42 protein-coding genes (2 of these 42 cut by a window edge) are annotated in these 57,671 nt (G+C 42.3%); 11 read left to right on the top strand and 31 right to left on the bottom strand.

Annotated features, from left to right (window positions below):
* The 6 genes from VKA52_RS09490 to VKA52_RS09515 form a co-directional block, all read left to right on the top strand.
* On the top strand, positions 1-790 hold the 3' portion of the coding sequence (locus VKA52_RS09490) for an ABC transporter substrate-binding protein (protein WP_326315649.1). It extends 446 nt beyond the left edge of the window; 790 of the gene's 1,236 nt are visible here — the last part of the coding sequence; its start codon lies beyond the left edge, outside the window; it ends in the stop codon at positions 788-790.
* An 81-nt stretch (positions 791-871) separates the two neighbouring features.
* Complete coding sequence (locus VKA52_RS09495; RefSeq protein WP_160911322.1) at positions 872-1,741, top strand: carbohydrate ABC transporter permease; 870 nt, start codon at positions 872-874, stop codon at positions 1,739-1,741.
* Positions 1,742-1,759: 18 nt separating this feature from the next.
* Complete coding sequence (locus tag VKA52_RS09500; RefSeq protein WP_326315368.1) at positions 1,760-2,572, top strand: carbohydrate ABC transporter permease; 813 nt, start codon at positions 1,760-1,762, stop codon at positions 2,570-2,572.
* Positions 2,573-2,584: 12 nt separating this feature from the next.
* Positions 2,585-3,574, top strand: coding sequence for a Gfo/Idh/MocA family protein (locus VKA52_RS09505; protein ID WP_326315370.1), 990 nt, complete (start codon positions 2,585-2,587; stop codon positions 3,572-3,574).
* 12 nt (positions 3,575-3,586) lie between these two features.
* Complete coding sequence (locus VKA52_RS09510; RefSeq protein ID WP_326315372.1) at positions 3,587-4,378, top strand: amidohydrolase family protein; 792 nt, start codon at positions 3,587-3,589, stop codon at positions 4,376-4,378.
* Positions 4,379-4,391: 13 nt separating this feature from the next.
* Complete coding sequence (locus VKA52_RS09515; protein WP_326315374.1) at positions 4,392-5,195, top strand: hypothetical protein; 804 nt, start codon at positions 4,392-4,394, stop codon at positions 5,193-5,195.
* Between the two features lie 216 nt (positions 5,196-5,411).
* On the opposite strand, the gene VKA52_RS09520 is transcribed toward VKA52_RS09515, so the two are convergent.
* Complete coding sequence (locus tag VKA52_RS09520) at positions 5,412-6,353, bottom strand: LCP family glycopolymer transferase (RefSeq protein WP_326315375.1); 942 nt, start codon at positions 6,351-6,353, stop codon at positions 5,412-5,414.
* 232 nt (positions 6,354-6,585) lie between these two features.
* On the opposite strand from VKA52_RS09520, the gene VKA52_RS09525 reads away from it, so the two are divergent.
* On the top strand, positions 6,586-6,918 hold the full coding sequence (locus VKA52_RS09525; RefSeq protein ID WP_326315377.1) for a VanZ family protein: 333 nt from the start codon (positions 6,586-6,588) through the stop codon (positions 6,916-6,918).
* Positions 6,919-6,974: 56 nt separating this feature from the next.
* On the opposite strand, the gene VKA52_RS09530 is transcribed toward VKA52_RS09525, so the two are convergent.
* From VKA52_RS09530 to VKA52_RS09580, 11 genes are all read right to left on the bottom strand, one after another.
* Entirely contained in the window at positions 6,975-8,030 is a 1,056-nt protein-coding gene (locus VKA52_RS09530; RefSeq protein ID WP_326315379.1) for an acyltransferase family protein, read from the bottom strand.
* Positions 8,031-8,070: 40 nt separating this feature from the next.
* A complete protein-coding gene (locus VKA52_RS09535; protein WP_326315381.1) occupies positions 8,071-8,844 on the bottom strand; it encodes a glycosyltransferase family 2 protein in 774 nt (257 codons plus the stop codon).
* 16 nt (positions 8,845-8,860) lie between these two features.
* Positions 8,861-10,210: a sugar transferase gene (locus tag VKA52_RS09540; protein ID WP_326315383.1), complete on the bottom strand. Its 1,350-nt coding sequence runs from the start codon at positions 10,208-10,210 to the stop codon at positions 8,861-8,863.
* Between the two features lie 112 nt (positions 10,211-10,322).
* Positions 10,323-11,384 carry a glycosyltransferase family 4 protein gene (locus tag VKA52_RS09545; protein ID WP_326315385.1) on the bottom strand — a complete coding sequence of 354 codons (1,062 nt, stop codon included), beginning with the start codon at positions 11,382-11,384 and terminating at the stop codon, positions 10,323-10,325.
* A gap of 24 nt (positions 11,385-11,408) precedes the next feature.
* Positions 11,409-12,650, bottom strand: a complete 1,242-nt coding sequence (locus tag VKA52_RS09550) for an O-antigen ligase family protein (protein ID WP_326315387.1) — start codon at positions 12,648-12,650, stop codon at positions 11,409-11,411.
* Entirely contained in the window at positions 12,622-14,145 is a 1,524-nt protein-coding gene (locus VKA52_RS09555; protein ID WP_326315650.1) for an oligosaccharide flippase family protein, read from the bottom strand. The genes VKA52_RS09550 and VKA52_RS09555 overlap by 29 nt, the downstream gene beginning before the upstream one ends.
* Positions 14,142-14,768, bottom strand: a complete 627-nt coding sequence (locus tag VKA52_RS09560; RefSeq protein ID WP_326315389.1) for a CpsD/CapB family tyrosine-protein kinase — start codon at positions 14,766-14,768, stop codon at positions 14,142-14,144. The genes VKA52_RS09555 and VKA52_RS09560 overlap by 4 nt, the downstream gene beginning before the upstream one ends.
* Positions 14,761-15,516 (bottom strand): YveK family protein, encoded by a 756-nt coding sequence (locus tag VKA52_RS09565; protein ID WP_326315391.1) that lies wholly within the window; start codon positions 15,514-15,516, stop codon positions 14,761-14,763. The genes VKA52_RS09560 and VKA52_RS09565 overlap by 8 nt, the downstream gene beginning before the upstream one ends.
* A gap of 27 nt (positions 15,517-15,543) precedes the next feature.
* The gene (locus VKA52_RS09570) at positions 15,544-16,476 is read right to left on the bottom strand and encodes an NAD-dependent epimerase/dehydratase family protein (protein WP_326315394.1); all 933 of its coding nucleotides are present in this window, start codon (positions 16,474-16,476) and stop codon (positions 15,544-15,546) included.
* 292 nt (positions 16,477-16,768) lie between these two features.
* A complete protein-coding gene (locus VKA52_RS09575) occupies positions 16,769-17,740 on the bottom strand; it encodes a hypothetical protein (RefSeq protein ID WP_326315396.1) in 972 nt (323 codons plus the stop codon).
* A 213-nt stretch (positions 17,741-17,953) separates the two neighbouring features.
* Positions 17,954-18,718: a tyrosine-protein phosphatase gene (locus VKA52_RS09580; RefSeq protein ID WP_326315398.1), complete on the bottom strand. Its 765-nt coding sequence runs from the start codon at positions 18,716-18,718 to the stop codon at positions 17,954-17,956.
* A gap of 708 nt (positions 18,719-19,426) precedes the next feature.
* Here VKA52_RS09580 and VKA52_RS09585 point away from each other — a divergent pair.
* Both VKA52_RS09585 and VKA52_RS09590 read left to right on the top strand, forming a co-directional pair.
* Positions 19,427-20,539 (top strand): hypothetical protein, encoded by a 1,113-nt coding sequence (locus VKA52_RS09585; protein ID WP_326315400.1) that lies wholly within the window; start codon positions 19,427-19,429, stop codon positions 20,537-20,539.
* Positions 20,540-20,828: 289 nt separating this feature from the next.
* Positions 20,829-23,156, top strand: coding sequence for an immune inhibitor A domain-containing protein (locus VKA52_RS09590; protein ID WP_442788838.1), 2,328 nt, complete (start codon positions 20,829-20,831; stop codon positions 23,154-23,156).
* A gap of 274 nt (positions 23,157-23,430) precedes the next feature.
* Here VKA52_RS09590 and VKA52_RS09595 read toward each other — a convergent pair whose 3' ends face one another.
* The 3 genes from VKA52_RS09595 to VKA52_RS09605 all read right to left on the bottom strand — a co-directional run bounded on the left by VKA52_RS09595 (position 23,431) and on the right by VKA52_RS09605 (position 30,636).
* Positions 23,431-27,690 carry a cell wall-binding repeat-containing protein gene (locus VKA52_RS09595; protein WP_326315651.1) on the bottom strand — a complete coding sequence of 1,420 codons (4,260 nt, stop codon included), beginning with the start codon at positions 27,688-27,690 and terminating at the stop codon, positions 23,431-23,433.
* A gap of 364 nt (positions 27,691-28,054) precedes the next feature.
* Positions 28,055-30,118 (bottom strand): S8 family serine peptidase, encoded by a 2,064-nt coding sequence (locus VKA52_RS09600; protein ID WP_326315404.1) that lies wholly within the window; start codon positions 30,116-30,118, stop codon positions 28,055-28,057.
* Entirely contained in the window at positions 30,115-30,636 is a 522-nt protein-coding gene (locus tag VKA52_RS09605; RefSeq protein WP_326315406.1) for a BsuPI-related putative proteinase inhibitor, read from the bottom strand. The genes VKA52_RS09600 and VKA52_RS09605 overlap by 4 nt, the downstream gene beginning before the upstream one ends.
* 288 nt (positions 30,637-30,924) lie before the next feature.
* On the opposite strand from VKA52_RS09605, the gene VKA52_RS09610 reads away from it, so the two are divergent.
* Positions 30,925-33,468, top strand: a complete 2,544-nt coding sequence (locus VKA52_RS09610; protein ID WP_326315408.1) for a cell wall-binding repeat-containing protein — start codon at positions 30,925-30,927, stop codon at positions 33,466-33,468.
* 104 nt (positions 33,469-33,572) lie between these two features.
* On the opposite strand, the gene VKA52_RS09615 is transcribed toward VKA52_RS09610, so the two are convergent.
* The 14 genes from VKA52_RS09615 to VKA52_RS09680 form a co-directional block, all read right to left on the bottom strand.
* A complete protein-coding gene (locus VKA52_RS09615; RefSeq protein WP_326315410.1) occupies positions 33,573-36,044 on the bottom strand; it encodes a cell wall-binding repeat-containing protein in 2,472 nt (823 codons plus the stop codon).
* 32 nt (positions 36,045-36,076) lie between these two features.
* Positions 36,077-40,054, bottom strand: coding sequence for a cell wall-binding repeat-containing protein (locus VKA52_RS09620; RefSeq protein ID WP_326315412.1), 3,978 nt, complete (start codon positions 40,052-40,054; stop codon positions 36,077-36,079).
* Positions 40,055-40,513: 459 nt separating this feature from the next.
* Entirely contained in the window at positions 40,514-41,629 is a 1,116-nt protein-coding gene (locus VKA52_RS09625; RefSeq protein WP_326315414.1) for an amidohydrolase, read from the bottom strand.
* 142 nt (positions 41,630-41,771) lie between these two features.
* Positions 41,772-43,103 carry a (Fe-S)-binding protein gene (locus tag VKA52_RS09630; RefSeq protein WP_326315416.1) on the bottom strand — a complete coding sequence of 444 codons (1,332 nt, stop codon included), beginning with the start codon at positions 43,101-43,103 and terminating at the stop codon, positions 41,772-41,774.
* Complete coding sequence (locus VKA52_RS09635; RefSeq protein ID WP_326315418.1) at positions 43,096-44,499, bottom strand: FAD-binding oxidoreductase; 1,404 nt, start codon at positions 44,497-44,499, stop codon at positions 43,096-43,098. Before VKA52_RS09635 ends, VKA52_RS09630 begins: the two co-directional genes overlap by 8 nt.
* Before the next feature lie 11 nt (positions 44,500-44,510).
* Positions 44,511-45,941: an NAD-dependent succinate-semialdehyde dehydrogenase gene (locus VKA52_RS09640; RefSeq protein WP_326315420.1), complete on the bottom strand. Its 1,431-nt coding sequence runs from the start codon at positions 45,939-45,941 to the stop codon at positions 44,511-44,513.
* Positions 45,942-45,953: 12 nt separating this feature from the next.
* On the bottom strand, positions 45,954-47,231 hold the full coding sequence (locus VKA52_RS09645) for an aspartate aminotransferase family protein (RefSeq protein WP_326315422.1): 1,278 nt from the start codon (positions 47,229-47,231) through the stop codon (positions 45,954-45,956).
* A gap of 12 nt (positions 47,232-47,243) precedes the next feature.
* Positions 47,244-48,950: a M20/M25/M40 family metallo-hydrolase gene (locus tag VKA52_RS09650; RefSeq protein ID WP_326315424.1), complete on the bottom strand. Its 1,707-nt coding sequence runs from the start codon at positions 48,948-48,950 to the stop codon at positions 47,244-47,246.
* Positions 48,951-48,966: 16 nt separating this feature from the next.
* Positions 48,967-49,920, bottom strand: a complete 954-nt coding sequence (locus VKA52_RS09655) for a D-2-hydroxyacid dehydrogenase (protein ID WP_326315426.1) — start codon at positions 49,918-49,920, stop codon at positions 48,967-48,969.
* A gap of 6 nt (positions 49,921-49,926) precedes the next feature.
* On the bottom strand, positions 49,927-51,213 hold the full coding sequence (locus tag VKA52_RS09660) for a TRAP transporter large permease (protein WP_326315428.1): 1,287 nt from the start codon (positions 51,211-51,213) through the stop codon (positions 49,927-49,929).
* Positions 51,210-51,710: a TRAP transporter small permease gene (locus VKA52_RS09665; RefSeq protein ID WP_326315430.1), complete on the bottom strand. Its 501-nt coding sequence runs from the start codon at positions 51,708-51,710 to the stop codon at positions 51,210-51,212. The genes VKA52_RS09660 and VKA52_RS09665 overlap by 4 nt, the downstream gene beginning before the upstream one ends.
* Before the next feature lie 90 nt (positions 51,711-51,800).
* Complete coding sequence (locus VKA52_RS09670; RefSeq protein ID WP_326315432.1) at positions 51,801-52,817, bottom strand: DctP family TRAP transporter solute-binding subunit; 1,017 nt, start codon at positions 52,815-52,817, stop codon at positions 51,801-51,803.
* Positions 52,814-53,479: a GntR family transcriptional regulator gene (locus VKA52_RS09675; protein WP_326315434.1), complete on the bottom strand. Its 666-nt coding sequence runs from the start codon at positions 53,477-53,479 to the stop codon at positions 52,814-52,816. Before VKA52_RS09675 ends, VKA52_RS09670 begins: the two co-directional genes overlap by 4 nt.
* Before the next feature lie 396 nt (positions 53,480-53,875).
* Positions 53,876-54,805 carry an aldo/keto reductase gene (locus VKA52_RS09680; protein ID WP_326315436.1) on the bottom strand — a complete coding sequence of 310 codons (930 nt, stop codon included), beginning with the start codon at positions 54,803-54,805 and terminating at the stop codon, positions 53,876-53,878.
* A gap of 221 nt (positions 54,806-55,026) precedes the next feature.
* On the opposite strand from VKA52_RS09680, the gene VKA52_RS09685 reads away from it, so the two are divergent.
* The gene (locus VKA52_RS09685) at positions 55,027-56,754 is read left to right on the top strand and encodes an ABC transporter ATP-binding protein (RefSeq protein ID WP_326315438.1); all 1,728 of its coding nucleotides are present in this window, start codon (positions 55,027-55,029) and stop codon (positions 56,752-56,754) included.
* A gap of 202 nt (positions 56,755-56,956) precedes the next feature.
* Here the strand turns inward: VKA52_RS09685 and VKA52_RS09690 are convergent, their stop codons facing one another.
* Positions 56,957-57,121, bottom strand: a complete 165-nt coding sequence (locus tag VKA52_RS09690) for a hypothetical protein (RefSeq protein WP_160911242.1) — start codon at positions 57,119-57,121, stop codon at positions 56,957-56,959.
* A 130-nt stretch (positions 57,122-57,251) separates the two neighbouring features.
* Positions 57,252-57,671: the 3' portion of a hypothetical protein gene (locus VKA52_RS09695; protein ID WP_326315442.1), read on the bottom strand. 195 nt of this gene lie beyond the right edge of the window; only the last 420 of its 615 coding nucleotides appear in the window; the start codon falls outside the window, past its right edge; its stop codon occupies positions 57,252-57,254.

Raw genomic sequence — 57,671 nt, forward strand, 5'->3', positions numbered from 1 at the left:
GATATTCGAGGAGTTGGGAATTGAAATCCCTGAGAGTTGGGAAGAGTTTTTAGCTATGAATGAAACGTTGAAGGAAAATGGATACGCCCCAATGGCCTTCCCTGGTGCAGACATTGGTCCAGGACAATTAATGAACAGTATGATGATGAATAATGCAACAGATGAAGATATCTTTACACAATTGGAAAATGGAGAAACAAAATTGACGGACGAGTGGTGGGTCAAAACACTAAGTCAATTCAAGGAACTAGCCGACAAAGGGTATTTCCAGGATGATTCCCTTGGAACAAAACACGACGGAGCGATCGCACTAATGGCTCAAGAAAAAGCAGCGATGCTCGGAAGTGGTTCGTATGCCATGGCTAGTATTAAAGAACAGAATCCAGACATGAAGCTTGGCCTTCTGGCACCGATCACGGTTCCTGCAGATGAAGCCGTCTATGAAGGGATTCACACCACGACATTCATGATGGCTGTTAATAAGAACTCTGACACACAAGACGAAGCGAAGAAATTCATTGAGTTCTTAAGCCAGCCTGAGAATGCCAGTACTTATGCAAACGAAACGGGACAGCACCTAACCGTAAACGATGTGAATTATGAGTCTGAAGTATTGAAAAACACGGCCGATTGGATGGATAAAGAAACACGCTTCCAACCTCGCTACTTAATCAATAGTGCGGATATTGAAAAAGCGGTCATCGCTTCCATACAATCCGTCATCGGAGGGACAGATCCCGAAGAAGCTGCAGCTGAAGCACAAAAAGTGGTCGATCAATTTGTAAAATAACCAAGATTCCTTATAGGGGAAGAAAGCGCGGTTCATGAAAACAGACGCTTTCTTCTTCTATTTATGACTAAGGAGGCACTTATGAAAGCTGGAAAATCCATTTACCTATTTGTTGTTCCAGGATTGATCTTGTATTTGATCTTTTTTATTTACCCTACAATAAGTGCTCTTTTCTATTCCTTCACAAACTGGGATGGATTATCTACAGAGTACGATTTTGTAGGAGTCAGCAATTACGTGGAAATCTTCACGGCTGATGCTATTTTTCGTAAATCATTAGTGAATAATATTGAATTCATGCTGTTTGTCGTCATCTTTCAAACCTTGTTTTCTTTAGTTTTCGCCCTGTTTTTAACGAAGAACTCGAAACGCAGTGTGTTTTTAAGGGCGCTTTACTTCTTTCCAACGATTTTATCTTCCGTTTCCGTTGCTTTTATTTGGTCCTATATGTATGACCCGAACCTCGGACTAATCAACACGGTCATGCAGGCTATTAACCTGGATTCACTCGCATTGAATTGGATAGGCAATGAAGATATCGCTATTTACTCCATTTCCGCTGTTCAAGTCTGGTTCCATACGGGGCAGATGCTGATTATCTTCGTCGCTGGCCTACAGGGGATTCCGAAAGATTTATATGAGGTGGCCAAAATGGAAGGAGCAAACAAATGGCAGACGTTCAAGAAAGTCACCTGGCCTCTGGTGGCACCTGCGGCTACGATTGTTGTGGCTTATACAACGATTCAATCGTTTAAGGCCTTCGATTTGATCTTTGCCATGACAAGGGGTGGCCCGAACTACTCGACAGAAATTTTAGCCACGCTAATTTACAATACGGCTTTTCGGAGCTACCGCTTTGGATATGCATCCGCTGAATCTGTCATTTTCATGATTGTCATTGCGATTATCACGATCGTTCAAATGAGAGTCTTAAGATCAAGAGCTACGTAAAAAGGAGGGAAAGAATCCATGGATCGATTAGGAAAAAGAGTGCTGCTCTTCATTTACGCAGCCATCATCATCATTCCCATGTTGACCGTCTTCTTCTCTACATTTAAAACCACATCGCAAATGTATGAGAATCCCATAGGACTGCCTGAATCATTCAACTTCTCCAACTATGTACAAATCTTTAATGAAACTGCGATGGCTACATATTTTAAGAACAGTGTCATCGTGACCCTTGTATCCGTAACGTTCACCTTGTTCTTTGCCAGTTTAATTGCCTATGCCATTACAAGAATGAACAAGTGGATGGGAGGATTACTTTTCGGCTTATTCACCCTAGGAATGATGGTCCCAGCCCAGGTAAATATGATTCCACTCTACTCATTGATTTACAGGTTGGACTTAACCAATACACTCAGTGGGTTAATGATCGTCAATATATCCGTGACCTTACCCGTTGCGGTGTTCATTTTGACCGGATTCATGAAAACCATTCCGAAAGAATTATTTGAAGCCTGTACCATTGATGGAGCGAACAATTGGCAGGTGTACCGCAGAATTGCCCTGCCGTTATCTTTGCCTTCAATATCTGCAACGGCCATCTTCCTTTTTGTCATGCATTGGAATGACTTGTTATATCCTTTGCTGTTCATCACGAAAGACGAATATAAAACCCTGCCGCTCGCTTTATTAGAATTCCAAGGGCAGTATATGACAAACTTCCCGATGCTGTTTACGGGTGTCATGATTGCTTCAGCACCCATGATAATTGCCTATGTGTTGCTGCAGAGATACTTCATAGCTGGAATGACAGCAGGATCAGTAAAAGGATAAGGAGCTGTGGAGATGACCATTTCGATTGGATTGATCGGTGCTGGGAATCGTTCAAAATCCTTACTTAAAGCCATGAAACATACCAACGAATTTTCAGTGGTAGGTTATGTCGATAAAGAATCAAAGGCGTTTGTTGAACACCTCTACCCGGAGGCGCATTTTTTTCACAACGAAGAAGAACTGTATAGGAATAAGAGGGTCGATGCTGTCGTCATTGCTACACCTAACGACCTCCACGCAAAAAATATTATCACAGCGATGAAAAATCAAGTAGCTATTTTCGCAGAAAAGCCTATGGTTGCTAGATATGACCAATTCATAGACCTATATAAAAAAATAAAGGCGTACGAGAAAACTTTTGACATTGGAACAGAACTAAGACATGACCCTGGTTTCACTCGCTTAAAAAAACATGTGAACACAAGCACCCTTCTATCCATTTGGTGCCATGAGTTCAGACCTCCCTTTCGTTCTGGGAGTGAAAGTTGGCGACTGGAACGAACCCGGTCCGGTGGTACATTCTTAGAGAAAAACATCCACCATTTTGATCTTATGGTCAATCTCATAAAGTCCCCTCCTCGTTCTGTATTCGCTAAAGGAGACCATACTGAAGGAATGATCGAAAACGGCTGGGTCATTGTTGAATTTGAGGATGGAACCTTTGGAAACTTAGGGGTTTCCCTATCCTGTGAGCAACACCATCTTAAAGTGGGCGTCCTTCAAAAAGACAATCAATTTACGTATTATCCTAACCAGCAAAAACTGATGTCAGAGAACATAGAAAATCCTCCCCTCTTTGACCTTGGAGGAATTGACCAGACAGGTTTTGATCATCCAGGTGAAGTTGAACAAATGAAAGAATTCGCACGTCTTATCAAATCAGAAAAAACATTGGATGGGGTTCTTGAGGAAGCCTATTGGAGTCATAAGATTGCCTTTGCCGCTGAAAAGTCGGTTCGGTCAGGAAAAGAAGTTCTGTTAAATGACTTCACTCTTTCTTAAAGGAGGAAAAGTATGAGTGTCATTGATATGCACCACCACATTCTCAACGTCCCAAATTATATGGAGAGCTTAATAAAACAGATGGATGAGATCGGTATTGAGCGTGTCTGCTTAAGCGGTCTCGGTCTCCCCTCAGATAACTGGCTTGGAGACCTTTCACCTACAAATGAAGATGTCAGGAAAGCGATGAAAGAGTATCCTGACCGTGTGATTGGATTTGGGGTTATCCGTTTAGGGGAGTCGACAGTAGAAGACGTCGAACGCTTATATACCCAGGGTTTTAGAGGAATTAAAACGACGCGGCCTTTGCACAATTATGATGACCCCCGCTATGATCCCATCTATGCGAAGATTGAAGAACTGGGCATGCCTGTCCTTTTCCATACAGGCTTCATTCTGCAAACGAAAGTGGATCAGCAGGATGATGTTTCATCTGCCCGTATGCGTCCGGTGATGTTAGACCGTGTGGCGCGATCCTTCCCTAACTTGATTATGTTTATCGCTCATTTAGGAATGCCATGGCACGAGGAGGCAGCTATGATGGCTCGCTTTCATCCCAATGCTTATGTCGACCTATCCGGATCACCCATGGGTTGGAGGAACCGGAAATCTCCTTCTTTCTTTCAGGATCTATTCTATTGGGAGGGAGCTTTTGAAAAAATCTTGTTCGGTTCAGATGTTCATTACGATGACTTGCAATCTTCTTATAACGACCATAAAAAACTTTTTGAGCTGCTTAATCTGGACGAAACAACTCAGCAACGTATTTTTTCTGAAAATATGAAAGCAATTCTTAACTTATGATCGGAGGGAAATGATGAAAAAACGAGACGTTTCCTACACTTTGACAGAAGGTTCAGAAGAATCAGCCCATCACTTCGCCCGTTATTTGGCTGATTTTATCCAGGAGCGTAATAGACAAAACTTACTTACCAGACTGATTTTGCCCGTAGGACCTGTTCGCCCGTACCCCATCCTAGCCCGCATCACGAATGACGAAGAAATTTCTTGGAAGAACGTTCATATCTTCAACATGGATGAATACCTGGATTGGCAGGGGCGTCCCATTGAAGAAGATCACGCATACAGCTTCAAAAAGTTCATGAACGAATTTTACGAAAGCCTCCATCCTTCTCTCAGGCCCCCGAAAGATCAGCGTCATTTTCCTGATGTGTACAATATCGATGATATAAGCATACAAATAGAGCAGGTTGGAGGCATTGATTTATGTTTGGGAGGAGTAGGGGTGCACGGGCATGTCGCTTTTAATGAACCTGTCATCTCCCGCTTCCATCAAGTGACCATCGAAGAATTCAGAAACTCCAAAACTCGAATTCTATCCTTAGCTCCCGAAACACAGGTGATGAATAGTATTCGGACCAATGGCGGAAGTTTTGATGAATTCCCCCCGATGGCCATTACCTTAGGAATGAAAGATATCATGAATGCAAGGAAAATCCGACTTTATTGTGATGGAGGAGCGTGGCAGCAAGAAGCCTTTTACCAAGCCACCTGCGGGAAAGAAGATGTCCGATATCCAGTCACCTTACTTCAAAACCATGCAGACCTGAAGTTTATAGCTACGAAAGAAACGGCCCGTAAAGTGATCAATCAGCCTTAGCAAGCCAAGGCCATTAAGAGTTAAAGACCTGAAGCGTGAAGGACTCCCCAGTCACGCTTCAGGTCTTTTCTAATTGACCCCGCCTCTATGAAGCTATTGGTCTGTATTTCATTAAAAACAGACAATAATTTCCCGGGTAATATTTATTTCGCCATTATTCTATTATCAAACCTATGCAAAGAAAAAAGCCGCTCGTATAAAAGCAGCTTTCGAAACTCATGAATTATAATCCAAGATCATTTCCCGGACATCCTGCACTTCCTGATCCGGTACTTCTAAATAATATATTCCATCAATTTTGGTGCCAGTACCAGACATCTGATAGGTAGACAGATTTTCTCTAGCCCCACTATAGTTCTTCATCAAATCCTGCATGGTATTGAAATCCATATTGGTAGAAACATTCTTACCAAGTACGTCCATGACGTTACCGATTTTATTGATGGATCCGACATTCATCCCTTTATCAACAATCCCTTGAATAACTTTACGTTGACGTTCGTTACGACCAAGGTCACCTTTAGGATCGTCATAGCGCATACGCACATAGCCGAGAGCTTCTTCGCCATCCATGGTCAATTCACCTTTTTTATAATGGAAGTTATTCTTCCCGTACCATTCGATATCGTTTTGGATGGTGATTCCACCAACGGCATCCACCATTTCTTCCAAACCTTCCATGTTCACTTGGACATAATAGTCCAGGTTGATCTCCAGGAAGTTCTCTACCGTTTGGATAGCCATATCTGCTCCACCAAAGGCGTAAGCATGATTAATTTTATCCTGTTTTCCAGAATGAGAAGAATTGCCCACCATCTCTGTACGTGTGTCACGTGGAATGCTGATGATTTGGCTGCGATTGTCATTTGGATCGACAGACAATACCATTAAAGCATCAGAACGCCCGGAATCTCCGGCTCTTTCATCGACGCCCATCAGCAAAATGTTAAGTGGTTCCTTTTCCTTACGCTTTTTCTCTGTCAGTTCATGATCGATGGATGCGACTTCTTTGTGCATTTTTGAATCCACCGTGTTTTTGGCCCCACTGTAAAGGGAGTAACTATATACTCCTGCTGGTATTAATAACAATACCAACAAAACGAGCGTTACTTTCCACCATCGTGCTTTTTTCTTCTTATGCTTATCCGTACGTTTCATCTACAAATCTCTCCACCTTATTATCACTTTATCCTTCTATTATATAGCGAAAAGGAAAAACTTACAATTCTATAATTATAAAATAATCGTTCATCTCCCATACTATTAATAAGTTCAACGAAGGAGATCTTATTATGAAAAAAGCGCTCATTACCCTTATGCCCATTCTCTACATGATTCTTATTTGGATTCAATCAAGTCTTTCTATTGAGACAATTAAGGAGTGGATTTTATGACATTAGGATTCTTCCTGGAAAGTTTGCATTTGATTGAGTTCGCTCTTTTATATGTTCTTATCGTCCTTGCTCTACAAGTCCATGACCGCTTTTCGAAAACAACCAATATACTGGCTGCCATTTTTGCTTCATTCTATGGTTTGACCGATGAATTTCATCAGTTGTTCGTGGACGGTCGGTCATTCACGATCAATGATCTGATCAAAGATTGGTGTGGTGTATGGACCGCTTATTTTATTGTTAACCTGATTTCTTTAAGAAGGAATAATCATTCTCACCGTAATTCAGAGGACGACGTTGACACTGTACGGGCTTCCTTAAATCAATAGCAAAAATGAATTTCATTTAGGTAGATGACCCGTATTATATGTCCTCGTAGCATCTTCTATTTAGCAAGCAAAGGAGGAACTGGTTTTGTAACTCTCTTCTTCCCGAAAACCGTTCTTCTCAAAGTTTCGACCAAAGGTTTTTCTACAATGTTATAAACCATACAGCATGAAGCCGTCACCAAAAGAATGATCAAGACCAACCCGAAAAAAGGGTGAATGATATCAAAGAAATTCAACTTTACAAATATCACTAAATATACTTTTATAAAAGGGCCATGGGCTATATAAATCGAGTAGGATGCTCCGCCCAGATAAGATAGGATATGTGGGACATTTCTCTTGGTTTTATCCTTTTCCGCTATCCCATACATGATTAACATGGAACATGACCCGTACGCTAGAGCTAACGGTATAAAGGTTAGCGAGTAAATATTATGGATCCATGTAAGGGCGTAGCCAGCCAGCCCTAGAACAATACAAAGTCCAGCGTATCGATTTGTGAAATGAATAGACAGGTGAGCGACGAGCGCTCCGCAGAAAATTTCCAATGTACTAACATTGAAGATGGTGCTTGGAAGGAAGGGAAAGATATTCATTTCTCCAAGAAGAGTGTACCCGATCAATAAGCCGATGACAGGTTTCATAATCACCGGTTTATACATATAGGCAAAAAATAGGAAGTAAAAGATTACGATGTGTGTCAGTGACCAAGCTGAACTCAAAATGGGAGCACTTGTTAATAAGAAAAAAGACTTGAGGGTGACCTCCACACTGTAACTCTCCTGTAGGAGGGGAAACGCGTAAGGCACGATTAAAGCTAATGTTGTAAAAATCCAATACATAGGGAAAATCCTTACTATTCGTTTGATCAAAAACTGGGTGGCTTTTTCCTTGTTTCCAGCATGCTTATGATAGAGGTAATAAATCATGAATCCGGTGACAATAAAAAAGAAATCCACGCCCCCTGTTCGTTCCCATTGGGCTATATTGAGCCAATCATACCCAATCTGCTGATAAAAGTTATTATTTGCATGGCCGATAAGTACAAATAGTATAGCCACAGCTCTGGAAATCTGGACGATCTCCAATCTACCGGAATTGGATTTTTTCATAACCTTCATCTCTCCTATATTTATTTCTGAGAAATCAGGTTTAAGGAGTTCGCGTATGTTTCCTCATCGCACGGAAGGAATAATTCAAAAAATACCACATGGTTGAAGGAAGATTACTACGCCCAACTTTCCTGTAAGTATTCCACGTCTTTCGAGCTGACTTCCACTTGTTGCTGGAAAGTGATTCATTACATTTCCTATATAACGCGAGCTCTTCATTTAATCCAAAAGCAGTCACCCCTCGGGAGAGAATGGACATCCACAACCCATAATCTTCAGAACAGTCTCGATAGAGGGGCATTTGGACTTTCCCTAACTTTTCCTGGTCTAGAACCACTGTCAAAGTTCCAATGGCTGTATTCTTGAGCAAGTCTTTATATGTGATCTGACGAGGCATATGGAATATGGTTTCTGTAAGTTCTCCTTCTTCCTGCATAATCCTATAAGCAGTATAAGAAAAAGAATAATCATTTTTATGCATGAATGAAATTTGCTTCTCCAGTTTTTGAGAAAGCCAGCAATCATCACTGTCTAAAAAAGCAAGGTATTTACCTGTTGCAGCTAGAATCGCTTGATTCCTGGCAAAAGCAGGTCCACCGTTTTCCGTGAGTTTGATAAACTTGATCCGTTCATCTTCCGATTGTTTGCCTTCAATAAGGTTAACTGAATCATCGCTGGAGCAGTCATCAACAATAATCATTTCCCAATTCTTATAAGTTTGAGATTGCACGGATTCAATCGCCTCTAATATATAATTCGCTGAATTATATGAAGGAGTAATGACGGAAACTTTACCCAAATCTCTCAAAACCATATGACCATCTCCCCTTTTAGTGAATTGCCCTCTTCTTACCTACGCTTTTCATGGAATCTTTCAAATCAACGCCTTCTGCCTGTTCACGTTGGAAGATCACTTTCAATGTTAAGGTCAATATCTTCCAATCTGACAAGAAGCTATAATTTTTCACATAGGCTAAATCAAATCGTAATTTATCTTCCGCTGAAGTGGTATATTTCGCATAGACTTGCGCTAAACCTGTGATGCCTGGTTTAACTTCAAGACGGTGATGGTAATCGGGAAACTGTTTATTGAATTGTTTTACAAAATACTCTCTCTCTGGTCTAGGACCAATCAGGCTCATCTCACCTTTCAAGACATTGAACAGTTGCGGAAGTTCGTCTATTCTTGTAGCACGCATAAATGAGCCGATTGGAGTAATCCTTGGATCTCTTACAGTTGCTAAGACCGGCCCGGTTTTATTCTCCGCATCGGCAACCATACTTCGGAACTTATAAATCCAAAAAGGTTTTCCTTTCATCCCTAACCGTTGTTGTTTATATAAAGCAGGACCGGGAGAAGTTAAAGGGATCAGCCAGGCTAATAGAATCAGTAGTGGACTAGTAAGTAGAATTAAACTTATAGAACCAATCACATCCATCCCCCTTTTCAGGAATTGTTGGACGGGATGTATATGAAAGGGACGGATAGAAAAGACAATTGTATCTTCCATCTGGTAGGTTTCGGCCCCCTGAATCCCTAACTCATAAAGCTCCGGTATGACCAATGTTTCTTTCCCATATTTAGAAGCAAGCTGTACCATTTCCACTCTTTCTTTTGTACTAAAACCAGATCCGATCAACAGGGTATCCGCATCCTTACCGTATTTTTCAAATTCATCTTCTTTCATTGTTTGAGAAGATCCACAAATCCGGTACCAGCCTTCCTTCTGATCTAGGAAATGATGCATTTTTGAATCCTGATTTCCAATCAACCAAACCCGCTTTATTGCTCTTTTCCTAATCAAAGACCAGACTAGGAACCTTACGAGTAACATTAGAAGCATCTGCAGGCTAATAGAAACCACCAAATAGCTTAAACCAAAAGCGAACCATGGTGTGAAAACGATTCCCAGACTAATGAACAAACCTAAAATGCTCATGATAAAAAATACAGAGTAAATTAGATTTTTGAAGGATTTCATCCCCCATCTTTTGTAAGAACCGAAGGCTGTTAAGATTATATAAGCTATTCCTATTGCAAGAGGAAGTGATGCTGTGTGAAACGGGAAATCAACGAAAGACTGTCCTTCAAACAAATGATAGATTATCCAAAACCCACTTAAGAGCAGGGCCATGTCAATAAAAATAAAAGGAGCAAAGTTACCTTTAGGCTGATTCATTTTATCCCTCTCCTCTGTTAACGATCCTTAACTTTTCGTCTCAATGAAGAATGATTATTCTTAATTGAGAACAACCATGTAAAGGACCCTCTTTTTCAATGATCATCCCTCGCTAGACTATATCTCTTCGATCCAGATATTCTTGAAGTGTCTCTTTGACCATTTTTTTCAACGAAAATTCTTCCTCCACCCGTCGTCTTGCCGCCATAGATAGGTCACGGTGTTTCTTGGAATCTTCTAAAAGCGCCAGAATCTTTTCCTGGAACGCAACAGTTGAATGATCGGGAACAAGATAACCCGTTTGATCTTCAAGGAGAGCTTCGCTTATTCCGCCCCGATCAATCGATATGATAGGTGTTCCTACAGCCATCGACTCCAATATAACCATTGGGAACACTTCACGGTTGGAAGTGAGCAGCATCACATCCATGTCCCGAATAAATCTTTCGGGATTGTTAATTGTACCGAGCATTTTTACGTGCTTGGATAAACCATGACGTTGGATCATAGCCTCTAACTTTTTTCGTTCAGGTCCGTCTCCACCGATAAAAAAGTTCACATTATTCATACCTTTGCATTTTCTGGCAACTTCAATAAAGAATTCAAGATTTTTTTCTTTAGATAATCTAGCCAAAACTCCCACATTAAATTCTTGGTTTTCTCTAGTCTCTCTAAAAATGAACTGCTCTAGGTCTACTCCGTTATAAATCGTTTTGATGATTTCCTCCCGAACGCCGGATTCTAAGAGCGACTTCTTTTCATAGTTGCTCACGGTAATGATGCGTTCGACAAACCTGTTCAATAAAGATGAGAATATTCTTCTGTTTTTCCGCTCCAACCAGGTGATATTGTGCTTGGTGTAGAGCAATTTAATAGACTTGCGTGTCATCATTTTCAGAGCAATTCCATACAGCACCATCCGCAAGCTATTTGCGTGAATTAAAGAAATACCATTCATATTTACTATTTTTTTCAACTTCATTAAATTTTTAAGATGTTTCTCTTTAGTTAATTCTACGTAATGGGCCTTATTCTCAATTCTGTCTTGCAAATCACCCGGGCCTGCAGCATAGAAAAAGTTGATGTCTGGATGTTCCAAATGGTTTTCAAGCTTACAGAAGTAAATCTCTGCTCCCCCAAAGCTCAATTTATCCGTTAGTAACAAGACATTCATTGCAATCACCTCTATTCATATCATTCATGATACTTTTTGTACGATTGTCACCTGAGATTTAACTTCCTCCGCTTTCCTTTTCCTTTGATTCAGGTAGGTCGATAAGATCGCCAGGACCATAAAGAAAATGTCATTGATGATTACAGAGAGAAACCCCATTTGGAGAACCATTCCTATAACTGTTAAAAAAAGATAAGGTTTATGTTTGTAAATCTTCCTTTGATACAACTGATACACCACAAGCGATAAAAACAATAGATAAAAGAATATCCCAAGGAGCCCTGCTTCAGCAAGTACATCCAAGAAGGTATTGTGAACCGAGAGATTATCGCCATATTTGAAGGCATTGTAATCCGCGAAGTTGAAGGCTCCAATACCGACGATTTTATGCGTCTCAAAATATTCCCAGGCCCGACCCCACAACTCAATCCGACCGCTGCCCCCGTCACTGGTGAAATCGTTCATTCTCGATTCTAAAATGGATATCAAATCAAATTTCAAATAAACGACAGCTATATAGCAAGCAAAGGCAACGGAAAGGATGACGCCCATAGTCATTTTTAATTGTTTGAAAGGGTGGTTGAGCATCCCATATAAAAGGAAGAGAACCACCATGACAAGTAACCCTCCTCTTGAAAAGGTGAGGATGTTCGTTACAATACACAAAATTAAACCTGCTTTGTTCAACCAACCTTTTGAGTTACATAAATAGTAAGCAAAGAATACAGTATTATAAAAAACGAAAAAGTTAGGATCCTGGAGTAAGCCAATCAATCTAGGATAGTTGCGATCAATCATCAACCCGAATTCAGAAATTCGGATGCCCTCGGTATCAAAAAAGTATCCAACACTTTTAAGTCCAATTACATACAATAGAAGACTAGACGCATTAAAGATCAGACCTACATACCCAATACTCTTATCAATAACCGATTGATGAACACCTGCTAATATAGATTTCATCACCATGTAACAAGCTAAATAGATAAGTGCACCAGCCATGATCCTTATACTTGAGGCAGGATATAAAGAGAATGCCCCTGTGAACGAATAAATCAGATAAAAAGCCAGCATCGCCACTTCATACAATTGCAGCTGATAAAAACGGAACTGACTGATAAAAATAACAAAATAGAGGAGGGAAAATATCATATAAGGTTTTAATGAAAACCCTATTTGAACACCATAATTGGCTAGAGTGATGAGTAGGAATAGAAAGAATACAGTCCCATTCCTTTTATGAGCCATTGGCTTTTGAAGGTCCATTTTCCACCCCTCCTGAATGCTTTGGTTCTCGTCCTTGCTTATATTTCAATAGCCATTGTTGAGTATAAACGTAAATTTTTGTCCTTAGTCCGGGGTCTAGCAAAGGAAGCAGCAGCACTAAGGTCATATGGATGATCAGTGCAAGCAAGCCATGAAAAAATTCAACCCATTCTAAAAGAAGTAATCCAGCAAAAAAGTAGGATAGATAAGGAAATAAGGAACTTTTGAACAGCACCCATCGGTTTGGTGAACATAACCAAAAACCAAGAAGTGCCAAAACTTCAATAGCCACTCCAGTATAGGCAGCACCGATCACGCCATAAGAAAGACTCAGGGTTATATACAAACCTATACCGAGGATAACCGTGACAAGTTGTACAAATGTACGGGAGTTTTGTTTTTCCATCGTAGTCAAACCATCCGCTAAAGCTATATTAATCGATTGAAGTAAAAGCATAAGTGAGAGCACTTTAAGCGGGAAAGCAGCACCTAACCACTCCGTCCCGAACAAAACCTTGATGACATATTCAGAAAGATAAAAAAAGGGAAGAACCATCATCATACCCACTAATGACATGATTTTAGTCTGAGAGATTTGATGATCCAGATGTTCTTCTAAGTTCTGATGCTGGAAAGAACGAAATAAGACGGGATAGTATGCGCCTGCTACAATAAATGGAACTTGCTGCAAAGCTTGCGGGATTCGATAAGCCACAGCGAACAATCCCACAGCAGCAATAGGGATCGTTTTCTCTAGAATGATCGGCCCTATATGTGGCAGCAAAACAAACAGAAGCCCCCCTAAAGTGAATGAACCCAGGTTCTTGAATAGACCTTTATGAAAAGGATAGGAAAATCGTATGGATACGTCCTTCATCACTAAGATCAGACCAAAGATTCCTGCCGTTAAATAAGACAATCCATATAAAGTACATAGGGTGAGAGGGTTTAACTGGAGTCCCATCCCAATCACCATTGATGTAACAAGACAAAAGGATGAGACCATACGAATCAAACCATAGTATTGCATTTTTTCATTAAGTTGATAGAAAGTCGTTCCTATGCTTTGTAAGGCGACGCCGGTGACCATAGGAATAATTAAATAATAAGCCGTACGAATTAACTCTCCGTTACCTGAGTTGAACAAGTGAATGACAGAGAAACCTATGAAAAAGGTGGCAACAAGAAGAGCCAGCCTCATTTTTACATAAGAAGAGATCAATTCTGGTAATTTCACTTCAGCCTTAGCACCTTCGCGAAGCACAATACCGCTTAACCCTGCATCTGTAAAATATCCCATAATCATAGCAAACGCTAAAGCTACACTGAATAACCCATATTGGCTGGATTGGAGGTAGGAAGCTAAGACAATAAGAGCAACAGCATTTAAAATACTTGATAAAGCTGTACTGTAAAAAAGATGAAGGATATTTGACCCAATGGAATTTTTCTTGTCTTTGTTAATCCTCTTACCTCCTCCCTGATTTGCAGCTATCCCGTTTGTAGAATAGTGCCTAACATTTTCCCTCCAGACCTTTCAATGGCTTCTACAGTGGTAAGTAATTCCTCTTTCTTACTCTTATTGGCACGTGCTACCAACACAACACCTTCACAGTACTCCACTAATAATTGAGCGTTGACGCTAGAATGGAAGGTGGGAGATATAAATAAGATCAGATCGAACTCCTTCTTACATTCCTCAATAACTCCTCCTATTTTTTCAGGCACCCACATTTCTTGTGAAAATCTATTTGCAGGACCGGTAGTTAAGAGATATAGATTTGGAAATAAGGTTTCCTTAATCTTGTTTTGCACACCTCTTCTTTTTAGAACTGCATCAGACCAGCCCGTCTCGTTATTTTTCTGAAACCATTCATGTAAAGTAGGAGTCGAAAAATCAGCATCGACCAGTAATACTCGCTTTCCTTCCTGAGCCATAGATATGGCTAATTTCGCAGATACCAAAGGTTTATCCGTATATTCATCGATTGATGTAACCATTAAGGCTGAGGATTTAGGTCGAATAGAACGATTCACACGCAACTGAATCATACGTATTTGTTGAGTGCTCACATAGTGTTCTTTTAGCAGAAGTCTTTGTTTAATTTTTTCAGACACTGACCTCATTGTTTTTCTCCCCTTCTACAACTTCCATTTGTTTATCTGTCTGGATGGGCAAATCATTACGTAAATGTCTTCGAGAATTTTTCTTTTTTAAATGGACATCACCAAGGACAGTGATTCCCAATTCTTTTTCTATTTGTGTTACGTTCCGGATCGAATCATCTAAATGTTCTCTTAAAAATGCTGTTCCGATCCCTGCTAATAAACCTACTATTAAACCAATTCCTAAGTTTAGAGTAGTGCTTCCAACTTTTTCTGTGGAAGTCTGGTTAGGAGAATCACTTAGTACGTATATATCGTTTACATCAAACAAATCATTCATCTTGTCAACCGTGGTCGCAACAATCATGTTAGCTATTTTTTCTGTTTCTTTCGCGTTACTGCCACGAACAACAACATTCACAATTTGTGAATCCTTGGTATTCTGAACGACCACCTGTTTTTCTAAATCCTCATAGCTCATACCAAATTCATTCCTTACTAAATTCAGTACAATAGGGCTTTTAATAAAATCAATGGTAGAAGCAAGCAGCATATTAAGTTCTCTTGATTCTCCATATTCAGTCGATTGTTTATTTAAATCACCGACAACAATACTCTCCATCGATTCAAAAGTAGGTTTCATGACAAATATAGAAACCGCTCCGACCAAAATAAACACGAAAAAGGTGACGAGAAGGATTGAGATGACTCTCTTTTTAAGAATAGTGAAAAACGTTTTTATATCCATCTGATCTTGCATGTCAAACCTCCACCTATTCATTAATATTTATTTCAAGTACATGTGAACTTTATGATTTTGAGAATGTTCGATCGTTAATTTAAGACCCTCCGATAATGTATAAAATGGTTCCCATTCAAGTAATTGTTTTGCCTTTTTATTTGAAAGAAGACTATGACGAATATCCCCTGTACGTTCTTCGTAAAAAGAAGGCTGAATGGAATCACCTATGTTAAGATATAGTGCTTTAATGAGTTCTAATATAGAAGTTTGAATGCCCTGACTGATATTGATCGTTTCTCGATCACCATTGAGGCAGGCTGCTACATTCGCTTTAGCTACATCTTTAACAAAAATAAAATCTCTCGTTTGCAATCCATCACCAAAAACGGATAAAGTCTCTCCTTTCAACGCTTGATCGATGAATAAGGCGACGACCCCTGCTTCCCCTTCCGTATTTTGCCGCATACCATAAACATTGGAGTAGCGAAGGATCGTATAGTTTAGGTCAAAGGTTTGAGAGAACATCTCAATATAGGTTTCTGCACTTCTTTTAGATAATCCATAAAACGATGAAGGGTCGATAGGATGATTCTCATCAATAGGTAAATAAGCTGGGGCTCCATAAACAGCTGCCGATGAGGCAAAAATAAACTTCGTCACTCCATATTTCACGCAGGATTCCAGCAGGTTTACAGTCACCTTGATGTTTTCCTCCGCATCAAACCCTGGATTTTTCATCGAATGAGCCACCGAAACTTGAGCTGCTTGATGAATAACGATATCCGGCCTTTCGTTGGCAAATACTAAATCCAAGCTATCTCTAAGATCCATGTTGTAGTGAGTCACATGACCAGGGATGTTCTCTTCTCTTCCTGTTGATAAATTGTCGACAATGACAACATCAAAATGTTGGAAAAGTAATTCATCTACTATGTGTGATCCTATAAAGCCAGCTCCACCTGTCACTAATACTTTCATCCCTCCACCTACCCTTTCTACATTCTTTATAAAGAATATCCTCTTTGTTCTTTATAAAGTATATTTTGTTCATTATATAACGTTTACCAACAATTTGAAACCTCTAAATACTTTTATTTTGTTCTTAATAAGACACTTTTCGTTACTGAATCTTTTAATCCCTCTTTTTTTAGCTTATATGTTCTTTAAAGGAAACAAAAAGTGATCCATTTACTTATAAGTAAACGGATCACTTTTTCATCTCATGTATTTGGATTTAATGCACGACCTGCTATCAACATTTATACAGAAATCAAGGACCGGATTGCGGATAGTAGGAGTTAGCATCTCCTTGATCGATCATATAGGTTTCATCAACATTAGTTATTACACTGTTCCTCATGGACTGATTAGAGAATTTTACAATCTTAGTTTCTAGAGCATGAGATTCGACGTCCCAAATCATTCCCTGAAAACGGTTATCTGCTCCAGATATGCTCAAGACTTCTTTTGTAGCATCTGACAATTGAACTTGAAAGTCCGTAAATTGATTCCCGGACACTTCATTAGGAATGGATTTTGAACTTTCTATGACGATACATTTAACGCAATCATCCAACGTGAGATTAATAAAACGATTACCATTAACAAAATTATGTTTCTCTACTGGAATGTCAGCCTTTATAAAAACACCTGTGTGAAAACCTACAATGTTTAACGATGAAAAATTAATAAAGCTAATAAACTCATTGGAATTGTCAGCAACAAGAGCTAAAGCTATACCAAGGTTTTCACCGCTCGTATTAATAATATTCACACCCTCAATTCGGGACGTCTCCCATGACCAGAATTTCTGACCCCCATCAAAATAAAGGACTTCTGAAGAGAAGTTCTGGTCCGACACCTCTATGATCCCATTGGTTATCGATGCATTTTTCATGATTTCAAAAACCCTAAAATCACCTTGAACTTCTATAGTGGTATTCCTTCCCAATTCCATCTCCATGCCTTGTTGTAATATGATTCCTTTACGAAGAATGAAACGTTGATTCCCCGTTACCTTCACTTTTCCTAATCCATGCTTCACACCATATTCGATTGCCTCTTGTATAGCTGAAGAGTCATCCTTGTCATCATTTCCTACGGCCCCAAAATCTTCAATATCCACCTCGCCTCTCCGTGCAGCTTCCTCTAAGACTTGTTGTTGATTTTGATATTTTTCGTAAACAAATAAAAGAAAGAGAAGAAGTATAATTAATGAAAGCACACAACTCTTGTATTTCAACGTACACGCTCCTCAAAATTTTTGAATAGATAAAAACTCTCTGTTCTGCACTCTCATCAATTTGGTAGATATGTACAGATTAGACCTAACATTACAGAACAAATAAAGACTGAAAAACGCAAGCCTCTCAAATAAGAGCTTGCGTTTTATTCATAACCTGAACGAAAGTCTTAGGATGTGTACTATCCATAAGAAGGCAGGTCTTCCTATTGTTTAAAAAATTCCCCAGCCGCTTTTGGTTCTCATGCGCTCAGGCGGATCTGTATAAACCATCTCTCCCTCAAGAACAACATGGGCATTTTCCATGAATTGATACATAAGATCTCTACCAAACTTTTTCTCAATTTTGCTATAAGCTTCTTTCATGAAAAACCCCTGTTTTTTAGAGTAATGAGCATTAGAGGCTACGAGGTGAGTCAGGTTGAATTCTATCATTTGGTAAGAAAACTTTTGAACTTCCTTCCCTAGTTTCCCTGCAATACTTGCGGCGGTTACTTGAGTGATGGCGCCATTTTTTACGAAGTTATAGAGTTCATTCGGCTGCTGACGAATCAGTTTATTTCGCTCCGGATGCACGAGGACAGGCTTATAGCCAAGCAATTGAATCTCATACATCACCTTTTTAGCATAATGGGGAATCTCGTTATTCGGCAATTCAAGAAAGACATAGCCACTATTATTATTGATCGATAGCAATTCCTCCGAGTTAAACGCTTCGAGATCTCCATTGAGTCTTATCTCCTGTCCGGGGAGCACGGTCAAATCAATTCCGTGTTGAAAGAGTTCATCATTTAACTGAGCGGTTTTCTGGATGATTAACGATTTTGGATTACTATAACGGGGATGGAGATGATGAGGAGTAGCCACAATGGTATCAATCCCTTGTTCAACAGCCATTTTAGCCATTTCTACACTTTCCTCCATTGTTTGTGCCCCATCATCTAATCCAGGTAATATATGACTGTGCAAATCGATCATCTTCATTCCACCTCTTTAGTATTTTTCGAACAAAAATAAGCAATGGCTATTTCTGAATACATACACAGATGTAAAATTATTGAATGGAATTATTAATTAGCTACTAACCAATAATCAGCTCTTTTAAACAAGAAGACGAGCAATAAATGCCCTCACGTCGTTCCTCACTAATAAAGAGGTGCTCCCATGGTCTCATCATTTTTTGACGACAGATCTTCTTCCTTTCCTTGCTTTAGAAAGATTTTTAATTTCATAAAGTTCTGCACAACACAGCAGTTGTTCTTTATTAAGAATGGCGTGAATTTATTATATTATCTTCAGAGACATATGGAAATCCTCAAATTCACTCATATTTCACTTTAAAGAACAAAATCATTTATAAATCTTTAAAATCCTTCCTATAACTTTAAATTAAGTAAATTTTTCCTATTATATTCTTTGAAAAGAACGCATGTTTCGTAGGTTGTAAAACACATATTCTACTTTCTTACCACCATAGAAGAAATCACATTCCAGAACCCGGAGTCTCATCGTTAGTTTGCTTCTGAGACGTGAGAACCAATTTTATTTATTTTTCATATAATACAGACGTAAATTACGATAACTTTCACGTGTGAGCATCAGACATTTCAAGATCCTTTAACAGAAGCTTATAAAGTAAAACAAGACATAAAGTCAGTGGAAAATTGATAAGAAGAGGTGTACCAAGTGGTAAATTCCAATGAAGAACTTCAGAATCAACTCAACAACTTAACAAGTGCCATAAACGGCATTGTTTCACTTTTATCCTTACAAGATGAGGTCAGTCAATCGGCAGGTGCCCGCCCCATCTATATACGAGTATCAGACTTTTCAGGAGTAAGTGATGCGGATAGATTACAGAAAGCGATTAACTACGCACAGCAGCATTCCATTAAAACCGTATTTTCAGATGATCTTAGTTTTTATCTAGAGAATACCATTACAATAAAGAAAGGTGTACGTCTATTGTCTGCTTACTCTACGGTGTACACTTTAGGAGCAAATGTAAACGGATTCATCATAGAACAGGATGCTTCTTTTTTAGGTGGAAAAGTTGCTATTGACGTAGCTGGTTATACAAAAAAGGCTATTTCACTGAATGGATCACAAAAGTTCTACAACACATGGAATAATACACAGATCGATGATATTACGATCCTGAACTGGATGGGGGATAACGGAGGAACTGGGATTTACCTTTACTCCGGAGGAAACGAACATGAAATTTCATTTGTAAACTTCAACAACATTAAGATAGTAGGCTTCGAAAAGGGAATACACCTTCGCGCGACAAAACCTAGTAGTGGCAGGGCATGGGTAAATGCGAATAACTTTGACAACATCGCCATAGAGGATTGTGTAAACATGATTGTGCTTGAAGGAAGTGAAACAGTCCCGTTCGAAACTACCGGAAACATATTTTCAAACCTTCAGATTCAACCCTCTAGTTCCACCAAAAAAATCATTACGGCTAATGGTCAAGCCAACAAATTCACTGGCATGGTGTGGGACCTATTTGAGATCACCCATTCTGAATCTGTCGTAGATTTCACTTCAAGATCGTCGTATAACTTCATTGACTTATCCAAAAATATACCATTGGATCGTGTAAGTGATAAGGGAAGAAAAAACCTTGTGGTTAGTCATGATACGACAATCATTGAAAAAAGAACGAGTGACCCTCAAAACCCTGTAGTAGGGCAAGTATGGTTAAGAACAGACCTCAATCCAATAACAGATGCTGTTTATCGAATCATGACCAGTGCAGGGGTTATGCACCTTCCTTTAAAATCAGTATGATAAATGCCTAAAACACAAAGGAAACCAACGAAAGTAAGATTATCTATGAATGACATTTAAAATTAAATAGTGTCGAATGGTGAACCTTCAAGACTACAACTTCTGACAATTGGTAGTCTTTTTTTCTTATTTTTCTGAATAGTTAGCAAATAACATTGATTATTCTTTCCTTTTTGCTTAATTAGAAAATGTAGGATAAAAAAGGTTTCTAAAGGAAGGGGTCATTTTATTGAAGAAAACGTCAAAGATTGTAACATCTGCTTTAGCTCTAGCACTCGCTGTGGGTCCAATGAGCGCCAGTGCTTTCGAAATGCCGACGACCGGTCATGAGAACGTACATAAAACTCATTCACATTCTCATGGGGGCATGCCATTCGACGGAGCAATCGCCAATGACGAGCGGTTGATTGAGATGTTGAAAGAAAGTGGAAAAATCGCGAAAGATGCTTCACCTGCCGAGGCAGAGAAAGGCTTGAAGAAGTTCCTTGATTCTAAACAGGCTTCAGCTGAAAAAGCGAAAGGCCAGTTAGATGATGAAAAATCAGATACCAAAGCAAAATTAAAAGAAGCTATGGACAATAACAGCTTGACGAAAGGAAAAGGAAACAAACTTGGACAAGCGGACACTCCTGATGGTGTCGAGGAAGAAGCTTATGATGGTGAAATGCGTACCGACAAAGTTCTAGTTCTTCTGGTCGACTATCCTGATAAACCTCATAATTCTATGACTGCTGATGAAACAGATATGTATTACGAAGGTGAAGATGCTTACTCCCGTGAACATTACCAGGACATGCTGTTTGGTGATGGCGGCTGGACAGGTCCGGACGGAGAAACCTATGTATCTATGAAACAATATTATGAGCAACAATCGGGTGGAAGTTATTCTGTGGAAGGTGATGTTGCCGGCTGGTACACAGCTAGTAAACCTGCTGCTGCCTATGGCGGGAACTATCCGACAGAAGATGGTAGTGATGTTAATGCTCGTGGGCTAGTCAAAGAAGCTCTTGAAGCTGCGTCTAAAGACCCGAACGTTAATATTAGTGACTATGACAAATGGGATCGCTATGACCTTGATGGAGACGGAAACTACCTCGAAGCTGATGGACTGGTCGACCACTTGATGGTCATCCACTCCGGTGTAGGTGAAGAAGCTGGTGGAGGATCTCTTGGTTCTGATGCGATTTGGTCTCACCGTTGGAATCTTGGAGGAGTAACACCAATCTCCGGAACAGAAGCCACTGTTGGCTACTGGGGCGGATCGATGGCAGCCTACGATTACACAATTGAGCCTGAAGATGGTGCTGTTGGAGTCATGGCCCACGAATTCGGACATGACCTTGGGCTTCCGGATGAGTATGATACTCAGTATACAGGTGCTGGTGAGCCAGTCAGCTACTGGTCCATCATGTCGAGCGGAAGCTGGGCTGGAGATATTCCTGGTACCATGCCGACAGGATTCAGTCCGTATATGAAAGAAATGCTTCAAGCTTCAGCAGTTGTAGATAACGAGGGTACTAAAGGTAACTGGTTAACAGGTAAAGAAATTAATGTTGAAGATGTCAATGGGAATGGAATGGAGTTCCTTTTAGACGAAGCCATTACAAAAGGTACGAACTATGATGTCGTAAAGGTCAACTTGCCACAAAAAGAAACAGTCATCAACGAACCGGCTAGTGGTGATTATCAATACTTCTCTGGAAGCGCTGATGATTTACACAACTACCTAACCAAAACAGTCGACTTGACCGATGCAACAAGTGCTGAATTCAATTTCAAAACTTGGTATGACATTGAAAAAGATTGGGATTATGCATACGTAACAGTTAATGGTGAGCCACTCGCAAGTGATATTACTACGAACACTAATCCTTATGACTCTAACCTAGGTAATGGAATCACTGGAAGCTCAGACGGTTGGATTGACGCTTCCTTCGACCTTTCTGCATACGCAGGACAAGAAGTTGAAGTAGCCATCGAATATGTAACAGATGGTGCTGTATCGAACCCAGGCCTTTATGCAGACGATCTTTCCATCGTCGTTGATGGAGAAGAAGTTGTCTTTGATGATGCAGAAGGTGATGTTAAATTTAATCTCGATGGTTTTACAAAGAATGATGGAATTAAACGTTCCGACCACTACTACCTCCTTGAATGGAGAAGTCACAATGGGGTCGATGAAGGTTTAGCAAACATCCGCCGTGGGGACAGCCTTATGACATTCGATAATGGACTTGTCGTCTGGTACGTGGATAAGCAATACTCTGAGAACTGGACAGGTATCCACCCAGGAGATGGTTTTGTAGGAGTCGTTGATGCAGACCAGCATATAAACAAGTGGAGCGATGGCAGCATTGGAGCCACTCGTTTCCAAGTACATGATGCTGCATTCAGCCTTGATAAAACCGAAAAAATGTATTTAGATTATACAAACCTTTTAGGTGTAACGATGAAAGATAATTACACGAAACGCACACCACTTTTTGATGACAGTGCAGATTACTCGAACAAAGGTCTTGTAGATGCGGGACGAAATGTTCCTGAGTATGGACTGAAGTTCAGAGTCACTGGTCAGAGTAAAGATGGTACAGTTGGTAAAGTGTTGATCTTTAAATAAGAGCTTCGAACTAAAAAAGTCATGGAAGAGGTATCTCTTCCATGACTTTTTCTTTGCTGGATATACCTTATGTTAGCCTCCCTAATCATGAAGGGACTATTAAACAAAAGATTAACTGCAATACTATCGATCTACCATAGTGGGGCCTCATGGAGAGAAGCTTACAGATGAATCATTACCGAAAGATTAACATAGTAAGAGCGCAAGCCTAAAGTAGGCTTGCGCTCTTATTTTCAAAGGTTTTTTACAATCTGAGAGTGACTATCAACCTTAATTATTCAGTTACTTTCTTCTGAAGAGCTTCTCTCACTTCTGGGCTGACAGCTCCGTCGCCACCAAGTACAGTCACAGAAGAAATATCATTCGTGTACACGTACTTCGTAAGGTAAGCATCTACTTCTTTTGGAAGTCTTTCGTCATCTACCAATAGAAGTAGACCGTCATTTGCTGTTACCAGTGGGGCAGCAGCTAAGGCATCTGGATAGTTAGCTCCACTCGCTGCATAAAGTTGATCTGTGCTGTGACCAAACTCTTTGAGCAAGGCTACAAGCGTGCCGTAACGGTTGGTACCAGACAGTCTTTCCACAGACAAGGCTACTTCATCTGCCTGAGCTAAGACTTCATCAGATACGACTCCCGTACCACCAGCGACATAAACGTCTTCATTTTCCAGTATTTCAAGAGCTTCTTCAGAAAGTTCTTCACCATTTGTAAGAACAATCGGCATTCCGTTGGCACCAGCGATAGAAGCTGCACTCAACGCATCTGCATAGTTCTTACCTGTGGCTAAGAAAACGCCATTTCCTTCAAAGCCATATTCACTTTGCAATTCTTTGACAATCTTAAGGTTTGTTCCGTAACGTGTATCGTCGGACAAACGCTCGATATTATCGGAAGCGATACTGATGGTATTCAATTGAGAGAATACTTCCTTATCAACAGCACCTGTTCCACCTAATACATAAACATTCTTAGCTCCAAGTCGTTCAATTTCTTCAAGAGCTTTTTCATCTAAAGTACCTTTACTATTAACTGGGATGATTGGGGCATTGGTTGCAGACGCTAGTGGTCCAGCAGACAATGCATCCGGGAAGTCATATCCAGTTGTGACGATAACTGTATCCGCTCCACCATCAGGGTAAAGGTCTTTGGAAATTTCAATGGCTGTTTCTGTACGGGTCGCACCAGATAGCACATCTACTACATCGGCATCCGTTGTAACTGGTACTAGATCCAGTACTTCATCTGTATTCGCATCCAGCATATACAATGCTGCATATCCTTTAATCGGTTCATCCGGTGTCGTAATAGACACTGGAACATCTACAGATTCCCCTACACCGAGAGTCGTCGTGCCTGCATCAGTAGAAACAGAGCCCTTCGTTTCTTCAGTTGTATCATAGGACAATACTTTTTCTTCCGTCATGTTCAACGTATAATTTACAGTACTTGAACCATCACCGAAATTATCAACAGCGATCTGATAGTTTCCATCTGGAAGACCTGTCACAGAGAATGCTTCGCTATCTGAAGCTGTTGCACTTGAAGCAACAATATCCCCTTCTTCATTTAAAAGGAACAGATCCAAATCAGCAGGAGTTTCTGGGGAAACATCCACACTCAAGGAAACATTGTTCTCAATCTCGATATCAATTAAATCGCCATCATCTACAGCTTCAGCAAGGTTTTGTGTCACTTCACCTGTGATAGTTTTCGAAATAGGTCCAGAGAACCCGACTGTCTCGAATTTAACCTCAGCAGAATCCTTCAAGTAGTTCGTAAATGTAACCTCTTCGTTGAATTCCTGAGAAGTAGACACCTTACCAAGGTCAATACGTCCAGGACTTGCCACTACATCCTGCGCTACAGCTTCAAGGGTGTATTCATGGACTTCTTTACCTTCTTCTGGAGCGGTTGTTCCATAAACGTGAACTTCCCACACACCAGGTTCAGGAGATGGAACAACGAAGTCTTCTACATCCAGTCCACCTGATCCATATCCGGCATATCCAACGTACTCATTGACTTGTGTACCATTCGGATTAAAGATCATCATCCGGACGCGGCCTTCATAATCTCCACCTTCAGTAAGCGCGTTTAAAGAGAAACGCAATTCACTCAAGCCAGACTCAACATCAAATGTATAGCCTTTGGTTTGAGAAGACTGTACTTCATCATTGGCACGGAAGCGGTGTTTATTGTCTTCTGTGAACTCATAACCAGTCATAATCGTCTGAGCACTTCTTGCTTCCACATAATGAGTGGATGGATCATTGAAAATCAGATTACCTGCGTTGACCCCTGTTTCCAATTTCGACGCATCATAGCTGACTGTGATGTATTCATGTTCACCCGCACCTAGTGTAAGTTCACTAACTGACGGTGTGAACCAATCGTGAGTCGCTGTGATTTCTAAGTTCTTCTCTTCATCAGAAGGATTCTCTACAAGAACTTCCACCGTTTCAGGAATATCCTTGTTACGAACATATAGGCCAGGACCACCGGCTACCTTTTCACCGTGGTAGACCGTTACGTCAACATCTTTGATTTCATTGACGAAATGTTCGCGCATATATTCGTAGGCTGCTGGTACATTGATCAGTCCAGCCCCCTGTTGAGCACGGTTATAACCATCAAGTTCTCTCGATGTTTGGACCAATGCTTCTTTAGCCAGCTCATAATCAAATGGCAGGCGGTCTTTCAAGGCCGCAGATTTCAATAATGCTACTGCACCGGCAACATATGGAGCAGACATACTCGTTCCTTGTTTAACGCCGTAAGCGGTATCTAAACTACCCTTTTGGTGAACAGGAACGGCAGCATATGCTGACCCTGGAGCTACAACGTCCGGTTTTTGATCCCCTATTTCGTTAGGACCTACAGATGAGAAGTACCATAGACCTTCTCCAGGCAGAGGATTACCTTCTGCATCCTTACTATATGGATAATCACCGTATTCTTTGGCCCACATTTCAGAGTTGATATAGGCACCGACAGATATAACGCTTCCTACATCACCAGGGGATCCAACCGAATCTATACCCGGTCCATCGTTACCTGCAGATGTAACGAAGACGATGTCATAGTCATCGCTAAGAAGAGTCATAAGCTCTCCATAGCTTCCTTCACCGATATTCAAGTCTGGTAGAGAACCTAGACTCAAGTTGGCTACGTCTGCATCAAATCCGCCCATATCTTCCGGAAGAGCTGCATCGATCATGGCTTTCTGAATGCTCCAAGTGTAAGCTCCACCTGACTCCTCGAATACACGCATTCCAACAAGATCAGCTTCAGGTGCGACACCTTCTCCGGCTACGGCTCCCGTCTCACTATCACGTAACGGACCATTAGCAGCCGTAATACCTGCTACGTGTGAACCATGGCCATTGAAATCAGTGAACAAGTTGACTGTACGGATTCCAAACCGATCCTCAAGGTAATCAAGGTCATTGACACGGAAGTTCGCTCCTACCGTCTCATCGGTCACATCGACATCAAATGTCCCAGCTTCCTCATTTTCGTAAGCTGTCTCATCAGAGAAGTCTCCATCCATATCCGTATCGATATACAACTCATCCCCAATAAGAAGCACACCAAAGTTATCGGGATCCCCTTCGATTTCACCATCTACTTCTTCCGGGTGTTCCCCATCACCATTCAAATCTGCCAAAGCATTGAAGTGAGTCTGGCCATAGTAAACATCACCTTCTTCGGTGATTCCCATGTCATTTTTCTGGTCTTCATCTAAAGGCATGAAAACGACATCACCCTCGGAGAAATAATCGTATTCCACACCTTCTACAAATTTCTTATAGCGGTCTTCTACTGGAAATACCCCTGTTTCAGCACGATGATAATTTGAGACCGTATAATCTCTAACATTCACAATCTTAGAATCTCCGTATTTTCTCGTTTCCGCGAAAACTTCCTCAGCATCTTCCCCCTCTTCTACTTCAGGAAGATCTGTAAAAGATTCATGCCCGGGGTCTGGACCAGAGTCAATGATCGCAACGGTCGTACCTTCTCCATCAAATTTACCGTGAAAATCGTCTACGCCAGCAGCCGGGTGAGTTTCCAGCTGATCCGGGCTTACGCTATCCTCTTTATTTACATCACTATTCCCTTTAGACTCAGAGTCTTCTGGAGTTGGTGCTAGTTGTACCTCGGCATTATCTCCAACCGTACGCACAGCATCCAGTTTTACAACATCAAAGATTTTATTTGTAGGAACATCAGCCAGGTAACCATAATTTCTATGGTTTTGTTTGACTTTGACTCCAAGCTTTTCAAGCTGCTTGGTAGCATCAACTTTCCCGTTACCAATAATGACAAGTTCCTGAACATTCTCTTCATTATTAGCAAGAGAAACGACTTCCTTATAGTTTAATAGAGTATTAAATGTCTTCACTTCACTGGTTTCTGCTTGCACGGCTCCTGGATTGTATGTAGTTACTCCAGCGAAAGAAGAAGCTACAATAGCTGCACTGGCGAAAACACTTAAGGCTTTTTTCTTAGCATTCTTTTTGTTTGACACCAAAGTGTATAACCTCCCAAATTTTTCTGTGAATCGGTGTAAATCTACCTAATACTCCCCTCCCTTTATTAACAAACAATTTCAAAAAATTACAATTTTCATTGTAATGTAAAGAAGTGTATACGTCAATGAATATTCACTCAATTTTGATAATTGTAAACACATAGGCTGAAAATCCTGCTCAAGGGTAAAACCTACGAACTATTTTAAGAATTGATAAGAGCGCTCCCAAAGGTTTTTAAACAAAACAAAGGTAGAAAGCCCTGTATCTATCAGGCACTTTCTACCTTTCTCCTAGTTTTGCATTTTTTTAAAGTATGCTTAAGTCCTGTCCTTAAACCAGGCTTAGATATCAGGCTGTATTTCACCGGTAAAAAGTCTCATCAATCTCCCATGCGTACGGAGCCGGAATAGGGACCGTTCCCCCTACGATATGGTAATCTTCCCTATAGTCGAAGAGCTGTATATTTTTGCTTGTAATGACCTTTTGATTTTCGTGGGTGATCATCACAGGACTTTCCGATTGAACTGCAAGAGGAGCGGCTGCCATCGCATCCGGGAAGTTACGCCCCGTTACAAAATAAATAGTCCTGGCATCGTCATTTCCAAAGATGCGATGCATTTGATAGTTTGTTTCGTAACGGTCATCTCCTGCTATCCTGAGAGGATTATCATCTGGCAGCTGATTTTCCACGTCTTCAGAAACAGGAACGGACCCGCCTACAATGTAATTTTTCGTGATATTTTCAGCTTTCATATAATCGTTCACGACACCCGGGATACGGTCATGGCGCACATAAAGAACAGGGTATCCATTCATCGCACTATATCCGGAAGCAGAGAGAGCATCAGGGAATTCTTGTCCAGAAACAATGAAAGCTTTATTGGTATCAAAAGGTATCAACTGATTGACAGCCACAGCTGTCTTGTAGCGATCTTCCCCGGATATGCGGTGAGTGTTGTACCCATTTGATTTCAAAGAAGACTCCACTTCTGTCGACAAAGCGTTCGTCCCTCCAATTAGAAGCACATCAGACGCATCTAATCTTTTCAGTTCTTTTAATATCGAAGGTGAAATGTCCTTCTTCAATTCAAGCAGAACAGGACTGTTCAAATAAGAAGCGAGCGGTGACGCAGCTAAGCTGTCAGGGAAATCTCTTGCTGTGGCCAGGATCACAAATTTCCCTTTGATTGTTTGTCCATTGATGGTAAGCTCTTTTTCCTCTAAACGCTCCCATCCTTCATGAGAAACTTCCACAGAAGTTTCAACGGAGGTTGAACCTGAAATTCGTTGATACTGTTTTACATTTTTCAAAGTATCGCCTGCATGAATCATTCCATTACCTAACAGAAACTCGCCACTAAGCTTTGTAGAGGATGTTTGTATTAATTTCCCTACTTGTTTTCCTGTTAAATAGGGAGAGTTTTCCATTAACAAAGCGGCAAGAGAACTCACATGGCCTGTCGACATGCTGGTCCCATCCATAGCTTCGTATCCATTTTCTTTATATGTACTCCAGATGCCATCGCCCGGTGTCACTACATCTATCCCTGAACCGTAATTAGAGAAGGAGGACTTGGATTGTGTCTCCGGATTAATACTCCCAACAGCCAGAACCCCTTCGAGGGCCGCAGGATAAAGGGTTTCATTGCGATTATCATTCCCTGCAGCTGACACCACGAGCACTCCCTGATCCTGTGCATATTGAATGGCATCAGCTAATGCAAACTTATAGTTATATGTACCAAGGCTCAAATTAATAACATCCACTCCCTGCTCAACGGCATAGGTAATGCCATCGATCAGGTCTGATACATTCCCTTCGTTTTCTTCCATAATTTTCACGGGAAGGATCTTCGTTTTGCCGAGGGATACGGAAGCCACGCCTACTTCATTATTTGTCAGTGCACTGATCAAACCAGCCACATGGGTGCCATGGCCATAATGATCTTCAGGCGGCTGATCAGGGTTTACAAAGTTTTCTCCTTCCAACAGTTGCCCCTTCAGGTCCGGGTGATTCAATTGAACCCCGGAATCAATAACGGCTACCACTGTGTCTTCATCAAGCTTTTTCTCTTGGAATGCTCCCCAGCCTTCAGGTGCATGGATAGCTTCTAGCGTATCTTCTTGTTTATCGTAATAATTGTCGTTAGGTATTTGTCCTTGTGAGTAAACCTTCGTATCCATTTCTATGTATTCAATGTCAGGGTCATTTTTTAATGCAGCCACTTTATTTGCGACCTCTTCTTTTGGCGTCGAAATAATTTCTACAGGAAAAGAAGATGGTTTTGATGCTGCTGTAACTTTATCTTTATGTTTCACGATAATTTTGACTTCATTTGCCTCCGCTTGTGCTGTTTCAGCATGAGAGAAAAAAATAGATCCTATAAGGATCATCAGGATCGCTGTGTACTGATAATACTTCATGTTGTTTCTGCTCCTTTATCGTTCTTTGGACCTTCGACTTCAAATTTAACGATTTTTTTAAATTTGTTCTTATACTTCGATACAGACTCCACTTCTAATACATATAATCCTGGCGGTAGTGGTAATAGTGTTATTTTTTCTGTGTACGTTTCTCCAGGATCAATGACCTTCTGCGTTACTTCCTGTGTAAACATTTTTCCTTTTGAATACGTCTCGATCAGTTCACCTTTACCGTCCCTTACATAGTACTCATATCTCTGACCTGATCGAAAAGGTAGAGTGACCGGCTCCGCCGTCTCGTTATGAATGGTGTATTCAAAATGGTTGGATTGTAAATCCTTCCCCTTCCGTTCAAGGGTTGCATAAACTTCTTGCTTACGATCCTTGGATACCACGGTCTCACTCCCTGATGTTTCTGTACTGGTGCGCGGTTGGTGATTAAAATAAGAGGCATTTACCCACCAGATCACTCCACCAAGCAATAGAAGGAGAGATAAAACACTCCAGAACTTTGCCAAGTTTCTTCCCCCTCTCATTTTCTTACAGTTTACACGCAATTCCATCAATTTTAAATATAGGAATCTACTTTTGTTACAAACTTCTAAGATCTCGCGGCTACCTACCTCTATCTATAGTGGGGACATGATTATGAAAGACCATCCCTTATCAGGTGGTAAATACTTTTAATATCATTGTGCAACCGATAATCAATTATATTAAATTACTAAAAACAGGTTGGAATTTTATGTATATAGGGGAATATACTTTATAGGCTGACCAATCCCAATAGAAGAGAGGACGTAACGATGAAAAATCTTTTAAAGATCCTTGTCACAATGTTCTTCCTTTCCAGTCTCTCTATATTCCTTGATCCTTTCTATGTTTTGGCTGAAAAAGAACCTAAGAAAATTAAAAGCTTTCAACAAGAGGAAAATCAAGTAAGGTCACAATTTAAGCCTAAGATAGTTACGTCACAAACAAAAAAGTCCATTCCTCTGAACAAGATTAATGATAGACAAATCGTCATTAAAAAGAAAGATGGTGGGGATACTCTCAACTTACATAAATACGAGATTATAGACAACGATGTCTTAGAGAAGCTCGCCCCGGGAATATGGATGACCGTTCGTGTCCCTGAGTCGCTTCATTATGATGATGAACTTTCTTCTATTCATAAGCTGCCAGAAGTGGAGTCTGCCTCTCCTGATTTAATCTATCAACCTAGTTACATCCCGGGGGACCCCTATTATAAAAGTCAGCAGAATTACTTAAATAAAATCGATATGGAAAAAGCATGGGAAATCACTCAAGGAGCAAGTCAGGTAAAAGTAGCTGTTATCGACTCTGGGATTACAGCCTCTCACGAAGATTTGACCTCACGCTTAACCGATGGATTAGATGTCATCAATTCTGGGCCTGTAAGGTCCGATGAAGTGGGGCATGGTACTCACGTAACAGGAATTATTGCTGCAAATGCGAACACAAAAGGAGTGATCGGTGTTTCTCCTAAAGTCAAGGTCGAACCGATCAAAGCCGGTACAACAGAAGGTATGTCGACAACTGCCATTATACGTGGCGTTCAACATGCGATCGATGAAGAGGTGGATGTTATAAATATGAGCTTTGGGGGATACACGGCCGATCCTCTTCTCCAGGATGTTCTATGGCAGGCCTATCAGGAAGGCATCGTTCTAGTTGCTGCATCAGGAAATGATGGGACGTCTGCCTTCTCATTCCCTGCAGGTTATCCATGGGTGATTGCCGTAGGTGCAACCGATACGACCAGAAGCTCAACAACTGCCGACTCCTTCAGTAATTATGGTCCCCATATTGATGTTGCAGCACCAGGTGTGGATATTGTAAGCACAGACCATTTTGGAGGTTATGGGAGTGGAGATGGAACTTCCTTCTCTGCACCAATTGTAAGTGGCCTTGCCGCACTACTCAAATCAAAATACCCGGAATGGGACCCAAGCCAGGTAGAATTCGCCCTGCAAAATGGTGCAGAACAGCTCTACGGGCAGGAGTCCCACCCCTATGTGGGCTTTGGCCAGGTCAATGGTTATCAGTCACTGACCACTTCTCTTTCCGTTATGGGACGAGATACTTCCACATGGTCGATGGATGGAGCAATGAATATTACGGCAGGAACTTATAACGAAAAGTTCAATTTTCCAAATGACAATGATCTGTATGCTTTTACGATGGAATATCCAGGAGAGCTTTCCCTCAACCTTTCCCATCGCGGGAACCATATCGACCCTGTGATGAACGTATATCAGGAAGTAAATGGTGTCATCTATGAACTTTACTCCATTGACAGCCGTTATGAAGGTCAACCAGAAACACTTTCCTTTTACGCTGAAAGAGGAAACTATTACATTGGTGTAAGTGATTATTATGCAAACTGGTCAAAAAACCCCTATGTGCTCGAGGTAAAACAAAAGTTGGATCAGCCTGAAAGAATCTATGGAGAAAACCGCTACGAAACAGCGGTTCAAATATCCAGAGTAGGCTTTAAAGATGGAACAGATACCATTGTACTCGCACAGGGTCAGGACTTCCCTGACGCCCTCTCAGGATCTCCTCTCGCCTATGAGATGAATGCTCCGATATTATTGACACGTTCTCATACACTTGGAGATGAGACGAAAAACGAGATTGAAAGACTAGGAGCAAACGAAGTCTATATTCTAGGAGGAACTGTAGCCATCCATACAGATGTAGAAAAAGAACTAAAACAGATGGGGTTACAGGTGACAAGGATATCGGGGGAGAACCGGTATCAAACCTCAGCCGAAATAGCTAGAGAGCTTCTCCGCATTCAGGATCGATCGTCGTTTGATAAAGCTTTTGTATCGTACGGACACAATTTCCCCGACGCTCTTGCTTCCGCACCTTATGCGGCTCAAAATGGCTACCCAATTTTACTAACAAAACAGAAGGCCTTACCAGAAGAAATCCGTTCCATTGCAAGAGATGTGAATCAAGCGTTTGTGGTCGGGGGACAAAATGTAGTCAGTGATCAAATTCTTCGGGACTTACCTAATGGCGTCCGTTTCTCTGGTAACAACCGTTATGCAACGGCTGTTGAAATCATTGAAGGATTAGATATGGATACTAATGAGGTTTTTGTAGTGACCGGTCAATCCTTTGCTGATGCCTTAACGGGTTCTGTTCTTGCAGCCATTCGTCAACAACCCATCCTCCTTGTCCGTACAAACGCAATCCCTGAAGAGATGGAAGCATTGATTCATCGAAACCAGCCAAAGGCCTACACCATCCTGGGTGGGTTTGGAGCGGTTAATGAGGAAGTCGGCGCCCGATTATTGCAATTGACCCTGGAATAATCTAGAGCTATGAGCTATTTACCCACCTCCTGCGTTTTAATTTAAATAAAAAAACAGCCCCAGCTCTATGAGCTGGGGCTGTTTACTTTCATTCTACACTCTTCTTATTCAAGCTCTTTCGCAACCTCTTCACTGACGGCTCCTGTTCCACCAAGTACATGGAAGTTACTAAGGCCCATCTCTTCAATCACATCTTTGGTAACTTGAGGAAGCTGGTCTTCTTTTACAAGAAGCATGGATGCATCGTGCTTCGCTGCAAGAACAGATCCTGCAAGTGCATCAGCAAAGTTTGTTCCCGTAGCAACAAAAGCATTCTCTTCACTTGCCATCAAATCTTTCGCAATCACAGCAGCTGTTTCGTAACGCGTCGCGCCTTTATACCTTGTAGGTTCAGGCAGCATAGATTCTACATTTTCTGAAATGGCATTCGTGCCACCGACCACGATACTCTGATCAAATCCACCAAGAGCAGTCTTTGTAATTCCAGGTAGTTTATCCGTTTGGGAAAGAAGAATCGGATATCCTTCTTTAGCCGCGTAGGAAGCTACAGCCAAAGCATCTGGATAATTACGCCCATCGGCAACAATTACGTTATCCGGATTACCGCCAAGACGTGCCGCGATACTTGCAGCTGTGGAGTAACGGTTCTTACCAGAAATACGTTCCACATCCAGGTCTAAACCTTCCAATTGATACTTCACATAGGAAGAAATTGCTCCCGTTCCACCTAGGATAATCGCATTTGTAGCACCAAGACGTTCAATTTCTTCTTTCACTCTTGAATCCAGTTTATTCGACTTCGTCAAGAGAATTGGCGCATCTTCTTTATAAGCTAAAGGTGCACCAGCAAGGGCATCTGCAAACTGATCTCCTCTCGCGATGACAACAGTATCCGCCTGATCCCAGCCTTTCTTAGAGATTTCAATAGCTGTTTCATAACGATCTTGTCCCTGAATTCGTTCCACATCATTCGTTTCTTCTGCTACTTGATCGATTATACGTCCTTCTACTTCTGGAGAAACGGTTCCCTGTTCCTCAAGGTATTCATTGAAAACTTCATAGTCAACAAAGAAAAGCTCTTTCATCTTTCCGTCAGCTTTAGCTTCAGCAAAGGATGTATATCCGTCTCCGCCATCAGCGATGAATGCGTTTGTTGCCACTGTGTAAGTGCCGTTCATATCCAAAGCCTTATAACCATCGTCCGTCTTTGTCTGAACTTCCACAACGCGGTCACCTGCAGGCTGGTTACGATCAAACGTGTACTTCAAACCGGAGACCTGAGCAAAACGTCCGCCCATATTTTCCAAATCGCTCACACCATTTTCAAGAGCTGCCATAAGCTGCTCACCCGTCAATTCTAGAGTGACAAGCTGGTTACCAAAAGGCATCGTTGTCAATACTTCGCCCATGGTAATCTCACCTTCATCAATGGACGCACGAATACCTCCACCATTCTGAATAGCAATCGTTGTTTCAGGAACGGCTTTTTGTGCTTTAGCAAGCATAGAATCCGTAATTAAGTTTCCAAGGTTTGTTTCTCCCTGGCGGACATCACTACGCTCTCCATTTAGGGCCACAGTCGTTTTACCGACCACTTGCTTCTTAAGGTCTTCAAGAGGCTCTTGATATTTTTCAAGCAATGCTTGCGCTTCTGCATTCGGTTCTACGTCAGAAGCCTCGATGTCAATCAGCTGGCCATCCCATTCTTGTAAGACACCTTGATCATCGAAAGTCACTTGAAGATCTCCTAAGTATTCGTTGTATTCTCCTGCCTGTACAACAAGGGTAGGTTCATCACCATCTCCATTATTGAAAACCTCAGTTTCTTCTACTGTAGTATGACTGTGAGCTCCTACAACGACATCAATGCCATCTACTGATTCAGCCAATGTCCGATCGTAAGTGACACCGATATGAGTAAGAGCCACAACCTTATTGACTCCTTCCCCTTCAAGCATCGTCACTGTATCTTCCGCTTTTTGCAAGTAATCCTGGAATTCAATGTCGTCTCCCGGGTTTGAAAGAAAAGCCGTTTCTTCTGTAGTTAATCCAAATACACCGATTTTCTCCCCATCAACTTCCAGAATAGTAGCAGGATAGATGTTGCCACCTTCTCCAGGCATTCCTATTTCGTTCTTGAACAAATCCTTCAGGTTCACATCTTGGCTATAGTCGATGTTTGCACTGACAATTGGGAACTCTGCATCGTTAATAAAATCAGCCAAAGGCTCGGTACCATCATCAAACTCGTGGTTTCCTGGAACCATGGCATCATATTCCATCATGTTCATGAATTGAAGGTCCGCAAGACCCTTGAACTCATTATAGAAAAGCGTGCCTGAAAATACGTCACCTGCATCCAGCAATACTGAATTTTCACGATCTGCACGCAATTGTTCCACCAAAGAAACTTTTTTAGGTACTTGATCCAAGTGAGCGTGTGTATCATTGCTGTGCATGATTGTCAGATCAAAATCTCCTTCAGCTGCTTTGACTTCCCCGGAAGGGAAAGCCAAAGTACCAAGAGCAATCGCCCCTGATGCAGCTACAGTTACAAGTGGTTTTACCATTTTCATTAAAATACATCCTTTCAAAGTTTCACAGTTTTTTATTTGTCATCAAGCTCATTCTTCACTTCATCACTCACGGCATTTGTTCCACCAAGAACATGGAAGTTTGTGTAATCCTTTTCCTGGATTAGTGCTTCGATTTCATCTGGAAGATCATCCGGCTTCACAAGAAGCATCGGCGCTTTCAATTTCGCTGCAAGTACAGATCCTGTTAATGCATCCGCAAAATCCCGTCCTGTCGCAACTAAAGCAGAGTCCGTATCGCCAACTAATTCCGCTGCAATCTCTGCAGATGTTCCGTAACGATCAGATCCTTTGTAGCGCATTGGATTTGGTAGATTTTCAAGTACTTTATCACTGACAGCATTTGTTCCACCAAGAACTACGGTTTCATCAATGTCAGACAAAGCCAATTTTGTTTCTGATGGCAGCTTTTTCGTTTTCGTCAATAAAACAGGATAGCCATGCTCTGCTGCATAAGAAGCACCGGACAACGCATCTGGATAGTTTCTTCCATCCGCAATGATTGCTTTTTCTGGTGATCCATCCAGGCGAGCAGCAATGTTAGCCGCCGTTTCATAACGGTCCTCTCCAGAAATACGTTCCACAGACAAGCCTTCTCCTTCTAATTGGTAACTGACATAATTAGAGATCGCTCCATCGCCACCAAGAATGACGGCATGTTTCGCTCCTAATCTATCAATCTCAGCTTTGACCTCGGATTTAAGCGTGTTGGTTTTCGTCAATAGGATGGGTGCATCAAGTTTATAAGCAAGAGGGGCCCCAGCCAAAGCATCCGGGAAGGAGTCTCCTCTGGCAATAACCACAGTATCTGCCTGATCCCAGCCTTTCTTAGAAACTTCGATGGCTGTTTCATAACGATTGACTCCTGAAATACGTTCCACATCTGTTCCGAATTCAATTTGAGCAAGCATCGGGTCGTGGTCACTTGCACGTCCATCAGCTTCTGAGAAGTCAGCATTGATATTGACACTATCAATCTTCGTTTGTTCGGCCAGAGAGTTATTGACCAAAATATGATCGAGAACCTGAGAATTCCCTTGATAATTGTAGGAATAACGCTCTTCCAGCGGAAGTTCTTCCGTCATGTTCGTCAGAACATCCCCTTTCAATGTTTCGAGAGGATCAGAGAATTCAAAATCATTCAAGTCTCCTAAGACGACGATGTTCGCTCCATCCACGTTTTCTTCGTATTCATCGACAAAGTCATTGAGTACTTGAGCTTGTTTCAGGCGCTGGACCTGACTCCCCAGTTCTATTGGGTGACTGGCACCAAAGAGTGCATCATCTCCGCCTTTGGAATTGAAGTGGTTGGTTACGACAAGGACCTTTTGTCCTTTGAATTCAAATTCTGCAGCCAACGATTTACGTGAATCATCGAAAGCTTCATTCGTTGGATCGATACGCCCTGGATTAAGGTTGAGCCCTTCTGCTGAAACTTCTACACCCGTAGTTGCATCCCCGCTCGGCTTATCGACCATGGACACACGTTCAGGGTTGTAAATAAACCCGACACGAATGTTTCCTCCCGGCTGGCCTCCGTCCGTTTTATCCAAAGGGGCAATTTCTGCAAATTCATAAGTTGGTCCGCCCTGGTCTTCAATCGCAGCAATGAGCTTCTTATAAGACTCATCCGCCTTGACAGTGCCATCGTCTGTCGGACCATTATTGTCTTGAACCTCCACCAACCCGATGATATCCGGCTGCTTCAAGTTGTTCACCATAGATTCAGCAATACGATTAACTTTGTCCATAGAAGTTTCTGCTGAGAAGTTTTCCATGTTGTACGTAGCTACATTCAACTTTCCTTCTTCAATGGCAAGGTCAGTCGTTTCTCTTTCCGTACCACCAACAATAATGGCAGGGAAATCGCCGGTTGTGCGGACCTTGAAGTTGCTGTAGTCATAGCTGACGATACCCGTGACAGACCCATCAAGCTGATCTCCAACTTTGACATTGACGTCATATCCATCAACATCCAGCAGCACACGCTCTGGGTTCGCGTCTTCTTCTGTCAACAACAGGCCGCCGGCATCGGTCATGGCCTGATCCTCATTGGTATCTACATAAACAGCGACTTCCTCATACTTCGGAGGAGATGTGACGTGAGCATCCTTCATCTCAATTCGCATACCTTCAAGACTTTCATAGAAATCCAGCCCGTCCGTCTCAGGGTCAAAGCTTTCCATTCCATCGTCCTCAATGTTCACTTTCGGCTGGATACGATCTTCGCCGATAACGACTGTGTCTGGTAAGGCGTTGTCAGATGATAGAATCGTAGAATCAGAAGCTGTGATTTGTGTGGTTAGAAGATCATCCGCATCATCGTATCCATCTTCACGCCACTCTTTAACTTCACCATTCACCGATACTTCATCACCGACACTCACACCAGAGTTTCGATCATAAACATAGATTCCCTCTGATGTTGCGATATCTTCATCAGGGTTTGTCCCTTGAATATAATAGCCATAAGTACCATCCAGAGCTGTGACAACCCCGGTGACATTTTCTACATTCATATCGACGTAAGGGGATGTATGGGAAGATCCTTGGATATCATGAATCTCCAATGAATCAACAGCCTTCAGCACTTCATAGGAGTAAGTAAATACCTCACTCGTTTCTCCACCCTCTTTGACTACGACCGCTTTGATCGTCGTATCTTGATTGATGGTGATAGGAGAATCGTAAACTTGACTTTCCTTCGTAGGTTCCGATCCATCCGTTGTATAATGAATGGTTGCATCAGGTTGAGCCGTGGTGAGAGTGACGTCGGATCCTTCAGGAATGTTGCCGGAGTCCTTAGAAGCTATAACTGAGAAAATCTTTTCAATCACGTCACTCTGATTGCGTGGGATTAAACGATACTCATCAAAACTGTAGGTGACCACTCCGCGTAACAACTCATAGGTCTTTCCTACTTCAAAATCAACACTACCCTCGTTTTGAGAGATAAGAAATTCATTCCCGCTTTCCTCTGCTAAATAATCTCCGCCGTCACCTTCACCAACGATTTTCACATCGGTGAGTTCAACATATTCCCCTTCGAATTCTTCGCCTGACTCCTTACTGAAATCAGCTCCTTCTACTTGGAGAGCTGCGGGTACACCTTTCATTTCTTCTATAATTTCTATATTATCTGTCTGAATTTGTTCAAGACCATAATAAGAACCCAAAGGGCCCTCTGCTGTAAGTTCATCACCGATTGCGACTTTCTCGCCTGTACGAACGACAATGCCACCTGTTTCATCTTGTATGTACACGTTCGTTTTGTCACCAGCTACAAAGGTTGCAGTCGCAATTCCCTTCACTTTGACATCCGTACCCTCATCGGAGTTTCTGGCATCATATATACTGGATAGTTCAACGGGATCTTCTGGTGCAGGGGGTTCTTCTGAGCCTTCGTCCGGGAATTGACCTAGATAGGAAAATACATCTTTCCCTTGATTGATATAGGAGTCTGTTGGATTAAACGCGTCCTCAAGATTCGTATCTCCTGCAAGGTCATCAGCTTTTCTCGTCAGGGTCACGTCTTTAGCAAAATCCGCATCGGTACCTATCTTACCAATCGAATCAATGACTTGTTCTCCTTTTTGCAGAACAATGACATCATTACCATTGAAACCAACTACCTGGTCTCCAGTTGCTAAATCTGCAGCGTCCAGAATAGCCTGGTCTGCATTTTGGTTAGCCACTACGAATGTCTCACCATCTGCAAGTGTTCCTTCCAAAGGCAGCGTGTAAGTAGGTTCTGTACTTCCGTTGTTGTACTGCACAAGAGAGTACTGGGACAAGTCTAATGAACTCCCGGTACCATTGTATAATTCCAAAGCTTTATTATTAGAGCTTCCTTCAATGTACTCAGAAATGAGCATGGAATCGGCAGATGTTGACTCTGCATTTACTGGAAAAGCAGGGGCCGAATACATCCCAAGAACCAATGAACCAACCACGACAGAGCTGACTCCACGTACAAAGTTTTTCTTTCTCAAAAGAGATAACCTCCCAATATTGTTTATATTTCTACAAAACTCCTCAACAACCTCCATTATATAGGAAATTTTGTTCAATTTGTGTTAATTGTGTAAATCTTTGATAAACAGTTTGTAATCGCTTACAATTACAGATTAATAACTTCTTCATTTTTGTGCATGAAAGAACGACCCAGGTCCTTATACATCAACAGGTAGAGATGAAAATTCATATAAAAAAACCCCAATACCGATCAACGGTTGTCGGGGTCATTTATCTTATTTTTTTTAGCAAAGTTATCCTCAAATCTTCTTACTGTAAGACTTCCAATATATAAAATGAGCAATAGCCCAACATATCCATCAATAGAATAAATAAACCGATCGATTAAATAGCATAACAGGAGAAATACAGAAGCAATGATCGTATTGATGATCACATGTTTTTTGTAAGAAATTGTAAATCCCTCCCTTTCACCGCTAATGACTCCTTCCGTGTTGCAAAACTGTCTCAACGATAATTTTTGAGGCTTCTCCTAATACACTTTGATCAAAGGTCATATCCGGATGATGCAAACCCGGCTGCAAATCGCAGCCAACAGCTAGCATCGTCGCTTTAAGGTCCGGCTGCATAATGGAATAGAAATGAAAGTCATCTCCACCTGTCGTTTCAATGACAGGTTTCAAATGCTCTTCACCTTTCACTTCTCTAATGGCATGTTCCATGTGCATGACAGATTCTTCATTCATAACTGCTGCTGGGACATCCGAAGTGATCTTCACTTTTATTCCAGAACCATGCAGCTTGGATATACAATCGGCAATGGCTTCAATTTTTGAAAACAGCTCTGACATCGCTTCGTTCGTCTGTGCCCGTAGATCGATCGAAAAAGCAGCGTTGCCCGGAATGATATTCGCACTGCTCCCACCACTCTGAAATAATGTCATTTTTGCCGAATGAGGGATTTTGGGATCTAAATGAATGGCATTCATCATGTGAACAAATTCCGCCCCCAGCTCAATCGCATTTTTGTTAAGGTGCGGGCGTGCCCCGTGGGCATCTTCCCCCTTGATCTCCCCTTTTAAAAACCGGACCGCTCCATGCTGAATACCTGGAGCGAACTGACCAGTACGAAGCTCCTGCATCGGTCTGAGGTGCAGACCATAAAGATATTCCACAGAATCGATGACACCTTCCTCCACCATTTTTAAGGCACCTTGTATCTTTTCTTCGGCCGGTTGGAAGATGAAGCGAATTGTCCCATTCCATGAATCTTTTCGCTCTTCTAATTTATAAAGAGCATCCAGGACAATTGCCATATGGGCATCGTGACCGCAGGAGTGATTCGCTTGAAACGTTCCATCCACTTCCTGCCAAAGGGCATCTATATCCGCACGTATAGCAATCACCGGGGCTCCTTGGCCCAAATCAGCGATCAAGCCTGTACAATCATTGAATCGCCGGATTCTCGCATTCGTTTTCTCCAGCAAAGAGGCAATATAATCTGTTGTTTTTGTTTCCTTCCAGCTGACCTCTGGATTTTGATGAAGGTGATCAAAGATTTCCTGAACCGTCGGTCGAACATTCTTCTTCATAGCCACACTCCTGCATGTAAAAGATTATATGAACCATTTCCCTGTTTTCCATACTTTTCCTCATGATCGTAGAAATTTCCCTCAATAGAGTACGAAAAAGATTCTATAAATAAAACCAGAGAAGGATTTCTCCCGCTCTGGTTTACTCATGGACAAACACCGATTCTGCTGAGCTCTCTTTATACTTAGGGTTTGCTTGTAGTAATAGATCTACAAGGTGGACAGCAGACATGGTCTCTGATTTTCCCTCCCGCTCAATGCCGACTTTCATTTGCAGCAAACAGCCTGGATTCGTGGTTATGACTGTGTCAGGGTTTTTTGAACAAACATCTTTCATCTTTACGTCTAAAACATCCATCGATTCTTCATAATTCACCATGTTGTAGATGCCTGCGGAACCACAGCAGAAGTTAGGACGGTCTAGTTTTTTGAATGTCAGTCCAGGAACCTTGTCCAACAGTTCTAATGGCGGCGAAGTCACCTTTTGCACATTCGTCATGTGGCAGGATGGTTGATACGTAATCGTTTGATGAACGGAGTCTTGGAAGTCCAAAGCGTCAACCTCGACAAGCACCTCAGAAATGTCCATCACCTTTTTTGTAAAGGCCAGAGCACGATCGTACCATTGTGTTCCTTCCTCGAATAGATGATGATATTCAATAAGACGAGCACCGCATCCACCAGCGTTGTTGATAATATAATCAACCTCTTCCTCTTCAAAAGCAGCAATGTTCCGCTTGGCCAGTTTTTTGGATTCCTCTACTTTCCCTGAATGAGCATGAAGCGCACCACAACATGTCTGTTCTTCAGGAAGAACGACCTCAAGGCCACTTCTCAGCATCAATTCAATCGTTTTCTCATTCGTTTCAAAGAAGATACCGTCCATGACGCATCCGGTGAAAAAGGCAACCTTTCCTCTTGCCGGACGCTTCCTTATGTAACGCTTCACTCGCTGCTTTCGCTTCTGCGGTGACGGTTGTTCGGGTATCACTTTTTCAAATACCCCTAAATGAAGAGGAGCAGCCTCCATGACTCTCATCAGTTTTGCTAAACGCTGAACGCCTGTCTTCTGATAGAACCAGGTCGCTTCTCCTAATGTCTTCATCCATTTAGAAGAAGGGAAAAAAGTACCGAAAAGAAACTCCTCTGTTTTCTTCTGTAACATCCCTTTGGCCCTATTCTCTTCGATGACTTCTTTCGCACTTTCCAGAATCTGTCCATATTGAACGTTCGTTGGACAAACGGTCGTACAAGCCATGCATCCGAGGCATTTCTCAATAGGATCCTCTAAGTCTGTAATGGAAGCTTTGTTTTCCGCGACCATTTTTACTAGATTGATCCGCCCTCTTGGAGAATGGGTCTCCCTCTCCATCGTTTCATATGTCGGGCAGGCAGGAAGGCAATAGCCACACTGGACACAATCGAACGTTTTATCATAGCTTAGTTTTTGCTGGAGCTCCAATAAATTACCCATGAGTCAACACCAGCTTCTGGCCTTTTTCCGGAAAAATTTTACCTGGGTTCATAATTCCGTTGGGATCCCAGCTGTCTTTGATACGTTTCATCATATCCAAGCCAGTTTCGCCTAATTCGTATTCCATGAACGGGGCTTTCATCGTCCCAATTCCATGCTCACCTGATAGCGTACCTCCTAAATCGACAGCCGCCTCAAATATTTCCTTCACCGCTTGTTCGACCCGCTTCATTTCTTCCTTATCTGTTTTGTCGCAGAGAATATTCGGATGGAGGTTTCCATCCCCGGCGTGGCCGAACACAACGATGGCCAAATTGTATGTTTCTTTGATATCTTTCAGTCGGTCCATCATATCGGGAATCTTGCTTCTTGGGACAGTGGCATCCTCTGAGACTTTCGTAGGCTTGATTTTGGCGATGGCCGGGGACACTTGTTTGCGTGCAAACCAAATCGCTTCTGATTCTTCAGGAGTCTGAGGTACTGTGATTCCGGTTGCTCCAATGGCTGTCATAATTTCATGAAGGGACTCCATTTCTATTTTCAATGTTTCCGGGTGCCCATCCAACTCAATAATCACAATCGCTTCTGCTTCCTGCGGGAGCCCTGAAGGACGGAAGTTTTCTACCGCGGCAATACAGGCCTGGTCCATAATCTCCAACTTGGAAGGCAAAATTCCAGTGGTCAGCGTACGTGAAATAGCTGCTCCGGCCGTGCGCACATCAGCAAACTCCACCATCATCGTTTGTTTAGCCAGGGGTTTAGGGACAAGTTTCAAGGTTGCTTGAGTGATGACTCCCAGGGTTCCTTCTGAACCAACGATGAGTTTAGTCAAGTCAAAGCCGGTGACATTCTTTATTGTCTGTCCACCTGTACGAATGACCTCTCCTTCTGGGGTAACCAATTCCAAACCAAGAACGTAATCTTTGGTTACTCCATATTTCAACCCTCGTGGCCCTCCTGAATTTTCTGCCAGGTTGCCACCAATAGTAGCCACATGGGCACTGCTTGGATCCGGCGGATACATCAGACCATGCTTTTCCGCTTCTTCATTAATCCTTGCGGTCAGTACACTTGGGGAAACCGTCACCGTAAGGTCTTCAACAGCTACGTCCAGCTCTTCAGGCCATTGAGAAAGGTCAAGAACCACACCTCCATGAACAGGCAAGGGACCGCCACTTAAGGAAGTCCCTTGTCCTCTTGGATAAACTGGAATGTGGAAGTCGTTCGCTACTTTCACGACATGAACAACCTCTTCCCGATTCTTCGCCTGTACGACGAGTTCCGGAAGATGTTCCCCGAAAGAGGCGTCGAAGCTGTAACTGTAGCGTCCGGCCAGGTCAGTAATGAGCTGACGGCTGGGTATTTTCTCTGAGAGAACCTCCATCCACTTCTCCATGTTCTTTCCTCCTATATATTTCCGATGGAAACAAATTTGTCTTCTAAATATTCTTCGATCCCCTGTCGGCCACCTTCACGACCGGTGCCGCTTTCTTTCATTCCCCCGAATGGAGCTTGAGCTGTTGTCGGGATCGGGTCATTCAGACCGATGATGCCGTACTCCAGTCCTTCCATTAGACGGTAAGATCGAGAAATATCCTTGGTAAACGCATAAGCGGCAAGCCCATACTCCGGATGGTTCGCGCGCTTTATGGCTTCTTCTTCCGAGGAGAAAGTATAAATAGGAGCGACGGGGCCAAAGGTTTCTTCTCTTGTAATGACCATTTCATCCGTTGCATTTCCTAACACCGTTGGTTCAAAGAAGCTGCCTCCCTGCTCTCCAGCCGCACTCATACGCTGGCCTCCACACAGAACAACGGCACCTTTTTCCGTGGCATCTTTAATTTGCTCTTCAACTTTGTCTACGGCACCCCCATCGATAAGTGGGCCGATTTCAACTCCAGCATCCAAGCCATTCCCGATAGAAAGTGCCTGGACTTTTTCAACAAAGCGCGTCGAAAACTCTTCTGCAATCGTATCCTGCACATAGATACGGTTGGTACAAATACATGTCTGCCCGGCATTACGAAATTTACTACCCACAACACTATCCACAGCGAGGTCTAAGTCAGCATCCTCAAACACTACGAAAGGTGCGTGACCGCCGAGTTCCATCGATACTTTTTTAACAGTGTCGGCAGAATCGCGGATCAGCTTTTTGCCTACTTCGGTGGAACCCGTAAACGTAATCTTTTTCACTTTCGGACTTTTCGTCATTTCACCTACCACGCTGGAAGCTGAACCAATGACCAAATTGGCGACTCCTTCAGGCAGTTCCGCTTCGTGAAAAGCCTCGAATACTTTAATAGCCGACAGTGGTGTAGCTGAAGCCGGCTTGACGACGACCGGGCATCCGGCTGCGAGTGCCGGGGCAATTTTTCTTGTAATCATCGCCACTGGAAAGTTCCAAGGCGTTACCGCTGCCGTTACTCCGACAGGTTCTTTGAATACGTGCAGACGCTTGGATGGATGAGACGCTGGAATCGTCTCTCCATAGACACGTTTAGCTTCTTCGGCATACCAATATAGGTAGTCAATAGCAAGATTTACTTCGCCTTTCGACTCGTTCAACGGTTTCCCCATTTCTTTCGTAACCGTTTCAGCCAGCTCATCTGATTGCTCTCGAAGGATGTCGGCCGCTTTAACAAGGTAGGCACCGCGCTCTTTGGCGGTCAACTTCTTCCATGCTGCAAACGAACGATCCGCAGCATCGATCGCCTGCAAAGAATCTTCGGCTCCCCCTTTCGCCACTTGTTGAATCACATCTCTTGTCGCAGGATTTGTTACATCCAGTTGTTCTCCTGACTGGCTATTTGTCCATTGTCCATCAATATATAACATGAAAGGTCCCCCCTAATTATCCTTCAAAACTCGCTCAACAACGTCGATGACTCGATCAATTTCTTCCCGTTTGACAGTCGTTGGTGGAATGAAACGCAACACGTTTTTCTTCGTCCCACAACCTAATAGAATAATGCCTTCGTCCAACGCGACTGCTCTGATTTTAGAAAGCATATCAGGGTCAGGGGATCCGTCTTCTTTTCGAAGTTCAATGGCGAGCATCAGTCCGACACCACGAACGTCTCCGATCCCCTGCACCCGCTCTTTCAATTGAAAAAGGGCTTCCTTAAAATAAGCGCCTTGATTTTTAGCATTCGGCAACCCTTCTTTTTCTAAAATATCTATGGACGCGAGAGATGCGGCACAAGCCACAGGGTTTCCGCCATAAGTCCCTCCGTGCGTACCTGCCGGCCACTGTTCCATGATTTTTTTCGGTGCCACAATCCCACTGAGTGGGAATCCTGCCGCAATTCCTTTCGCAAGCGTCAAGATATCCGGTTTCACACCGAAATGCTGATAGGCGAACATCTCCCCCGTACGGCCGAAACCTGTTTGAATTTCATCAAAAATAAGCAGGATTCCATGCTCGTCACAAAGGGTGCGAAGTTTTTCCAAAAAGCTTTTTGGCGGGACAATATACCCACCTTCCCCTTGTACAGGCTCAAGAATAATGGCAGCTACACTCTCAGGATGCACTTGGAAATCAAACACTTCCTGTAGTTGAGCGAGGCAGCGTTCCACTTCCGCTTCTTCTGAAAGACCCGTCTGGTAAGCATACGGATAATCGGCATAATAGACACTCGGAAGCAGGCCTTCATAATCTTTGCGGTACGCGGCGTTCGAGGCTGTAATCGATGTAGCAGCAATCGTTCGACCATGAAATCCTCGTTTAAAGGAGATCACCGCTGGACGTTTCGTTACTTTTTTTGCAAGTTTAATAGCGCCTTCATTTGCTTCTGCTCCGCTATTACTGAAATACACCATCTGATCGCCACCGTTCAACTCGTTCAGCTTCTCCGCGAGCTTCACGTATGATGGGTAATAGACGACATTGTGGCCTCCATGGATCATTTCATCCAGCTGGGATTTCGCGGCCTCCACAACTTTCGGGTGGTTATGGCCGACATTGGTCACCGCCACACCACTGGCAAAATCCAGATACTTCGTTCCATCCTCACTGAAGAGATAATGTCCTTCCGCTTTCACCATTCCTAAAGTCGTCGCCCGGGAAGCCGTCGGGGGTGTCACTTCGCTCGCTCGTTCATACAGGCTTTTTGTCATTTGCACCATTGTTTGTACCTCCTAGTTTTGAAAGATTTTCTCAGTTACTTGACGCGTCAGTTGGGGCAGAGTTGTGAATGTGTATGGTTTATAAACACGTTCCGTATATTTGTGTGCATCCTTTCCATAGACACCCATGTTGATCGAGGGAATATTCAGCTTACGGATCTCCTGGATCGGGACAGGGTAAATTTCATGATACTCTGGAAAATTATCAATCAATGACTGCACTTCTTCCTCTGAATCATGCAGCGATAAATAACTGCTGTCCGATAAGAATGGGAAGAACTTCTTGACTGCAAAAGTTCCTTCCACCTGATCTTTATTGTGACTGGTCACTTCCTGAAGCACGTCTATGATTCTCTTTTCGCTCTCGACCTCTTCCCGCAAAAAGTTATGGGGACAGTAAGGTGGAGCAAAAAAAATAACGACCTTTGGCTGCTTGTCAGGGTCAACATTCTGTAAACTTTCTACGACATGGAAAGCAATATCCCGTTTATCCATGTTGTCCTGAGAGTAATCCAGCTCGTCAATGAAGGTTCTGACATCGATCCCTTGTCTTTCAAGGTGACGAACATACTCTTCATATGTATAAATGGAAACATCCCAGCTGAGGGATTCCTGATCCGGGTAGTTCCCTGTATTCAAGAAAGTCTGGTACTGCCTTTCCATGTGCGTCTGTGTGGATGCACACGCTTCAGCCGCTTTGGCTACGAGCTTTTCCATGACTTCATCTGGAGAAGACTCATAGATGAAATAATTGAAGTACAACCGGCTGTGGAGAGGGGTCTGTACATTATAGAAATCTTTCTGATCACGCTGCTGCAGACACGTTGGCGGTAACATGTGTTCGCCATTGATGCGCTCAGATAATTCCATGTTGTTGTTGATACGTCGGTTGATTTCTGCTGAGATCAAAGTAGGATCAACTCCTGTCAGCGTTTCCCCGACGTGAGCTTCTCTTCCAAAAATCGAAAAACACGGAAGCAATTTCCCAATGGCCCCGGTGTAAATATAGTAGTTCGGATCTCCTGGATACAGCTCCGTGACGAAGTCATTGTTAATCGCCACCTTTAAATCCAGCTTCCACTCTTCCTGGAGACGTTTAAGCTCAACCACGGAGTCTATAATTCCCGTGTGCTCGTTTTCTTCTATTGGATTCAGCATGAGAAGTACATTTCCCTCAAGTTCCTCTGCCCGTTCAGAAAAATGGATGAGGTTGATGACGTGAACCGCAATTCCACTCTTCATATCCACAGAACCACGCCCGAACATCCACTCCTCACTTCGTGCGTGACCGCGAACTTCAGCCGTCGGTCCATGTTTGGCAAAATGCTCTCTCAGTTGATCCGGGTGATAGGCAAGACCCTTCAGTTTTCCAAAATCGTCAATGCCTACCGTATCCATGTGAGAGTGATAGAGTACCGTTTTTGTATGCTTGGGATTTCGGATGATGGCATAGACATTTTTTCTCCCTAGAAAGTCATTCTTCAAGGGCTGCGTCCATACAGCTTCCGGATGATTTTTAAAATAGGGAATCGCTCGGATAAACGCTTCCAAATACTCAGCGATTGTCACTTCCCCTGAGGTCCCGTTAATGCTTGGAATATGTACAAGAGCCTCTGTCAGTCGTTCAATTTTTTCCGCGTCCTCAAGGTCTTTGATTTCTGCGTACAGGGTCTCCGGACTCTTAGGTTGTAATGCATCAGCTTGAGATGATAGAGTCATACGAACGCTCCTTCCTTTAGTAATATTTAGCCAGGTCTACGAGATTTCTCATTCTATGCTGCTCGTTTTGGGTGAAGTTCCGATAGTTTTCCAACAGGATTTCCATACACCTCGTCATGTAATGATCGGATTTCGCTGACATGTGAGGCGTCAACAATAAGTTCGGCAATCCCCAGAAAGCATGGTCACGAGGAAGAGGTTCCTCGACAAATACATCCAGTACGGCTCCTTTAATCTTTTCCTGCTTCAGATGAACAGCAAGCGCCTCTTCATCCACGACACCCCCACGTCCGAGATTCATGAATACGGCATCCGAATGAAGACGGCCAAGCACTTCATCTGAGAAAATGTTTTTCGTGGACGGAGTATAAGGAAGAACGGAAAGCACATAATCATATTCTTCAATGCGCTCCAAACCTTCCGCCATGGTGTACACTCGTTCAAAAGGTTCTTTCACACTTCCCTTCGTATTCACACCATCGATCCTCATCCCGAAAAACTGAGCCGTTTCCCCGATTTCGCAGCCTATGGTTCCTGTACCAAAAACCAGCACTTTGCGGTCGACCAGTTCCCCGACCAAGGTCTCCCTTTCCCATACACGGTTTTCTTTTAACTGCAGGAAACGGTGGAAATGTTTTTCAAAATGGAGCATTGCCCCGATCACATATTCCTTCATCGACCGGCAATGAACACCTCGGGCATTTGTAATCAGTAGTTTCTTTTCTCTTAGTTCATGAAAAGGAAGATCTTCTAAACCTGCACTTAAGAGTTGAATCCATTTCAAAGATTCAAAGTGGTGTATGTTCTCTTTGGTCAAATCATTACCAAATGTAATTAAAACATCCGTCTCTTTACGTACTTCTATAGGTACTTCTTCAATGCACGAATATATGAAGACGTCTTCTTTATTTTCCCGCTGCCAGCTTTCGACATGGGCCTGCCTCCATTCATCCGACGTGCTTACAATCATAGCTGGTTACCTCCCGTTATAAAGTTCTGGTAGATATAGAGATAATGAAGGAACAAAGGTAATGATCAATAAGGATACGATTAACACCATTAAAATCGGCAGAATCGCTTTCGAAATGCTCTCGATTCTCGTTCCGCTTATGTTAGAGGCAACGAATAAGTTAACGCCTACTGGAGGAGTAATGAACCCAATTGCCAGGTTCGCCACCAGGATGACTCCAAAGTGGACAGGATCCACTCCAAGTCCGGTAACCACAGGCAGTAGGATTGGCGCCAGAACAACAAGTGCGGAAATCGTATCAATGAATGCTCCCACAATCAGGAGTAAGATGTTAATCAAAAGCAGAATGACGAACGGATTTTGTGAAAGATTCGTCAAGAACTCGGCAATGGTCATCGGAACACGTTCGGAAGTCATGAGGAAAGAAAACGAAATCGACAAACCAATGATAATCATTGTCGCTCCGTTAATGACGGCTGCTTCAGACAGAGAGTCATAAACATCTTTCCAGCTCAGTTCACGGTAAACGAACAGACCAACTACGATGGCATAAACCACGGCCACAACGGCTGCTTCCGTAGGGGAAAACACACTCCCGTAAATTCCACCAAGAATGATGAAAGGGATAAGCAGCGCCCACTTCGCATCCCAAAATGTGCGAAGCACATCTTTAAAAGAAAAAGACTCAACCGCTGGTTTGTAATCGTTCTTCTTTGAAATGACATAAGAAATGGCGAGCAAACTAATACCGATAATAATGCCCGGAATAATCCCTGCCAGGAACATGCTTCCGACTGAAACACTCCCGACAACCCCGTACAATACGAAAGGAATACTAGGTGGAATAATGACGCCAATGGATCCGGAAGCGGCCGTCAGGGCAGAAGCGAATCCTTCGCCATAATTCCTGCGCTTCATTTCTGGAATCATAAACGATCCAATAGCAGCCACCGTCGCCGGCCCGGATCCGGAAATAGCGGAGAAAAACATACAAGCTACTACCGTAACCATCGCAAGCCCTCCGACGATCCAGCCAACAAGCGCACTGGCGAAGTTAAGAATCCTCTTGGATACTCCGCCTTTCCCCATTAAGATTCCAGCCAGCATAAAGAACGGAATGGCCATTAAAGGAAATGAATCAAGTGAAGTGAATGCACGCTGGGCAACAATGGTCAAATTCATATTTGTAGCAAATAAAATGGTGAAAATGGATGACAAACCTAGAGCAATAGCAATAGGAACATTAATAATGATAAATAGAAACAACGTACCAAACAGGATTAATATCGTCATAATGGTTCACCTTCCGAAGAAGAGTATTCTCGATCCGGATTCTTGATGAGGAAAATGAATTGCTGAATCAAACGGATGGACATTAATAAACCACCTACCGGAATCGCAAGATACGCCCACCACATTGGAACTCTCATCGCCGGGGATACTTGTCCCTGCTCAATTAAACTGAGGATTACTTCACTTCCCACATAAGCAAGCGTAACTGCGACGAAGAACCAAAGCCCAAGGGCAATAAAGTCTATGATTTTTCTGAATAAAGGAGGCAGTAAATCTTTGAACATTTCCACTTTGATATGTTTGCCTTTACGGACGGCAAAACTAGCAGCAATCCAAACCTGCCAAATATGTACGTAACGAGCCAATTCTTCTGTCCAGCTCATCGAATCGTTAAACACGTAACGGGATACCACTTGATAAAAAATGAGAAGTACCATTAAGGCCATTGTGATGACAATGAGTATTTCTTCTAACCTTTCATCTATAAATTTCTTCATTGTGTCTCTCCTTTGATAATCACGCCTCTTTCAATCACTGTATAAAAGAGTAGAGTCCGGTGAGGCTCACCACCTCACCGATCCCCTTTGTTATTCGTTTGCTGCTTTCGCTTGTTCAATCAAGTCAGCACCGATTTCATCTTCATATTCGTCATAAACCGATTGAGTCGCTTCAATGAATTTCTCCTTCTGTTCAGGTGTCAATTCATTAACTTTCAATCCTTCGTTTTCCTGCAGTTCTTTCAGGAACTGCTCATCCTGCTCACTGGCAAGTTTACGTTGTTCGTCTCTGTAGGTTTCTGCTTCTTCTTGGAGAATCGTCTGTAGTTCTTCTGGGAGGCTGTCCATAAACTCTTTGTTCGTAAGTAGAATGGTCGCGGCGTAAAAGTGGCCACTGACTGTCAAATAATCCTGGACTTCGTAGAATTTGTTTGTGTAGACAAGGGATACAGGACTTTCCATCGCATCGTATGTACCTTGCTGCAAAGAGGTATAAAGTTCACCAAAGGCAAATGGAGAAGCATTTGCACCGAGGGCATTAAATGTATCCGTGTGGACAGGGTTTTCCATGGTTCTCAGCTTCAACCCTTCCAAATCACTCGGAGTTTCAATCGGGCCTTCATTATTGAGAATGTGTCGGAAACCATTCTCCCCGAAAGCCAGACCCTTGAATCCTTCATCTTCAAGGTCTTTCAACAAAGATTCGCCAAGTTCTCCATCCAGCGCAGAATAAGCAGCTTCTTTTGTTTTAAAAAGGAACGGTAGATCAAAAACCATGAATTTACTGTTAAACCCGGAAAGAGGAGCGACGGCTGGAATCGTCATCTCAAGGTTCCCCATTTGAACTGCTTCAATAGCTTCACGGTCAGAAGCATATAACGATCCGTTCGGGTAGGCCTCTATCTGTAGTTGCCCATCCGATCGTTCCTCCACACGTTCGATAAAAGATTCCAATGCGACGTGTGTCGACTGTTCTTCACTGACGAGGTGGGCGACTTGAATTTCGTAGGTTTCCCCCCCTCCCTCTGAACTTGCTTCATCACTGCTACACCCTACTAATGCAGAAGATACTAACAACCCGGCAATCGGCAATAACCATTTTTTCATCTTTTAACTTCCTCCCCTTTGTGATTAATGATTCTTCTCGTAACTTGTTGGATATGTGTCTCCATCGCCTGCTCTGCTTCTTTTGGATCATTGTTCTCGATCGCATCAATGACATGATAATGTTCTTCTACCGCACCGATGGCACTATCGGAAAGTGTACTCGTCAAAATCAGAAAACGCTGAATCTGACTATTTAAATTCTCAATGAACTCTTTCAATTTCTTATTTCCAGATATATCAGCAATGTACGAGTGAAACGCATAATCGAGATCAATAAACTTATGGAAATTCTGTTCATCAATAGAAGTTCGCTGCATGTCTGACAATCTGCGCAGCTCTTTCACATCCTCTTCTGTCGCAAGAGTGCACGCCAACCCTGCAGCCATCGACTCTAAACGCTCCCGCACAAGTAGGAAATCATGAGCATTCTCTGGTGATACCGAACTGACTCTTGCCTTACTTCCCTTCTTCACCTCCACAAGCCCTTCAAAGGCTAACTTCTTCAATGCCTCGCGAATGGGTGTCCGGCTGATTCCCAACTGCGAAGCAATTTTCTCCTCCGTCAAGTAATCACCGGGAACCACTTCATTGTTGATGATGGATGCTTTTATCGCCTTGTAGGCTTGTTCCATCAATGTTTCTGTACGAGCAATTCTTTCCACGAAACCTTCCTCCATTGCTTCAGTATTCTGTGCTTCGTATTCTGTATACTGTATACAGAAATCTTAAGTCCTATTGTGCTATTCAATTGACTGAATGTCAACACTTTTCAGAAAATTAGTACAATAAACGGTTTTGCTTTCTTGAAAATACAAAAAGAAAGAGTGCGCCGGGACAACAGCGCACTCTTTCTTCAACCTTTATTGTTCTCATATTTTTTTTATCCATTTCGCTTGTAAATAAAACAAAGGCAGCAAGCTTAAGCAAATCAACGAGTATTTCAAAACGGGATTAGGTACCAGGAAAAATAACAACGAGTAGACTAAAATCCATATAAAAATAACACTAAGGGTTATAAGACTTTTTCCCATCAGCATCCTCCCAGATTCTCTAGAACCTTACGAAAATATATTATCGACCTTACTAATTTCTTCCTCCGATAACTTAACATCCAACGTCTTCAAGTTATCTACGACCTGTTCCGTACGTTTAGCTCCAGGAATTACGGCGTCAATGGAGGGCTGATTCAAGTACCACGCTAAAACAATGTGAGGGATTGCCACATTTTTCTCTTCCGCTATCGGTCTCAGCTGCTCCACCTTTTCTAAATTCCGCTTGAAATTCTCCCCCTGGAAAAGAGGATTCTTCGCACGGAAGTCATCAAACGTCGTGTTTTCATTATACTTTCCTGCGAGGAGACCAGAGGCAAATGGAAAGTATGAAATGAAAGAGATCTCATTTTCAGCTGTGTAAGGAAGCATTTCCTTCTCCGCTTCACGTTTGAACAGGTTATATTCACTCTGAATAACATCTACGTATCCGTCTTTATCCGCTTCTTTCAGTTGATCGACCGAAAAGTTCGATACACCGATGGATCGAATTTTCCCTTCGTCTTTCAACTCTTTCAAGGCACCTACGGCTTCATCTTTTGGTGTGGATTCATCAGGAAAATGAATGTAAAACAAATCAATATAATCCGTGCGGAGACGCTGCAGGCTATCCTCTACGGATTTTTTCAGAAAATCCGGGGAGTTGTTGAAGACGACATCTTCGCCTTTGAACTGATGAGCACCTTTTGTAGCAAGAATAATATCTTCACGCTTGTATTCCTTCATCACTTCTCCGACCAACTCTTCCGATCGTTCAGGACCATAGATAAACGCTGTATCCAGAAAGTTCATTCCATGATTCAAGGCTGTACGTACCACCTCTTTACCTGCTTCTTCATCAAGGTTCGGGTAAATATTGTGACCACCGACGGCATTGGTTCCAAGGCCGATGGGATTTACATAGAGCTCTGATTTTCCTAATCGTGTTTGTCTGTCCATATGAACATGTCTCCTTTTAGTTGTTGATGTTATGGTTATTTACATTCCACAATTTAGGAAGGGAAAAACCAAACGGTCGATTTCTAATGAGGGGAATCCACTCCAGGACTCTTACCATCAATCATATAAAAAGGATAAGAAACGTAATCAAGAAATTGTAAGCGGGAGGGTAACTTTCGATATAATAGAAGTACTCTATGAATCAAAGGTGATGACTACCTATGCAGCCGAAATGGAAACAGCTTCTACAATTGATACGGGCGACCCACCCGCCCAAGCTCATTTTCTCGATCGCATTATTCTTAAGTTTACTTACAACGGTGGCAGGCCTTGCTATTCCTTTACTTGCCAGTCAGTTAATCGACAATTTTGATCTGAACGATTTAAATACAACTGTGATAGCAGGCATAGTTATTGCTTTCTTTGTCCAGGCCGTAGCTGGAGGTGTGTCTGTCTATTTCCTTGCCAAAGTCGGACAGCATATCATTGCTTCATTGCGGGAGCAGTTGTGGCAGAAACTCCTCGTCCTTCCGGTTTCCTACTATGATGAACATGAAACGGGAGATGCCGTCAGTCGTATGACAAACGATACAGGTGTTATCAAAAACCTGATTACCGAGCATTTCACCGGCTTAATTACCGGGATCATTTCTGTCGTCGGGGCGATTATCATCCTTTTTTATTTGGATTGGCCGTTGACGCTCGTCATGTTTTCCATTATTCCGTTAGCTCTCCTTTTTCTTATTCCCATTGGAAAGAAAATGGCTAATATCTCTCGGAACCTTCAAAAGGAAACCGCCGGATTTTCTGCTCATTTGACCCGGGTCATCTCAGAAATACGTCTTGTAAAAGCTTCCAATGCCGAAGATCGGGAATGGAACAAAGGGAAATCAGGAATTAAGAAATTGTATTCCTTAGGATTACGTGAAGGTGTCATCCAATCTTTAATGGCGCCCCTTGTTTCTTCACTCATCATTGTTGTCCTTGTTCTAATCATCGGCTTCGGTGGTGTCCGGGTAACTTCAGGAGCCATGACACCAGGAGAGCTCGCTGCTTTCTTCATATATTTGTTCCAAATCATCATGCCAATTACACAAATTGTCGTATTCACCACCCAATTCCAAAAGACAGTAGGGGCAACAGAAAAAGTGCTATCGATTTTATCGTTGGACGGTGAAGATTTGCAGGATGGAACGGAGGTGAAGTCTTTTGACCACAACCTCGCCGTTCAGGGGATTTCTTTTGGCTACCAGCCTGAAGAACCTATTTTAGAAGATGTATCCTTTACAGCAAAAAAAGGTGCCGTAACAGCGATCGTCGGACCTAGTGGAAGTGGGAAAACAACGATGTTTTCTCTGATCGAACAGTTTTATTCCCCTTCTAAGGGGACGATTCTTTATGGCGAAGAACCGATTTCAACCTATAATCTTAAATCCTGGCGCACCATGATTGGATACGTTTCTCAGGAAAGTCCTCTTTATGCAGGTACGATCATGGACAACTTAACCTACGGCTTGGAAGGGGACATTCCTATAGAAAAAGTACACGCCGCCGCAGAAATGGCTTATGCGAATACGTTTATTCAATCATTGTCACACGGATACGATACAGAAGTCGGCGAACGAGGAATTAAATTATCAGGTGGGCAAAGACAGCGCATCGCAATTGCCCGCGCCCTTCTCAGGGATCCTGAAATTCTTATGCTGGACGAAGCCACTTCCAGTCTCGACAGTCAATCAGAAATCGTGGTTCAACAAGCGTTGAAAAACTTGATGAAAGGACGGACGACACTCGTCATCGCTCATCGTCTATCTACCATTGTCGATGCTGATCAAATTGTTTTCTTAGAGAAAGGAAAAGTGACAGGAATCGGCACTCATGAAGAGTTATTCCAAAAGCATAGGCTCTATCGTGATTTTGCAAGACAACAACTGAAAATTGATGCTTAAAAGCCACGCATATGTGGCTTGTTTCATAATACACAAAAGATGACGGTGGTGGTTTCACTGCTTCTTTTTTAACGAAATGTGAAGTTAGAAAAAGAAATTAAGTACTTTCTCTTGAAGAGGGGGCCACAGGCTGAAAATAAACAAAAACTCAAACGAGGAAGATTCAATCATCACCGTTTGAGTTCGTATAACACTTATTCATTTAGGCACCCATTGTAGAAAGGGAGCGCTCTCTATCTTGATGTTCTTGTTCTTTCATCAACTGCTGCAGCTTGTTTCTCTCTGCTTCCAACTCTTCCTGAAGCCTCTGGTTTTCTTTAACGAGAAAATCTCTTTGGTCCAACACTCTCAGCATATCTTCTCTCATTTTCATTCTCCTTTCATAACATAGAAGATTTTATGGGAAATTGTAGAAAAATGACGTTTCATAATTATATAGGATATAAGTACCCACCCGTTTAATATCTCAAACATTGAATTCTAAGAAATTATAAAACTCACGACTCCTCTTTCAGCCGCAACAAATAGAAAAGCGCTCCAAATATAGGAATGATCCCAATCCAGTGTCGCTGGTTAGCTCTCCCTCTTCTATGTTCTTTCCAGTAGATGACGAAAATAGACAATCCAGTTAATACAATAAAATCAATGGTCATTACATGAACAAAATTAGATATTTGGAAGGCCTGGCTATAGGAGATAAAATCCCCGTAGACGATTCCGTACCATAATAAAACGACAGTAACGATTATAAGAATAAAAATGAAAAATCGAGTATGAAAGACTTTCACCAACCAGCCCGGGACCCTTCCTTCTCTCATATTCCTTGCGTTTGATAAGAAAAAATAGGGCATTAGTGCAAAGGCACCAAGCATGAACATTCCCAAAAGAAATGGCCATAACGGTAGACGGCTGCGATC

It is taken from the genome of Halobacillus sp. HZG1 (assembly GCF_035818575.1).
GTDB classification, from domain to species: domain Bacteria; phylum Bacillota; class Bacilli; order Bacillales; family Halobacillaceae; genus Halobacillus; species Halobacillus litoralis.

Coding starts and splice junctions, on each gene's coding strand:
- VKA52_RS09495 (WP_160911322.1), top strand. CDS start 872: ATGAAAGCTGGAAAATCCATTTACCTATTTGTTGTTCCAGGATTGATC.
- VKA52_RS09500 (WP_326315368.1), top strand. CDS start 1,760: ATGGATCGATTAGGAAAAAGAGTGCTGCTCTTCATTTACGCAGCCATC.
- VKA52_RS09505 (WP_326315370.1), top strand. CDS start 2,585: ATGACCATTTCGATTGGATTGATCGGTGCTGGGAATCGTTCAAAATCC.
- VKA52_RS09510 (WP_326315372.1), top strand. CDS start 3,587: ATGAGTGTCATTGATATGCACCACCACATTCTCAACGTCCCAAATTAT.
- VKA52_RS09515 (WP_326315374.1), top strand. CDS start 4,392: ATGAAAAAACGAGACGTTTCCTACACTTTGACAGAAGGTTCAGAAGAA.
- VKA52_RS09520 (WP_326315375.1), bottom strand. CDS start 6,353: ATGAAACGTACGGATAAGCATAAGAAGAAAAAAGCACGATGGTGGAAA.
- VKA52_RS09525 (WP_326315377.1), top strand. CDS start 6,586: ATGACATTAGGATTCTTCCTGGAAAGTTTGCATTTGATTGAGTTCGCT.
- VKA52_RS09530 (WP_326315379.1), bottom strand. CDS start 8,030: ATGAAAAAATCCAATTCCGGTAGATTGGAGATCGTCCAGATTTCCAGA.
- VKA52_RS09535 (WP_326315381.1), bottom strand. CDS start 8,844: ATGGTTTTGAGAGATTTGGGTAAAGTTTCCGTCATTACTCCTTCATAT.
- VKA52_RS09540 (WP_326315383.1), bottom strand. CDS start 10,210: ATGAATCAGCCTAAAGGTAACTTTGCTCCTTTTATTTTTATTGACATG.
- VKA52_RS09545 (WP_326315385.1), bottom strand. CDS start 11,384: ATGAATGTCTTGTTACTAACGGATAAATTGAGCTTTGGGGGAGCAGAG.
- VKA52_RS09550 (WP_326315387.1), bottom strand. CDS start 12,650: ATGGACCTTCAAAAGCCAATGGCTCATAAAAGGAATGGGACTGTATTC.
- VKA52_RS09565 (WP_326315391.1), bottom strand. CDS start 15,516: ATGCAAGATCAGATGGATATAAAAACGTTTTTCACTATTCTTAAAAAG.
- VKA52_RS09570 (WP_326315394.1), bottom strand. CDS start 16,476: ATGAAAGTATTAGTGACAGGTGGAGCTGGCTTTATAGGATCACACATA.
- VKA52_RS09580 (WP_326315398.1), bottom strand. CDS start 18,718: ATGATCGATTTGCACAGTCATATATTACCTGGATTAGATGATGGGGCA.
- VKA52_RS09590 (WP_442788838.1), top strand. CDS start 20,829: ATGAGCGCCAGTGCTTTCGAAATGCCGACGACCGGTCATGAGAACGTA.
- VKA52_RS09600 (WP_326315404.1), bottom strand. CDS start 30,118: ATGAAGTATTATCAGTACACAGCGATCCTGATGATCCTTATAGGATCT.
- VKA52_RS09610 (WP_326315408.1), top strand. CDS start 30,925: ATGAAAAATCTTTTAAAGATCCTTGTCACAATGTTCTTCCTTTCCAGT.
- VKA52_RS09615 (WP_326315410.1), bottom strand. CDS start 36,044: ATGAAAATGGTAAAACCACTTGTAACTGTAGCTGCATCAGGGGCGATT.
- VKA52_RS09625 (WP_326315414.1), bottom strand. CDS start 41,629: ATGAAGAAGAATGTTCGACCGACGGTTCAGGAAATCTTTGATCACCTT.
- VKA52_RS09630 (WP_326315416.1), bottom strand. CDS start 43,103: ATGGGTAATTTATTGGAGCTCCAGCAAAAACTAAGCTATGATAAAACG.
- VKA52_RS09635 (WP_326315418.1), bottom strand. CDS start 44,499: ATGGAGAAGTGGATGGAGGTTCTCTCAGAGAAAATACCCAGCCGTCAG.
- VKA52_RS09640 (WP_326315420.1), bottom strand. CDS start 45,941: ATGTTATATATTGATGGACAATGGACAAATAGCCAGTCAGGAGAACAA.
- VKA52_RS09645 (WP_326315422.1), bottom strand. CDS start 47,231: ATGGTGCAAATGACAAAAAGCCTGTATGAACGAGCGAGCGAAGTGACA.
- VKA52_RS09650 (WP_326315424.1), bottom strand. CDS start 48,950: ATGACTCTATCATCTCAAGCTGATGCATTACAACCTAAGAGTCCGGAG.
- VKA52_RS09655 (WP_326315426.1), bottom strand. CDS start 49,920: ATGATTGTAAGCACGTCGGATGAATGGAGGCAGGCCCATGTCGAAAGC.
- VKA52_RS09660 (WP_326315428.1), bottom strand. CDS start 51,213: ATGACGATATTAATCCTGTTTGGTACGTTGTTTCTATTTATCATTATT.
- VKA52_RS09665 (WP_326315430.1), bottom strand. CDS start 51,710: ATGAAGAAATTTATAGATGAAAGGTTAGAAGAAATACTCATTGTCATC.
- VKA52_RS09670 (WP_326315432.1), bottom strand. CDS start 52,817: ATGAAAAAATGGTTATTGCCGATTGCCGGGTTGTTAGTATCTTCTGCA.
- VKA52_RS09680 (WP_326315436.1), bottom strand. CDS start 54,805: ATGGACAGACAAACACGATTAGGAAAATCAGAGCTCTATGTAAATCCC.
- VKA52_RS09685 (WP_326315438.1), top strand. CDS start 55,027: ATGCAGCCGAAATGGAAACAGCTTCTACAATTGATACGGGCGACCCAC.
- VKA52_RS09690 (WP_160911242.1), bottom strand. CDS start 57,121: ATGAGAGAAGATATGCTGAGAGTGTTGGACCAAAGAGATTTTCTCGTT.